The organism is Candidatus Methylacidiphilales bacterium (assembly GCA_025056655.1).
GTDB lineage: Bacteria > Verrucomicrobiota > Verrucomicrobiia > Methylacidiphilales > JANWVL01 > JANWVL01.
Map to the genome: position 1 here is coordinate 1 of JANWVL010000076.1, position 56447 is coordinate 56447.

Annotated in this window: 51 protein-coding genes and 1 pseudogene; 22 read left to right on the forward strand and 30 right to left on the reverse strand. The window is 51.2% G+C overall.

The genetic code is table 11. The annotated features are described in order from the left end of the window. Window positions 1–110 precede the first annotated feature (110 nt). From dxs to trpC, 4 genes and pseudogenes are all read left to right on the forward strand, one after another. Window positions 111–1973 (forward strand): 1-deoxy-D-xylulose-5-phosphate synthase, encoded by a 1863-nt coding sequence (dxs, locus tag NZM04_04470; GenBank protein MCS7063289.1) that lies wholly within the window; start codon window positions 111–113, stop codon window positions 1971–1973. Then, window positions 1970–3616, forward strand: coding sequence for a Do family serine endopeptidase (locus tag NZM04_04475; protein ID MCS7063290.1), 1647 nt, complete (start codon window positions 1970–1972; stop codon window positions 3614–3616). Before dxs ends, NZM04_04475 begins: the two co-directional genes overlap by 4 nt. 21 nt (window positions 3617–3637) lie before the next feature. Beyond that, window positions 3638–4763: pseudogene (gene prfB / locus NZM04_04480) on the forward strand (peptide chain release factor 2). 14 nt (window positions 4764–4777) lie between these two features. Further along, window positions 4778–5557 carry an indole-3-glycerol phosphate synthase TrpC gene (trpC, locus tag NZM04_04485; GenBank protein MCS7063291.1) on the forward strand — a complete coding sequence of 260 codons (780 nt, stop codon included), beginning with the start codon at window positions 4778–4780 and terminating at the stop codon, window positions 5555–5557. A gap of 14 nt (window positions 5558–5571) precedes the next feature. Here trpC and NZM04_04490 read toward each other — a convergent pair whose 3' ends face one another. The 3 genes from NZM04_04490 to NZM04_04500 are packed head-to-tail and all read right to left on the reverse strand — an operon-like array spanning window position 5572 to window position 10302. Beyond that, window positions 5572–6048, reverse strand: coding sequence for a hypothetical protein (locus NZM04_04490; protein MCS7063292.1), 477 nt, complete (start codon window positions 6046–6048; stop codon window positions 5572–5574). Window positions 6049–6081: 33 nt separating this feature from the next. Continuing rightward, the gene (locus NZM04_04495) at window positions 6082–8127 is read right to left on the reverse strand and encodes a DUF1926 domain-containing protein (GenBank protein MCS7063293.1); all 2046 of its coding nucleotides are present in this window, start codon (window positions 8125–8127) and stop codon (window positions 6082–6084) included. Window positions 8128–8133: 6 nt separating this feature from the next. Next, the gene (locus tag NZM04_04500) at window positions 8134–10302 is read right to left on the reverse strand and encodes a glycoside hydrolase family 57 protein (protein MCS7063294.1); all 2169 of its coding nucleotides are present in this window, start codon (window positions 10300–10302) and stop codon (window positions 8134–8136) included. 263 nt (window positions 10303–10565) lie between these two features. On the opposite strand from NZM04_04500, the gene NZM04_04505 reads away from it, so the two are divergent. Next, window positions 10566–11702 carry a hypothetical protein gene (locus tag NZM04_04505; protein MCS7063295.1) on the forward strand — a complete coding sequence of 379 codons (1137 nt, stop codon included), beginning with the start codon at window positions 10566–10568 and terminating at the stop codon, window positions 11700–11702. A gap of 49 nt (window positions 11703–11751) precedes the next feature. Next, window positions 11752–12753 (forward strand): magnesium transporter, encoded by a 1002-nt coding sequence (locus tag NZM04_04510; GenBank protein MCS7063296.1) that lies wholly within the window; start codon window positions 11752–11754, stop codon window positions 12751–12753. Here NZM04_04510 and NZM04_04515 read toward each other — a convergent pair. Next, window positions 12750–13523: an aminotransferase class IV gene (locus tag NZM04_04515; protein ID MCS7063297.1), complete on the reverse strand. Its 774-nt coding sequence runs from the start codon at window positions 13521–13523 to the stop codon at window positions 12750–12752. The two genes, NZM04_04510 and NZM04_04515, sit on opposite strands and share 4 nt — an antisense overlap. Then, window positions 13495–14664: an anthranilate synthase component I family protein gene (locus NZM04_04520; GenBank protein MCS7063298.1), complete on the reverse strand. Its 1170-nt coding sequence runs from the start codon at window positions 14662–14664 to the stop codon at window positions 13495–13497. The genes NZM04_04515 and NZM04_04520 overlap by 29 nt, the downstream gene beginning before the upstream one ends. 169 nt (window positions 14665–14833) lie before the next feature. Between NZM04_04520 and NZM04_04525 the strand changes: the two genes are divergently transcribed. Then, window positions 14834–15745 carry a tetratricopeptide repeat protein gene (locus NZM04_04525; protein ID MCS7063299.1) on the forward strand — a complete coding sequence of 304 codons (912 nt, stop codon included), beginning with the start codon at window positions 14834–14836 and terminating at the stop codon, window positions 15743–15745. A 15-nt stretch (window positions 15746–15760) separates the two neighbouring features. On the opposite strand, the gene NZM04_04530 is transcribed toward NZM04_04525, so the two are convergent. From NZM04_04530 to NZM04_04545, 4 genes are read right to left on the reverse strand one after another with little or no spacing between them, the layout of a single operon-like run. Continuing rightward, entirely contained in the window at window positions 15761–16033 is a 273-nt protein-coding gene (locus NZM04_04530; protein MCS7063300.1) for a KH domain-containing protein, read from the reverse strand. A gap of 15 nt (window positions 16034–16048) precedes the next feature. Next, the gene (rpsP, locus tag NZM04_04535; GenBank protein MCS7063301.1) at window positions 16049–16300 is read right to left on the reverse strand and encodes a 30S ribosomal protein S16; all 252 of its coding nucleotides are present in this window, start codon (window positions 16298–16300) and stop codon (window positions 16049–16051) included. Window positions 16301–16324: 24 nt separating this feature from the next. Continuing rightward, window positions 16325–17647 (reverse strand): signal recognition particle protein, encoded by a 1323-nt coding sequence (ffh, locus tag NZM04_04540; GenBank protein ID MCS7063302.1) that lies wholly within the window; start codon window positions 17645–17647, stop codon window positions 16325–16327. 54 nt (window positions 17648–17701) lie between these two features. Continuing rightward, the gene (locus NZM04_04545) at window positions 17702–18580 is read right to left on the reverse strand and encodes a fumarate hydratase (GenBank protein ID MCS7063303.1); all 879 of its coding nucleotides are present in this window, start codon (window positions 18578–18580) and stop codon (window positions 17702–17704) included. 81 nt (window positions 18581–18661) lie between these two features. Between NZM04_04545 and NZM04_04550 the strand changes: the two genes are divergently transcribed. Continuing rightward, window positions 18662–18847 carry a hypothetical protein gene (locus NZM04_04550; protein ID MCS7063304.1) on the forward strand — a complete coding sequence of 62 codons (186 nt, stop codon included), beginning with the start codon at window positions 18662–18664 and terminating at the stop codon, window positions 18845–18847. An 81-nt stretch (window positions 18848–18928) separates the two neighbouring features. Then, entirely contained in the window at window positions 18929–19504 is a 576-nt protein-coding gene (locus NZM04_04555) for a septal ring lytic transglycosylase RlpA family protein (protein ID MCS7063305.1), read from the forward strand. A gap of 25 nt (window positions 19505–19529) precedes the next feature. On the opposite strand, the gene hisB is transcribed toward NZM04_04555, so the two are convergent. Both hisB and NZM04_04565 read right to left on the reverse strand, forming a co-directional pair. Beyond that, entirely contained in the window at window positions 19530–20183 is a 654-nt protein-coding gene (gene hisB, locus NZM04_04560; protein MCS7063306.1) for an imidazoleglycerol-phosphate dehydratase HisB, read from the reverse strand. A gap of 30 nt (window positions 20184–20213) precedes the next feature. Continuing rightward, a complete protein-coding gene (locus NZM04_04565) occupies window positions 20214–20435 on the reverse strand; it encodes a DNA-binding protein (protein MCS7063307.1) in 222 nt (73 codons plus the stop codon). A gap of 138 nt (window positions 20436–20573) precedes the next feature. Here NZM04_04565 and zwf point away from each other — a divergent pair, with 138 nt between their 5' ends. After that, window positions 20574–22118, forward strand: coding sequence for a glucose-6-phosphate dehydrogenase (gene zwf, locus NZM04_04570; GenBank protein ID MCS7063308.1), 1545 nt, complete (start codon window positions 20574–20576; stop codon window positions 22116–22118). A 20-nt stretch (window positions 22119–22138) separates the two neighbouring features. Further along, complete coding sequence (gene pgl, locus NZM04_04575; protein ID MCS7063309.1) at window positions 22139–22804, forward strand: 6-phosphogluconolactonase; 666 nt, start codon at window positions 22139–22141, stop codon at window positions 22802–22804. On the opposite strand, the gene trpA is transcribed toward pgl, so the two are convergent. Both trpA and NZM04_04585 read right to left on the reverse strand, forming a co-directional pair. After that, a complete protein-coding gene (gene trpA / locus NZM04_04580) occupies window positions 22801–23607 on the reverse strand; it encodes a tryptophan synthase subunit alpha (GenBank protein ID MCS7063310.1) in 807 nt (268 codons plus the stop codon). The two genes, pgl and trpA, sit on opposite strands and share 4 nt — an antisense overlap. Beyond that, the gene (locus tag NZM04_04585; GenBank protein MCS7063311.1) at window positions 23604–24005 is read right to left on the reverse strand and encodes a DUF3307 domain-containing protein; all 402 of its coding nucleotides are present in this window, start codon (window positions 24003–24005) and stop codon (window positions 23604–23606) included. Before NZM04_04585 ends, trpA begins: the two co-directional genes overlap by 4 nt. 111 nt (window positions 24006–24116) lie before the next feature. On the opposite strand from NZM04_04585, the gene NZM04_04590 reads away from it, so the two are divergent. Continuing rightward, window positions 24117–25403 (forward strand): extracellular solute-binding protein, encoded by a 1287-nt coding sequence (locus NZM04_04590; protein ID MCS7063312.1) that lies wholly within the window; start codon window positions 24117–24119, stop codon window positions 25401–25403. A 40-nt stretch (window positions 25404–25443) separates the two neighbouring features. Here the strand turns inward: NZM04_04590 and purF are convergent, their stop codons facing one another. Next, the gene (gene purF, locus NZM04_04595) at window positions 25444–26898 is read right to left on the reverse strand and encodes an amidophosphoribosyltransferase (GenBank protein MCS7063313.1); all 1455 of its coding nucleotides are present in this window, start codon (window positions 26896–26898) and stop codon (window positions 25444–25446) included. A gap of 33 nt (window positions 26899–26931) precedes the next feature. After that, on the reverse strand, window positions 26932–27501 hold the full coding sequence (locus NZM04_04600) for a hypothetical protein (protein MCS7063314.1): 570 nt from the start codon (window positions 27499–27501) through the stop codon (window positions 26932–26934). A gap of 110 nt (window positions 27502–27611) precedes the next feature. Here NZM04_04600 and NZM04_04605 point away from each other — a divergent pair, with 110 nt between their 5' ends. Together NZM04_04605 and NZM04_04610 are read left to right on the forward strand one after the other, a co-directional pair. After that, window positions 27612–28298, forward strand: a complete 687-nt coding sequence (locus tag NZM04_04605) for a TrkA family potassium uptake protein (GenBank protein ID MCS7063315.1) — start codon at window positions 27612–27614, stop codon at window positions 28296–28298. A gap of 58 nt (window positions 28299–28356) precedes the next feature. After that, on the forward strand, window positions 28357–29793 hold the full coding sequence (locus NZM04_04610) for an aspartate aminotransferase family protein (GenBank protein ID MCS7063316.1): 1437 nt from the start codon (window positions 28357–28359) through the stop codon (window positions 29791–29793). Here the strand turns inward: NZM04_04610 and NZM04_04615 are convergent. The 9 genes from NZM04_04615 to NZM04_04655 are packed head-to-tail and all read right to left on the reverse strand — an operon-like array spanning window position 29778 to window position 40282. Beyond that, window positions 29778–30641, reverse strand: coding sequence for a hypothetical protein (locus NZM04_04615; GenBank protein MCS7063317.1), 864 nt, complete (start codon window positions 30639–30641; stop codon window positions 29778–29780). The genes NZM04_04610 and NZM04_04615 overlap by 16 nt on opposite strands. Continuing rightward, entirely contained in the window at window positions 30638–31786 is a 1149-nt protein-coding gene (locus tag NZM04_04620; protein MCS7063318.1) for a hypothetical protein, read from the reverse strand. Before NZM04_04620 ends, NZM04_04615 begins: the two co-directional genes overlap by 4 nt. A 10-nt stretch (window positions 31787–31796) precedes the next feature. Then, window positions 31797–32720: a hypothetical protein gene (locus NZM04_04625; GenBank protein MCS7063319.1), complete on the reverse strand. Its 924-nt coding sequence runs from the start codon at window positions 32718–32720 to the stop codon at window positions 31797–31799. 15 nt (window positions 32721–32735) lie between these two features. After that, on the reverse strand, window positions 32736–34916 hold the full coding sequence (gene hpnE / locus NZM04_04630; protein ID MCS7063320.1) for a hydroxysqualene dehydroxylase HpnE: 2181 nt from the start codon (window positions 34914–34916) through the stop codon (window positions 32736–32738). Further along, window positions 34898–35812, reverse strand: a complete 915-nt coding sequence (gene hpnC, locus NZM04_04635) for a squalene synthase HpnC (GenBank protein MCS7063321.1) — start codon at window positions 35810–35812, stop codon at window positions 34898–34900. The genes hpnE and hpnC overlap by 19 nt, the downstream gene beginning before the upstream one ends. A 7-nt stretch (window positions 35813–35819) precedes the next feature. Further along, on the reverse strand, window positions 35820–36755 hold the full coding sequence (locus NZM04_04640) for a glycosyltransferase family 2 protein (GenBank protein MCS7063322.1): 936 nt from the start codon (window positions 36753–36755) through the stop codon (window positions 35820–35822). A 3-nt stretch (window positions 36756–36758) separates the two neighbouring features. Beyond that, window positions 36759–37436, reverse strand: a complete 678-nt coding sequence (locus NZM04_04645; protein ID MCS7063323.1) for an HAD family phosphatase — start codon at window positions 37434–37436, stop codon at window positions 36759–36761. Then, a complete protein-coding gene (locus NZM04_04650) occupies window positions 37415–38464 on the reverse strand; it encodes an Ldh family oxidoreductase (protein MCS7063324.1) in 1050 nt (349 codons plus the stop codon). The genes NZM04_04645 and NZM04_04650 overlap by 22 nt, the downstream gene beginning before the upstream one ends. Before the next feature lie 9 nt (window positions 38465–38473). Next, entirely contained in the window at window positions 38474–40282 is a 1809-nt protein-coding gene (locus NZM04_04655; protein ID MCS7063325.1) for a thiamine pyrophosphate-binding protein, read from the reverse strand. 89 nt (window positions 40283–40371) lie between these two features. Here NZM04_04655 and NZM04_04660 point away from each other — a divergent pair, with 89 nt between their 5' ends. The 4 genes from NZM04_04660 to xseA all read left to right on the forward strand — a co-directional run bounded on the left by NZM04_04660 (window position 40372) and on the right by xseA (window position 45330). Beyond that, on the forward strand, window positions 40372–41154 hold the full coding sequence (locus NZM04_04660; protein ID MCS7063326.1) for a prohibitin family protein: 783 nt from the start codon (window positions 40372–40374) through the stop codon (window positions 41152–41154). Window positions 41155–41390: 236 nt separating this feature from the next. Continuing rightward, complete coding sequence (locus NZM04_04665) at window positions 41391–43169, forward strand: cation acetate symporter (protein ID MCS7063327.1); 1779 nt, start codon at window positions 41391–41393, stop codon at window positions 43167–43169. 52 nt (window positions 43170–43221) lie between these two features. Beyond that, window positions 43222–44013, forward strand: coding sequence for a TIGR00282 family metallophosphoesterase (locus tag NZM04_04670; protein MCS7063328.1), 792 nt, complete (start codon window positions 43222–43224; stop codon window positions 44011–44013). Window positions 44014–44022: 9 nt separating this feature from the next. Further along, window positions 44023–45330 carry an exodeoxyribonuclease VII large subunit gene (xseA, locus tag NZM04_04675; GenBank protein ID MCS7063329.1) on the forward strand — a complete coding sequence of 436 codons (1308 nt, stop codon included), beginning with the start codon at window positions 44023–44025 and terminating at the stop codon, window positions 45328–45330. Window positions 45331–45376: 46 nt separating this feature from the next. Here xseA and NZM04_04680 read toward each other — a convergent pair whose 3' ends face one another. Continuing rightward, on the reverse strand, window positions 45377–46657 hold the full coding sequence (locus NZM04_04680; protein ID MCS7063330.1) for an ATP-dependent 6-phosphofructokinase: 1281 nt from the start codon (window positions 46655–46657) through the stop codon (window positions 45377–45379). Here NZM04_04680 and NZM04_04685 point away from each other — a divergent pair. Together NZM04_04685 and argS are read left to right on the forward strand one after the other, a co-directional pair. Continuing rightward, on the forward strand, window positions 46586–48577 hold the full coding sequence (locus NZM04_04685) for a PHP domain-containing protein (protein ID MCS7063331.1): 1992 nt from the start codon (window positions 46586–46588) through the stop codon (window positions 48575–48577). The two genes, NZM04_04680 and NZM04_04685, sit on opposite strands and share 72 nt — an antisense overlap. 4 nt (window positions 48578–48581) lie before the next feature. Then, a complete protein-coding gene (gene argS, locus NZM04_04690; protein MCS7063332.1) occupies window positions 48582–50300 on the forward strand; it encodes an arginine--tRNA ligase in 1719 nt (572 codons plus the stop codon). A 17-nt stretch (window positions 50301–50317) separates the two neighbouring features. On the opposite strand, the gene NZM04_04695 is transcribed toward argS, so the two are convergent. Then, window positions 50318–50758 carry a hypothetical protein gene (locus NZM04_04695; protein MCS7063333.1) on the reverse strand — a complete coding sequence of 147 codons (441 nt, stop codon included), beginning with the start codon at window positions 50756–50758 and terminating at the stop codon, window positions 50318–50320. A 162-nt stretch (window positions 50759–50920) separates the two neighbouring features. Here NZM04_04695 and NZM04_04700 point away from each other — a divergent pair, with 162 nt between their 5' ends. Next, window positions 50921–51259 carry a hypothetical protein gene (locus tag NZM04_04700; GenBank protein MCS7063334.1) on the forward strand — a complete coding sequence of 113 codons (339 nt, stop codon included), beginning with the start codon at window positions 50921–50923 and terminating at the stop codon, window positions 51257–51259. Here NZM04_04700 and NZM04_04705 read toward each other — a convergent pair. The 3 genes from NZM04_04705 to NZM04_04715 all read right to left on the reverse strand — a co-directional run bounded on the left by NZM04_04705 (window position 51240) and on the right by NZM04_04715 (window position 55936). Continuing rightward, window positions 51240–51971, reverse strand: a complete 732-nt coding sequence (locus NZM04_04705) for an NYN domain-containing protein (GenBank protein ID MCS7063335.1) — start codon at window positions 51969–51971, stop codon at window positions 51240–51242. The two genes, NZM04_04700 and NZM04_04705, sit on opposite strands and share 20 nt — an antisense overlap. A gap of 330 nt (window positions 51972–52301) precedes the next feature. Continuing rightward, a complete protein-coding gene (locus NZM04_04710; GenBank protein ID MCS7063336.1) occupies window positions 52302–53519 on the reverse strand; it encodes an AAA family ATPase in 1218 nt (405 codons plus the stop codon). Beyond that, on the reverse strand, window positions 53516–55936 hold the full coding sequence (locus NZM04_04715) for an Hsp70 family protein (protein MCS7063337.1): 2421 nt from the start codon (window positions 55934–55936) through the stop codon (window positions 53516–53518). Before NZM04_04715 ends, NZM04_04710 begins: the two co-directional genes overlap by 4 nt. 57 nt (window positions 55937–55993) lie before the next feature. Between NZM04_04715 and NZM04_04720 the strand changes: the two genes are divergently transcribed. Then, the gene (locus NZM04_04720; GenBank protein ID MCS7063338.1) at window positions 55994–56206 is read left to right on the forward strand and encodes a hypothetical protein; all 213 of its coding nucleotides are present in this window, start codon (window positions 55994–55996) and stop codon (window positions 56204–56206) included. Here NZM04_04720 and NZM04_04725 read toward each other — a convergent pair. Continuing rightward, a partial coding sequence (locus tag NZM04_04725) for a hypothetical protein (GenBank protein MCS7063339.1) occupies window positions 56178–56447 on the reverse strand: 270 nt, incomplete at its 5' end. The two genes, NZM04_04720 and NZM04_04725, sit on opposite strands and share 29 nt — an antisense overlap.

A 56447-nucleotide genomic window follows, 5' to 3' on the forward strand; every position in this document is an offset into this window, starting at 1 on the left:
CCCCCCTCCCCCCCATCCCCCAGCCCGCGCCCCACCTAAACTTTACAACTTGGCATCACCCAACATTATGACAACCTAAACCACTCCCCACAAACTCTCCCACACCCCCCATGAGCAAGCTACTCGATACCATCAACTCACCAGCCGACCTCAAAAAAATCCCCATCCCACACCTCCCCACCCTCGCACAAGAAATCCGAGAAAAACTCATCTACGACCTCTCAAAGACCGGCGGCCACCTCGGTCCAAACCTCGGCGTCGTCGAGCTCACCATCGCCCTCCACTACGTCTTCAACACCCCCACAGACAACTTCGTATTCGACGTCTCCCACCAAGCCTACGTCCACAAACTCCTCACCGGTCGCCGCGATCGATTCCACACCATCCGCCAACCCGGAGGACTCAACGGCTTCATGCTCCGCACCGAATCCGAACACGACTGCTACGGCGCCGGCCACGCAGGCACAGCCCTCTCCGCCGCCCTCGGCATGGCCGTCGGCCGCGACCATCGAGGCACACAAGAACACATCATCGCCCTCTGCGGCGACGCCGCCTTCACCTGCGGCATCACCTTCGAAGCCCTCAACAACGTCGCCCACCACACACGCCGACTCATCATCATCCTCAACGACAACGAATGGTCCATCGACAAAAACGTCGGCGCCATCGCCAACTACTTCAACCGCATCGCCACAAACCCCGGCATCGCCTCCCTACACGATCGAGCACGAAAATTCCTCGAGCGCATCGGAGGAAAACTCGCTGCCCGAGCCCTACACAAAGCCGAAGAAGCCGTAAAAGGCATGGTCTTCCCCTCCCTCCTCTTCGAAGAATTCGGCGTCACCTACTACGGCCCCATCGATGGCCACGACATCCCCACACTCATCAAAACCTTCGAATTCCTAAAAGAACAAGACTACCCCGTCCTCCTCCACGTCCTCACCACAAAATCCAAAGGCTTCGAACCCGCACTCGAAAAACAAAAAAAATTCCACGGCCTAGGCCCATTCGACCCCGAAACAGGCGAAACCCTCCCCTCCTCCCAACCCACCTATTCCGAAATCTTCGCCGACACCCTCGTACGCCTAGCCAACGACGACCCCACAATCATCGCCATCACAGGCGCCATGCCCAACGGCACCGGCCTCGACCGCTTCTCCCCCAAACACCCCTCCAAATACTACGACGTCGGCATCGCCGAAGAACACGCCGTCATTTTTGCAGCAGGCCTCGCAACCAAAGGCCTAAAACCCTTCTGCGCCATATACTCCACCTTTCTACAACGCGCCTTCGACCCCATCGTCCACGACGTCTGCCTCCAAAACCTCCACGTCGTCTTCTGCATGGACCGAGCCGGCCTCTCAGGAGACGACGGCCCCACCCATCACGGCCTCTTCGACATCGCCTACCTCCGCGGCATCCCCAACATCGTCCTAATGGCCCCCAAAGACGAAGAAGAATTCGCCGACATGCTCGCCACCGCAGCAGCCCACAACGGCCCCATCGCCATCCGATACCCACGCGGCATCGGCCCAGGCGCAAAACCCAAAGAAAAACTCACCCCCATCCCCATCGGCCAAGCTGAAATCATCCACGACGGCAACGACGTCGCCATCCTCGCCCTAGGCGACCTCTTCAACATGGGCGCACAAACCCGCATAGAACTCGAAAAACAAGGCTACTCCACCGCACTTATCAATCCCCGCTTCATCAAACCCCTCGACCAAAAAACCCTCGAACACTACGCACGCCGCTGCCGCTTAATCATCACCTTCGAAGACCACGTCCTAAAAAACGGATTCGGCACAGCCGTCCTCGAAACCCTCAGCGACCTCCAACTCCCCACACCAGTCATCCGCATCGGCTGGCCAGACCAATTCATCGAGCACGGCAAAGTCCCCGCACTACGACAAAAATATGGCATCTCCGTCGCCTCTGCGCTAGAAAAAGCCATCACCATACTAAAAAAATGAACACCCCATCACACCAACCACCCACACCACCCCACAACATGAAAACCACCCCACACAACACCATCCTCCTCTCCCTATCCCTCACCCTACTCCTCACCTCCTGCACTTTCGCAGCAAACGAATGGTGGCCAGAAGGCAAAAAAACAGAAAAATTCACACAACCCATCCTCCTCGACACCACCCCCATCAACCGAAACACCGCACCAACAATCAGCTACGCCAACGTCGTCAAAAAAGTAACCCCCAGCGTAGTCAGCATCATCTCCATGCAACCTAAACCAAACATCCAAGAATTCATACACCCCTTCCTAGACGACCCCTTCTTCCGACGCTTCTTCGGACCAGACTTCTTCGGCCTCCCAGACGACGAAGACCCACTAGACCAGCGCCGTTTCAACCGAAGACCCACCCCCAAACAACCCGACAACCGAAACAAACGTCGCCGAAACGTCCCAGCAGGCATCGGCTCAGGCGTCGTCATCACCAGTGATGGCTACATCATCACCAACAACCACGTCGTAGATAATGCAGAAGAAATCAAAGTCTCATTCGATGGCCTAAAAGACGGCAAACGAGAAATGACCGCAAAACTCATCGGAGCCGACAAACGCACCGACATCGCCCTGCTCAAAGTCGACCTACAAAACCTCACCCCCATCACCCTCGGCGACAGCGACCAACTCGAAGTCGGAGACATCGTCCTAGCCATCGGCAGCCCCTTCAAACTCACCCAGACCGTCACCTCAGGCATCGTCAGCGCCCTCGGACGCAACATCACCCAAGGCCGAGAAACCCTATTCTCCGATTTCATCCAGACCGACGCCCCCATCAACCAAGGCAACTCCGGCGGTGCACTCGTCGACATCCAAGGACGCCTCGTCGGCATCAACACAATGATCTTCTCCTCCACCGGCGGCAACATCGGCATCGGATTCGCCATCCCCACCAACACCGTCCGAGCCATCACCGAGCAACTCATCACCAAAGGAAAAGTCAGCCGCGGCTTCATCGGCGTCTCAATACAAGAAATCACCGATGACATCTACGAAGCCAACAAACTCAACACACGCGACGGAGCCCTAGTCTCCGAAGTCATCGAAGACTCCCCAGCAGAAAAAGCCGGAATCAAACATGGCGACATCATCATCGAATTCAACGGACGCCCCATAGACACCCCCGCCACACTCCGCCGCCTCGTCAGCAACACCCCACCCGGCACCCCATCCCAAATCAAAGTCCTACGCGACGGAAAAACACTCACTTTACCAATCACTCCAAAAGAACTACCCGCAAATCAAGACGGATCACCCAGCGAACCAACCCCAACTGACAACGGCGACACCACCGACCAATCAGCACTAAGCGGCGTAGAATTAAGCGACATCACCCCATCCCTCCGCGAACGCTTCAACATCCCAGAAAAAATAACCGGTGTCGTCATCCTCAGCATCGAACCAGACTCCCCAGCCGCAGAAGCAGGCCTATCCGTTGGCGACGTCATCCGCGACATCGGCAACAAACCCGTCAAAAACGTCAACGAAGCTCAATCGCTCCTCAGCGAAATCAAAGACAAACGCTACGTGCTTCGCGTCTGGAGCCGCGAAACTCGCGGCACCCGCTTCGTCGTCGTAGACGAAAACTAAAACAAAAACACCCCCTCACCTATGGACAAAACTCAATTTGCAACCCTCCAACACCGCCTAGCACAACTCCGGAGGTTTCTTTGACCTTCCCAACCTCCAAAACAAACTCAAAGCGCTAGAGGACCAAATCGCCCAACAATCATTCTGGAACGACCCCCAAACTGCACAAAAAATCATCCTCGAAGCCAATCAACTTAAAGAAAAAATCCAACCCATCCTCAACCTCGAAGAAGCCCAGCGCAACATCTTATGCCTCTTTGACCTAATACAAGAACACCCAGACGAACCCTCCCTCCAAACCGAACTCCACAAAGAACTCTCCACATTCTCCCAAAACCTCGACCAAGCCGAGCTAAAAATCCTCCTCTCCGATCCACGCGATATAAACAATGCCATCGTCAGCCTCCACGCAGGAGCTGGCGGCACAGAAGCCTGCGATTGGGTCAGCATGCTCTTACGAATGATCACCCGATACGCCGAATCCAGAGGCTACACGACCGAAATCCTCGATATCTTACCCGGCGAAGAAGCCGGCATCAAATCCGCTACCCTCATCGTCCGCGGACCCTACGCCTACGCCTACCTCAAATCCGAAAGCGGCGTCCACCGACTCGTCCGCATCTCACCCTTCAACGCACAAGGAAAACGCCAAACCTCCTTCGCCTCAATTGACGTCATCCCCGAAATTGATGATACCATCGAAATCAAAATTGAAGAAAAAGACCTCCGCATCGATGTCTTCCGCGCCAGCGGACACGGCGGACAAGGCGTAAACACCACCGACTCAGCCGTCCGCATCACCCACCTGCCCACTGGCCTAGTTGTCACCTGCCAAAATGAACGTTCCCAACTCAAAAATAAAGCAACCGCTCTAAAAGTCCTACGCTCCAGACTCTACGAAATGGAATTAGACAAAAAACGCGCCGAAGCAGAAAAACACTACAGCGAAAAAGGAGAAATCGCCTGGGGACGACAAATTCGCTCCTACGTCTTCCACCCATATCAGATGGTCAAAGACTTGCGAACAGGCGAACAAACCTCAGACATCCAAGCAGTAATGGATGGGCAACTGCTCCCTTTCGCTGAAGCATTCATCCGCGGAAAAAAACGAATAGACCCCTCTCCAAATCAAGCCCAAACCGATTAACACCACCCCTTATCATGAATAAACTCTCAGAAATCCTCCGCACCAAACAACAAGAAGTCGCTTCACTCCTCCCAGAATTCGAAAGCCTCCGCAGAGCTGCATGGCTACGAAATGAGTTTTGCTCCTTCGAAAACGCAATCCGCCGCATAGATGGGACCTTAGCCATAATTGCCGAAATAAAACGTCAATCTCCCTCGGCTGGCGTCATCGCTCCAGATTTTGATCCCGTCCGACAAGCCCGCCTTTACCAAGAAGCAGGAGCCGATGCTTTAAGTGTGTTAACTGACTCCCCCTACTTTGGTGGATCTATCGAGCATCTCCAAGCCATCCGCAAAGCAGTCGATCTCCCCATACTCCGTAAAGATTTCATCATCCATGAAGTGCAACTTTACCAAAGCGTCGTCGCTGGAGCAGATGCAGTGCTCTTGATTGTAGCCGCTCTAGACCAGCAGACTCTACAACACCTCCACACGCTCGCACGAGATCTTCAACTCGACGTCCTAGTCGAGGTGCACACACATGAAGAGATAGACCGCGCCCTCGAAATCGATGCCCGAATTATCGGCATAAACAACCGAGACCTTAAAACGTTCACCGTCGACTTATCCGTCACCGATAAACTGATTGACGACATCCCCGCCGACGTCATCGCCGTCAGTGAGAGTGGAATCAAAAATCGCGACGATGCCCGATTCGTCCGCAACTGCGGCGCACAAGCTATCCTCGTAGGCGAGACCCTAATGCGCGCTCAAGACGTTGCAGATACAATCCGTCAACTCAGCCTTCGTCGCTAAAAACCAGATTTCGACTACGGCACAACAAATATCTTGTTCGTATAAGGGCAACGCACTTCCGTCCCAGGTGGATAGCCGCGGACATCCACCAGCCCAGCATGCTCAGCAAAAGGACTTCTGACCAGCCCCTTCTTATCAGTCAAAATTCCTTTCGGATAACGTGGCGCCGGAGGCACACGATTACTCGCAGGAACTATAGGACGATCATTACCAAGACTCGGCGTGGGATTTTGCTGCTGAGGTGCATTAGGTTCCATAGGATATGGTGTGGTGTCAGCAGGCGTTCCTTCCTCATACACATTCGGCGGTGGCACGTTAGCCTCCTGAGGCATAGCGGAAGGGTCATAACTGCCATACGGATTAGACTGAGGATAGGAATAGGTGCCTGCAGAAAGCCCGATACTCGGATCCCGCTTCGGAGCAGACCCACATCCATTGAATACAAAGACAATAGCAACACATGCCGACAAACCCAAAAAGCTCAATCTCATAAAACTCATTCTTTAAAGGTTCATTCTAAAAAATCAACTGACGTTTTTAGCCAAGCTAAACTCTATCCACCAAGCCTTGCGATCACCAGCTGCAAGACACAAACGTTGCTGCATAAAAAGAGCAGACCCCTGGTAGCTCTGAATCCTTTCCTCGGCGCCACAAGTGGTGTAAATTGGCACCTGCATAAGCCTGATCGGTGTCTGCACACGCCAGCTCCAAAGCAACCCCTTTACCTTATCAGACATATTCCAATCACTCACCCCGTCGTAATCCAGACGTTCTCCGCTACAGTGTGAATTTCCGCAGACATGAATAGACCGCTGAAAATCATTCCCATCCAAAAAGGAATAATTCGCCTCGATCACCCATAGACAATCCAACAAAATCGGCGAACGATTCTCCAACTGATACATCAGCCGTATAATCCCACTCCGGTCCATGCGATAGTGTTTTTGGCAACTAAGTTTCTGGCAACGGCCAAAGCTATAAATGCCCCCTTCGCGGACCAATTCCACATCACAATGATCCGGACCGTAAGCTATCTCCTTTATCTCAAAAGGTTGATCGATAAAATCCCCATACTCAATAAATCGGCATCGTTCTAGATCATCCAAGCTAGTGTCCAGAGGCACAAAATGATCCTGAAACAAATGACGTTCATACCAATCCTCAACGACATCAACATCAACTCCTCCCTTTGAAAAGTGATAAGCCTCCTTCCGACGACGGAAAGTATTGGTAACATTATAAGCCAACCCCAGCTCCGAGAGCTCACTCACAGACCCACCATAGGCTGGCCGCACAATCATCTGGACGTCACCGCCATGAAAACGCAGTTCTTCAATCCCATCCGCATCTAAGTCGATACGATCGAGCCTCGGCACCTCCCCCCTCTCTTTCCAGAGCGCCTTCTCGACATTTAAAATCTGTTCGTAAACGTGGTTCCGAAAATAATTCGCATAGCACCCGTCTAGATCTCCATGCCAAAAGGCCGTATGGCACTGTGCCTTAAGAATACACTCAGTAAGTTGGTCGCGCCCCTCAATATGCCCCTCCTTGCTCAATTCATCTGAGAGATAAAGCAGCCTCTTGTGCATTCGATTGACCTCAGGATACTTTCTCAAAAAACCATTCCACGTCCCCACATGCATAAAATTTAGAAACCGATCCCGATCAAACCGCCGACTCAACTCCGCCACCGAACGCTCATATTCCACAAGGGATTCCGTCAACAACGTTCGCTTCTGAACGTCGTGTGCGCATCCCTCCGGTAGATAGATTGTCCACAACCTTCGCGGCTCATCGACATATTCTCCGACCGTTCGTGTATGCACCCACTGTTTTTCGCTTTCCAGAAAGGAGACCCACTCCTCAAGCACCTCTCTCCCGGCAGCAATGCTTCGAGGCACCCCGCCCCCAAAATAGTGTTCACCGCGCTGAACCATCGCCATAACTTGGGGATACGGCCGATGACTTGCTTGCATCAATAAATTTTTCGCTTCTGATAGAGACTGCCGCAGATCAAGTCGCAACCAAGACCGAAGATAAGGCACGACGACTAGCTCTTGGCCTAGATATTCCGTCCGATACACTTCATACAAATCCGCAGATCGACAGCCAGCCTTCAAGAAAAGAGAGTCCTCAAGCACCGTGTAACGAATACCTGCCCGACGTAGCAGGCTAGGATAACGCGGCTCCCAGTGAGATTCCGCTAGCCACGCTCCACGCACCCGTTGCTTATAATGCTCGTAGATTAAGCTCGACATCTTTTCAAGCTGCCTTACCCCATCCTCATCTCGAAACATCCCAAATATCGGCTCGAAATAGCCACCCCCCATTAATTCTACTTGCCCCTGCTCACAGAGACATCGCAGCCTCATAGCTAAATCAGGGAAACACCGCGTTATTCGCTCAAGCAACGATCCATCAAAATGCAAAGTCAGCCGCAACGAGGGTAACCCCTCAATCGTCGCCACAAACGGACCGCAGATATTCCGGATGTAATCGTCCACCACATGATCGAAGTTGCCTGTAGGTTGATAAAAATGAATAACCCAAAACAAAGTGACAGTATTCATTGCTCCTCAGACAATCCACTGCTGCTCAATATAGTCCCGATGAGGACACTCAAATTCTATAGCTCCACGCTCAGGATAACGCTCCACAGCAAGACCGTCTTCCCACAGCTCCACATAAAAGCTCCAACGTTCTCCTGGCTGAGCGCCCATATACTGCCAAGGCAGCGCCATCACCCAATAATCGCTCCAGCCAATAGATGGTGAGTAATCAGAGAGCGCCTCAAAGTTAACGCCGTCTCGACTGCTCCACAGGGAACCTTTCCATTTTTCTGCATGCGGTCGCGCTTCGATGCGAATCATTTCCACTCCTTTCATAAAGGTCACACGCACCCCCAGTGGTTTATGGGAGAAATCCACGCGTAGAAAAAATGCCTCTGCATCGTAGCCAAAGTAGAGAGCTTGACCCTTACGCTCGCCTTGAAACATTGCCGTCTGTTGTTGTCGGATATCGAAATAGCCAGCTCCAACCCAATCAAAATACGACTCATCCCTGCCCGTCAAGGGAGGCTTGATCGGACTGCGCGGTTCGCGATAAGGCAGAGCACTAGAGGGCACACATATCGGAATATCGAGATACCCCGGTGGCTCTACTCCCAAAGCTAAATAGACATTTTTAAGATGCGTGCGAAAGAGATCATCAAATAAAACATCGGAGTCTGTCGTAAAATCCGGCCCATACCACCAAAACCAATCGCTCCCCTCTGCAGCATAGATCGACCACCACGCCAGCTCCACACGTTCCGGTAGGAGATTCCGTGTATGAAGGCTCTCGACCAAGAATTCTCGAGTATGCGTTAACCAATCCCACGCTTTGTTTTCCTCTTCGTCGCCAATCCAAATGTCAAAGTCACTTCCAATCCAAGATCCAGAGTGAAGACGTCTGGCGGTGACTCGAGGAGGATAAGCCGAAAAATAATCGCCCATTTTTTGGAAGCGTAGACTGGGATGCCTAGCGGAGGCTTTATACCAACCGTCGAGAAAAGCTTCTCCCCCATCGGGAAATGCCTCCCAAGCATTCTCCCCATCTAGAGCTAGGCAGACAACGGTATCTTCTCGATTGCGGACTTGCCCGATATGCACACAGTGATGGATCAAGTAATCAATGGCGCGTTGAGGTTCGTTTCGTGCAGCATTGAAGCCGACGAAATCTGACAGAGGCCTCTCTCGGAAAAGCGCACGGATGGACGCCCCTTCAACGGCAATTTCCCACCCTTGAAACAACTCTAGATGATCGATCGGTTTCCCCCCCTGGCTCCATTCAGGATCCATTTCCAAGCTCTTGAAAAGGTTCCCCTCATCTGAGCAGAAATATTCAATGCCCGCCTCCCTCATTAGCGGAATAATCTCCGGACAGATAGATCCTTCCGATGGCCACATCCCCTTCGCGCGATGCCCGAAGACTTTTTGGTGCAACTCCTGAGCCAAGTGAAGTTGCGTCCGCACATCCTCTGGCGCGCTGAAACCTCGAGGAAGTTTGGCTTGTGGCATACAACGCCTCGCAATATTCGTATCATAAACCAGCGGCATGATCGGATGAAAATAGGGCGTTGTCGTCAACTCAATTTGACCTCGCTCCGACGCTTCTCGATAGAGATTCAGGATCATCCCGAGAATTTTGCGGTGCACTGCCAAGACCACCTTTTTATCATCCTCAGTAAAGTCTCTTCCTTTTTGCTTCAATTCAGTAAGCTCCGGGAATCGTTTGCAGGCGGAAAATCCACACCAGGCGAGGTTATACCACACTTGCAAGTCGCGGTAGTCCTGCTCTGTAAAATGCGCAAGAGCATCTTTAAGAGCCCGATCAGTCAGCAAAGCGCCTCGGGCCTGGAGCAGTTCCCAGTAACGTGGAAAAGGTTTTATCAAGTGATCCCAATTGGCTTTGAAGAAGTTTTGCAAAATGGAGCGACGGTAAGACTCCGGTAGATCACCAGCGTCTCGCTCACTCCATTCTAGCCATTCATCTGTAACCTCCCCGTTTACGAGCTCTAAAATCTGCCGGACAAGGACTGGGGTGAAATTCACATTGACATGGATCTCCGGAGTCCGACTCAGCACGTCAATCATATCAAGATAGCCTTTTACAGCGTGGAGTCGCACCCATGGCATTTTGGCTCGTTTAGTCAAAGGGTCCACGTAGTAGGGCTGATGCATGTGCCAAAGCAAAACGACATTCATAATCCGAGGCTACCTCCCTCTAGCAGCGTTTCACGTTATCACAAATCCCAAAAAAAGGACGGTTGAGTCCAGCGGAGTGGCCTCTTAAGCGTGCGAACTTAGGTTTTTTAAGTTTCTAAGGTTAAAAAGTTAATTCGAAGTCAAAAAAAGAAGAGCAAAAAAGGCAAATAGAGGAAGAATTTTGCCTGTAAAATTTTTGTAATTATTTGCTTTACAACGATTTGTGATTATATAAAATTTGCTCGAGGATGGAGGTAAAACTGATGCGTATATTTTATCTCTGTTTGTTACTATGGTCGGCTTGTTATTCGGATAGTAAGGCGATCAGTCAGCCCAGTGCAGAGAAAAATCGGAGTGGTCACCCACCTGTCATCTTTGGCATAGCAGGCAATACCGTTAGGACACAGAGTTACGGAGTAAGCTGCCGTCCTGTAGTCTGGGGAGTGGTGACACATTTTATATTAGAAGGGGAGCTTGTAGGGGATTTAAAATTTGATCGAGATACTGGACGACTGAGCTCTGGAGGCGGTGTAAATTTAACATATTTTCAGAATGCCTATGCCACGGCGTCGCGACGTGAATTGTCATATCGTATCCGCGCGGTGAACGAATATGGTGAGAGTGCCCCGTATCCCTTTAAGATTACGATCGAAAATCGTTATGGCGGAGAGGTTCCCCCGCGAGTGGTTCAGCTAGCCGGAGAGATGCCCGCTAGGATACAAGCAAAGGTCGGTGAAAAGTTTTTAGGGCACTGGAAAGCGATCAAACGTGTGATCGCAGGAAATCTGCCGCCAGGAATAGAAATCGACCAAGTGGGGAATCTTATCGGCGAACCCAAAGAAAAGGGGCGCTGGGAAGCCTTCCTCTTAATTGGCGCCGAGGGCGATGCCTTTAATGTAGGATCCACGAAACCCCATCCATACGGAGAACAAGTCGTGAGCGTGACTTTTGAAATCGAAGGTGACGAAAAATCAATCCATGTTGAGACAAAAACTCAAGATACTGCACCCAGCTCGCCAAAGGTAGAGTCACCCAAACAAGGATCGGTTAATATACCCATGCCTAAGCCTTCGAAGCCCATTTCTTCTGGTTCAGCGTGGGACTCTCTCTCGCGGCAGGATGACCTAGCTATTATCCCTAGGATTGTAGGGACAAAATATCTAAGAACAAAGGTCGGCGAAAAGTTTAACCATCAGCTACAAATCTGGCCGCCGGAACGCAGCAAAGAGGTGACTTTTGAAATAATCAGCGGAGAGATGCCGCCCGGGATAGAACTCGATAAAATAAATGGGGAATTAAAGGGATCACCACAGAAGGCAGGCTCGTATGTGTTTACCATTGTAGCAAAGCGGGGGAATGAACAAGGAATGGCTTTTTCGATGACGCTGAAGGTAGACTAGTCTCGAATTCAGCCCTTGTCAGGAGCCGAGCACGTAGATAACTGCAGCTATGCTGACGAGAGAAGAGCAGTGTGCCTGGCGACAGAGCATTCTGCACTATGTGAGAAAGGATTGGTTGGCTTTTGATGAAGGCGCTACGGTGCAAGAGGTGCTGGATACGCTGAGAAATAAAGCCGAAAAAGGGGACGACGTCTTATATTTTTACATCATCAATAGCGAACGAAAACTTTTGGGGGTCGTGCCCGTGCGGAGGCTTTTAACGGCGAACGCCGAGACAAAATTAGGCACACTGATGATCACGCGGTTGGTGACGTTATCGTCTCAAGCCAGTCTTATTGAGGCTTGCGAGGCATTTGTCCGATATCGCTTTCTTTCTTTGCCAGTCGTAGATGTAGATGGGCGCCTCATTGGGGTAGTGGATGCGATGCGAGTAAATGATGAGATTGTGGATTTAACAGAGCGTCAAGCATCGGACGAGATGTTTGAACGGATCGGGATGCGCCTCGAAGCCATCAAAGACGCTTCGCCTTGGAACGCCTTTCGTTATCGCTTTCCGTGGCTGACGGCGACGTTGATCTCAGGCTTGGGATGCGCCGTCTTGGCCAGTCTATATGAATTAACGTTGGCACAGAGCTTGGTCTTGACGTTTTTTTTGACGTTGGTGCTTGGAGTCGGAGAGAGCGTGAGCATGCAGTCGATGACGGTGACAATTCAGCAACTTCGAGTCCAGCGACCAACTTGGCAGTGGGTGAAATTTTGGTTTCCACGCGAGCTCGTAACGGCGTTTTTGATCGGAATAGCCGCCGGTGGAGCGATTGGGCTGATCGCTGGCTTGTGGCGGCAGAGTCAAACTGAAGCCTGGGTAATTGGCGGCAGCCTATGCGCTGCGGTGATCAACGCTGCCCTAATTGGTAGATTGGTGCCGACTGTGTTGCACGGATTAAGGTTAGACCCGAAAGTCTCTTCAGGCCCATTGACACTTGGCTTGACGGATATTATGACGTTACTGGTTTACTTTAATGTAGCAAAATGGATATTGGGGGTGAATTAAGACGAGGGAGAGAAACTGGTTAGCTGTTGAATTTGCCTATTAATTTCAGCCTTATAGGCCTCGATAAGCGGATCAAAAAGCTTCGAAGAGAGAGGCGTCCAATGGAGAAAAGCGCTGATAGGCTGGATACCGAGGCGGGAGTTTGTGATGGCAATTGCCTTCGATTGAAGCAATTCTTCAGGAGTGATCAAAGATTCTTGGACAGGTAGCTGTGAGAGGATCCATTGCCGTACGGCACCATTCCTGCATCCAGCGGAGAGAGGCGGAGTGTGAAGGCAACTGTTATCCAGCCAAAAGAGGTTACTGCTCGAGCCGCAGACGACATGCCCATCTTCATTAAGAAGAAGCGCCTCATCGCTAGATGTAGACAGACGGGCCTGGGTATGAGTGAGATAACTGAGTGTTTTGTAGCGCGCATCCCAGTTGTGTTTTCCGAGACGTTGGAGAGCAAGCCCTAGCGAAAAGGAAGTTTGAGTTTGATGCGGCGTTTCTTCGTTGAAAGTGTGATAAAGTCGACCTTCTGCATCTAAAATAAGTCGAAGACGACCTGTGCAGGCTTGCAAAAAAAGAGGCGGTGGAACCTCTACGGGCAGATTGTGAGGGATTTGGAGAGCATTCGCAGCCTCAAGGAAATTCTTCCAGTGAATCTGCCAAAAAATTGGGACTCCTTGATGAATCCAGATGGTCTCAAAGACTCCGCGCCAGGGCTCAAAATGTGAAAAAGAAAAAACGCTGGAGCGTTCAATACCTGGAAATTGAATAGGAAGCATACTTTTTGTGATACGTTTCAATAGCTGCGAGAATGCCTGCGGCTTTGTGCATGGTCTCATCAAATTCTGCTTGAGGATTGGAATCTGCCGTGATGCCGCTTCCGACGCCAAATGAGAGTTGGCCATCTTTTTGAATGAGTGTGCGTATCGCCATACTCCATGCAGCATCGCCGTTGAAAGCAAAGTAACCAATGCCACCTGTGTAGTGTTTTCGCGGGATGGGCTCGAGTTCTTGTATGATTTCTATGGCTCGCTTTTTGGGCGCTCCACTGATCGAACCACCGGGGTGAATCGCTTGGAGAATATCTACCGGCGATAGATCATCCATGAGTTCGCCCTCAATTGTGGACACCAGATGATGGACGTGTGAGTAGCTTTTAAGGGAGATTAATTCTGGAGTAATAACAGAGCCTGTTTTACAGATTTTACCGAGATCATTTCGCATGAGGTCGGTGATCATGATGAGCTCGGCGATTTCTTTGGATGAAGTGAGGAGTTCATAGGCGTGCTGTTGATCGCGGACGGGATCTGCGAGATCTCGTGGACGTGTGCCTTTGATAGGCTGAGTGGTGATTAGGTTGCCGTTAATTTTGAAATAAAGCTCGGGTGAAGCTGAAAGGATGATCTCATCCTCGAAGTCCAAAAAAGCTGCTCCTGGTGCTGGGCTAATTTTCATTAATTCTTCAAAGAGCAAGTAAGGAAAGGCCACAGCAGATGTGGAAAATATGTGAGCTAAGTTCACCTGGTATATATCTCCACTGGCTATGTAGTCTTTAGCTTTTTCTACAAGGCAAGTATAGATGTAAGGATTAAGATTCGACCTTGGAGCATAGTAGGAACTTTCGGATGATCGAGCTATGTGTTTACGTGAGCGCCATAGCGGGCTTTCTGGCCATTCCTCATGAACTTGAAATTTTTTAAAAAACTCAAACCGATAATTTCCCTCAAAAGTAACATATCCAACTGCACCCCCTTGTGGATGCGGAGAATCAGGATGTGCAGAATTCCGAACGAGGCTAAATGCTTCCTTCAACTCGTGTTTATCTGTTGAAAGATGCCCCTTTATGGAAAGAAAGGAGTCCTCTGCCTGGTAAATCACTCCAGGGTAATTCCACGAATTTATCGAGATAAAGCATGACATAGTTAACTCACCTTACATAGTCACAACCCTTCCATACGTAGCCGTCTTCTTTTTGGCTAAAAAGGGGGATCTTGACTTCACCTGAGACGTCTTCATTCTTTGTATAATGTCACCATTATCATTATTTTATCGCTTCAGCTTAGCTGTCACGTGCGTATTTTGGGTAGGAGTGGTATCTGTTTCTATTGCACAGGAACAAAAAGCCAACCTGGGCACAAATCACGATCCTTCTTCAAATCAGACATCGGAGCCATCACAGAAAAAACTAACCGAGGATTCTCAACCGATGCCAGGATCGGAGCTTTTACCAAAAGCATTACAACTCTTTCTTGCTAAAAAATTCAATGAGTCTCTTGAGGTCGTTGATCAAATCCTAAAAATCAATCCTAACCATCATCATGCCTACAATCTCAAAGGCGCAAATTATACAAAAATGAAAAACTGGAGCGCCGCTGAGAGCGCGTTTCGACAAGCTTTATCTGTCGCTCCAAATGCATTCGAGCCTAAATTCAACCTAGCTGAGTTACTTTTTTTACAAGGGCAATACGCTCAAGCTCGTCAAGCCTTTACCTCGATTTTGCATTTGGCAAATCTCGACATTTATAAACACCTCACCGAATTCAAAATTTTTTTAACATATCTCTTAGAAGATCAACTCCCACCAGCACTTGAAATCGCAAAAAAATATGATGGCTTTGAAACTACACCAATTTATTACTTTGTTCAAGGGGCACTAGCTTACAAAGAAGGGAATCGTGCCAAAGCTATGGAAAACTTCGACGCTGCAGCAAGGATCTTTCCAGCTTATTTGAATCACAACTTTGCTGACACTCTAATCGAGCTAGGATGGATACAGGTTAATTCAAAAGGAATGCTTGATGACCCAGACGCCCCTAAGCAAAGCCCATCCATAACCAACTCAAAACCAAAAGATTTTCGACCAGTAAGTATCACGCCAGCTCGTACGCCCGTCGGCAATCTCTCAGTAGATACAAATTCAAACGGAGATCAGAAAAATGGGGATGCCGAGATCAAAAATCCCTTTAACGATAGGCGAAACATGTATCGAGAAACTCAGTAAGTTAGGCTTTACCAATTAGCCAGCCTGTGTTGACTCTGGCTTTTCATTTGCTGCCACATCGATCACCGCACGTATATTAGTCTTGGAGCTGACGGTATTGGCGAGCGACCTTATCGCGTTGATAGTTTTGCCGTGTTTGCCGACTACTCGACCTACATCCTCAGCATTCACTGAAATTAGGTAATTTATCGTATTTCCATTATCGATCTGCAGAACATCAACTTCATCGGGGAAACGAACTAACCGCCTCACCACATATTCGATAAAATATCTTATATCACCAACCATTTATTTAAGCGTAGGCTATGTTTTACTGGCTTTTCTTGCTTTGCGTATAAAACTCTGCACGGTTTCCGTTGGCTTAGCCCCCTGTTTGATCCAATAATCGATACGGTCAAGCTTGAGATCAAAATTTTGATGTTTCTTTAGCGGATCATACGTGCCGACCTGCTCAAGAAACTTACCGTCACGAGGACTCCGAGCATCAGCCACGACGACTCGGTAATAGGGGCGGTTTTTTGTTCCTTCACGACGAAGACGAATTCGCACTGCCATAATTTTACAAGGTGAATTAACTTTTTAACGCCTACCTATCCAATCACGCAAGACTTTTTCAGGTGAGCTGCCTTTGGAAAGTTTAGCCATGAAATGTCGCATCTCTTCAAAACGGCGTATAAGTTCATTTACCTCCATCACAGTTCTTCCGCTTCCACGAGCAATTCGCTGACGTCGCCGAGCATTTAAAATTTCCGGCTTACGACGCTCCTCAGGAGTCATGGAGAGAACGATGGCCTCGATCTGTTTAACTTTTCGGTCATCTACTTGAGAAAGCACATCAGATGGAATACCAGGAAGCATCGCAATTATTTGCTGCAACGGACCAAGCCGTCTCAGCATGCGCATCTGGCCAAGGAAATCTTCCAAATCAAATTTTCCTTTCTTTAATTTGGCCTCCAGCTTCTCAATGTTCTCCGCATCAAAAGCCTCTTGAGCCTTCTCGACGAGTCCAACAATATCCCCCATGCCAAGAACTCTTGAAACCAGCCGCTCAGGTGCAAACACTTCTATCCCCTCTATTTTTTCCCCTACCCCCAGAAACTTAATAGGGACGTTTGTGACCTTATGCATCGAAAGAGCAGCCCCCCCGCGCGCGTCACCGTCGAATTTCGTTAAAACTATCCCTGTAAGCGGAACCCGCGCCTTAAAAGCCTCTGCGACCTTCACCGACGTCTGCCCCGTGCTGGCATCAGCTACAAGCAGACATTCCTGTGGAGCTAATTGACGCGCAACCCCCTCAAGTTCCGCTAGCAAACTCTCATCCACCTCAAGACGTCCAGCACTATCGAAGATCATCACATCCGCCTTCTGTTTTTCTTGCTCTGCCAGCGCCTGACTGACGACCGACTCGATAAGGGTATCTTCAGAAAACCGCACGATAGAGGCACCAGCTTGTGACGCAAGCTGCTCCAATTGATTCACAGCTGCAGGTCTCCGTAAATCTCCTGCAACTAACAACACCTTAGCACCTTGCTTCACATACCACCGAGCCAATTTCCCAGCAGTCGTTGTTTTTCCACACCCGTTTAGACCACATAACAAAATCCTCAGTGGACGCTCAGCACTCATCCGCCTCTCTCCTTGACTCAGCATCTCGATCAACGCGTCGTGAAATATCTTTACAAACGCCTGCCCCGGCTGGATGCTCTGTAATACCTCCCTCCCCAGGGCACGTCTCTTTACCTCATCACAAAGTGCTTTGGCCACTTGATAATTCACATCGGCACTAAGCAAAGCCAAACGAATCTCACGCACTGTGGCCTCAATATTGCTCTCCGAAATCCTCCCAAGACCCCTTAAATTCCTAAAGACCCCCTGCAGCTTCTCCGCTAACGCTTGTAACATAACAACACACTTACCAAAACACAGTCAGATCTTGCAACCAACGCCCATCACTACTCAATACAGCCACTTCATAATCTCACCCTCTGCAGATAGCACCGCCCCTTGTCGACGATAAGCCCAGCACATGTAACTCACCGTTACGAAATAAGAAGCTGGCACCCGATTCAGCACACCTATTTTAGTGCCAAGCAGCGTTGTTTTTCCACCAAACCCCATCGGGCCAATGCCCAATTTATTTGCCGTCTCCGTGATATCCTTTTCCAAGCTCGCCAACGTTGGATTCGGATTTTCATCATCAAGCCTTCTCAAAAACTGCTCCTTCGAATGTGCATAGCCCGTGGCTCGATCCCCACCGATCGTCACACCGAGCACGCCAGGCCCACAGCCCTTTCCCTGAGCTTGGAGAACTGCATCCAAAATCACCTTCCGCACACCATCAAGATCACGATCAGCCTCTAGACGCTCATCTGGCAACGAATACTGCGCCCCTACGTTTTCACAACCGCCCCCTTTTAAAATAAGCCTTATATCCCAATGCGCCTCTCGATGCGTGTGAAAATGAATCGTCGGCGAGCCCGGGCCGACATTCGTCCCATCGTTTCTACCTGTAAGCGGATCCACCGAATTCTGCCGCAGATAACCCAACCGCGTTGCCTCCCGCACAGCTTCTTCAGCCTGTTCCGTAAACGTCCCCTCATCAGAGCCCGCCGGTGCCCACACATAAAAAAGAATCGACCCCGTATCCTGACATATCGGCTGAGATTTTTGCTTAGCTAAAGCAATGTTTTGCTGAATGATTCTCAAAGCCGCCTCAGCCGTTGTATTCTTTTCCTCTCTCTCTAGGCACGATAGCAACACTGCCTGCACATCATCTGGAATCTCCACAGATGTTTTACGAATAATCTCCACCAAAGAGTTTACAAGACACGCCATACCACGAAAGTATCGCATCCTGCAATAAAAACAACTTTTCTTACTTGCATTTTCCCCATCCACTGCTCATCCTCCCACACGATGAAAAAAACCACACTTCCCTACACCAGCCTTAGCCTTCTGTCCCTAATCGCACTCACCATCATCACTCTCCTCACTGCTTGCGCAAGAGAGAGCAAAACTTACGACCGCAGCTACCGCCAGCCCGCCCCTGCCCAGCAGCAGCCCTACTACACTCCACCACCCCGTGATCCAAAAGCCCTCTAATTTGGCCTGGTAACCACACCTAAACACAATTCCACCGCAAGTAAGTTGACGTAACCTCACACCATGTGCATATCAAAGCACATGAGGATACCCACATCTCATGCTCACCTAGCCCTTGCCATTGCAGTAACATCCCTCATCACAAGCTGTGCCCCACCAAGTAAACGTTTTTACGTTTCAAGCATTGACGGAAGCTACTCGACAATCCCTCCTCGACAAGAAACACCCACAGACCACATCGAGCCGGTTCCCCTTACTCCCGTAGAAGAAAACCCACTACCCAGAGAAACTCACCCCGCCCCAAAAAAATCATCCAAAAAATTTTCTCCACACAGAAAAGCAGAGCAACGCCCAGTCATCCACGACAACACTACCACCGGCATCGCCATCTGCTACAACGACGAATCGGAAGGCAAAATAACTGCCAGCGGAGAAATCTATCGCCACAACAAACTCACCGCTGCCCATCGCACACTACCTTTCGGCACACGCGTGCGTGTAACTCACCTCGAAAACAACACCTCCGTCATCCTTCGAATCAACGATCGAGGCCCCAAAGACCCAGCCTACATCCTAGAAATATCTCGCTCAGCAGCCCTAGCACTTGGCATACAAAGCAACACCACGGCTGCTGTTAAAATCGAAGTGCTAGATTGAGGAGACGCCCCCACAAAATACCAACCTACAAAACCCCTTTCGAACTCGGTATCCCCTTCACTCTTAAATCTCGCTCAACAGCAAATCGAAGCGCCCTCGCCACGCCCTTGATAATCGCCTCCAACATATGATGTATCTCCTCCGTCTCCAATACATGCACATGCAGCGTAAACGCCGCCCGTTGAGCAAGCGCCCTTAAAAATTCCACTATCAGTTGAGCCGGAAACGTGCCTGCATATAGCGTCATCAACTTCACCCCACGAGGCGGACGAAACACAAACAATGGCCGCCCACTAATATCAATCGCCACACGCACCAACGTCTCATCCATAGGCAAATACCCGAAACTGTAGCGGCGTATCCCAGCACGATCCCCTAAAGCCTGATCAATAGCCATACCCAAACCAATCCCACAATCTTCCACCGTGTGATGAAAATCCACCTCTATATCCCCCTTCACCCTCAGATCCAGATCGAAAAGAGAATGTTTAGCGAGCAATGTCAGTAAGTGATCAAAAAAAGGTATCCCTGTATCTATCCGACTCCGTCCTTCGCCATCCAGATTCAAGGCAAGACGTATCCGTGTCTCCTTAGTCTCTCGAAAAATCCTGGCCTCCCGCGCCTTCGCCTCAAGAGAATTGCTCCCATTAGGCTTCCGACGCGACCGAGTAGAAGCCATACCAACAAATATAAACTTCCACGCCCCCCCTTAGATAGAATTCCCCGGCTCAGGAGCACCCGATGTAACCATCATCCGATCAATAATCGCCCGAAAATCACCCAACCCAGTCACCGGCACAATAATCGTATCCCGCCGGCCTCTCACATCCTCGGTGATTCGCAAAAATTGCCCCCGCTCGTTTTGCTTCAAGTCGAAGAAGAAAGTCTTCCGCTCGACAACGAGCTTCTCACTATGAATGGTCTGATCCATATAACAATTCCCTTATCAAATCTCCATAAGCCGATTTATGGCATCGACCCCACCTTGTCAATTCACAAACATCAAAACCATACTCGTCAATCAGACAACTCCTGCTAACTAAATTCGACATTTCACCTCCCCACACCTATGAGCCTTATTGATGAGCGCTGCGAGATCAGCCCAAACAAAAACAACCTCCTCCCTACCTGCATCGTCATCCTCGGTGCCACAGGAGACCTCACCCACCGCAAAATCATCCCCGCCCTATACCACCTCAGAAAAAACGGCCAACTCCCCGAAGGCAGCGTAATCATCGGCTTCGCTCGACGCCCCAAAAATCACGACGAATTCCGCTCCGATCTCTACAATGCCCTCTTAGAATTCTCACACACCAAACCCGTAGATAAACAAGTCTGGCAGACGCTTGCCTCACACATCTACTACCACCAGGGCGAACTCACAGACCTCGAAGCATACCGCAAACTCGCCACCTTCACTCAACAACTCCCCGAATCCAAAAGCTTCGAAGATCGATACCTATTCTACCTCGCCACCGCCCCCCATCTCTTCGGCACCGCAGCCCATCACCTCGCCGCCGCAGGCCTCGCCCCCAAACCTCACACCGTGCCCCAAAAACGCATCATCGTCGAAAAACCCTTCGGTGAAAACTTAGCCAGCGCACGCGAACTCAACTACACCCTCCAAGACGCATTCCCAGAATCGGCCATCTACCGCATCGATCACTACCTCGGAAAAGAGACCGTTCAAAATCTCCTCTACTTCCGATTCGCTAACGCCATCTACGAACCCCTCTGGAACCGCCGCTACATCGACCACGTCCAAATCACCGTCGCCGAAACAGTCGGCGTCGAAAGCCGTGGCGGCTACTACGACCGCGCAGGAGCCTCAAGAGACATGCTCCAAAATCATCTCTTCCAACTCTTCACTCTCATTGCCATGGAGCCCCCGGCCTCCCTTGAGCCCGAAGCCATCCGAGATGAAAAAGTAAAAGTTTTAAAATCTATCGTCACCCCCTCCCACGACTACGTCCTCCGACACTCCGTGCGCGCACAATACAGCGCAGGCTTCGCCCACGGTCGAGCCTATCGCGCATACCGAGAAGAAGACCGCGTTAATCCTCAATCCCTCACAGAAACCTACGTCGCGCTCCGCCTAGAAATCGATAACTGGCGATGGTCCGGCGTTCCCTTCTACCTCCGCACCGGCAAAGCCCTACAAAAACAATTCTCAGAAATCAACATCATCTTTAATCGCCCACCCAGCGTCCTCTTCGCCGCCGCCTGCGGCACCAAACTCCGACGCAACCAACTTCGCATCCGCATTCAACCCAACGAAGGCATCCACCTCGTCTTCAACACCAAAGTCCCCTCCAAATCCCAAATCCACCCAGTCGCCATGGATTTTCGCTATCGCCAAGGCTTCCACGAAGATTATTTCCCCGAAGCCTACGAACGTCTCCTCGTAGACGCCCTACAAGGCGAAACAACCCTCTTCACCCGCTACGATGAAGTCGAAGAAGCATGGCGAATCGTCGACGCACTCCATGCCGCATGGAATCAAGAACCTGTCGACGCCCTCCCACTCTACGCCCCAGGATCAATGGGCCCCATCGAAGCTCAACATCTCATAGAAAAAGAAGGACGTTTCTGGCTGTCCGTAGACAAAGATTAATACCCCTTCCTTATTAGACCATGATCGACCTCATCAAGCTCCCTGCCCCTGCAGCTCTCGACACACTCGTAGCAGGAATTCTGCGTATCACACAACAACCCTCTCCCCGCTCCACCACCCACATCGCACTAGCAGGTGGATCAACCCCTGCCCCATTTTATCGAGCTCTCAATCAATGCGACACCTTACCCTGGTCTCAAATTCACTGGTGGATCGGTGACGAACGCACTGTGCCCCCAGATCACCCCGATAGCAACGAAAAAATGATTCGCTCCACTTTGGGCCACGCTCGCCCCAATTTCCACCTACACAGCTGGCACTTGGACTCAGACCTCGTCAAAGCCGCTGAAAAAATGCATGCCCTCTTAACCCAGACAATCGGCACCCCACCTGTCTTCGACCTCATTCTCCTCGGATTAGGCAACGACGGCCACACCGCATCTCTCTTCCCCAACACAAATGCTCTCCAAGAACGACACCGTTACGCCGTATCCAATCCCGTGCCCCAATTAAAAACACAACGCTGGACCTTCACCTACCCCGTCCTAGAAGCCGCCAAAGAAATCTGGTTCCTAGTCCAAGGCACCAGCAAAACCGAAATGGTCCACAAATTGCTAGCCCGCGATCACAACATCCCTGCCGCTCGCATTCAAAATCCCCATCAAAAAATCTACTGGATCCTCTAGCCTGACCGAAGACGCACCCCATGAATCGCCTCCGCAAACGGCCGTGCAAAGGTCTCGAGCGCCCCTCCCAAGTCACTCACCAAATCACGATTTTCTGCAATAAAATTCACAAGCGCACTGCCCACCACTACTCCATCTCCTAAAGCAGCAGCTTGTGCCGCCTGCTCAGGATTCGATATTCCAAAACCGATACATATCGGACAACGCGCCTCACCACGGATAAGAGCTACGCGTTCCCTCAAATCCGACGCCAATGTCCGTTGCATCCCCGTCACACCCTCCCGCGAAACGTAGTAAATAAAACCGTCAGCTAGCGCCGCCAACCTCCGGATCCGCTCATAAGGCGTCGTGGGAGCAATCAACTGAATCCGTTTCAACGTGCCAAAATCTAATTCCTGGCATTCCTCAGGAGGCAGATCCAAAAGCAACACACCATCTGCCCCAGCTTCGATCGCACGAGCAATAAAGGCCCGATCGCCATAGCGATACATCGGATTGTAATAAGTAAATAAAACCAACGGCACCTCACTCTCTTTTCGCACCGACTCAACGATTCGAAAAACATCCTCCGTCGTAGTGCCAGCCTCCAAAGCACGCTGTGCAGCAAGCTGATTCACTTGCCCATCAGCCAAAGGATCTGAAAACGGAATCCCCAATTCAATAATATCTGCCCCCGCTCGCACCAATCCTAGCACCAGATCCAATGTATGGCAGCACGACGGGTCCCCAGCAGTGATGTAAGCAACAAAAGCAGGCTGCTCTAGAGCTCTAAGCCTATGAAAACAGGCTTCAATTCGGTTCATGCACTAAAACGCCCAAGTAGCAAAGGCAACATACGAATTGCCCAATGATTGATCGTCAAATGCAGAGTATTATCAACAATCACAATTAACCAAAAAGATAACCAAACCGGTATCTTCTCAGAAAAACCCGTAGTAGCATTCAGCACTTCACCAGTCGAGCGAATATCCCAAGCATTCCGCCACACAACCAATTTGCGCGCGACCGCCAAGCGATCTATCACCACATGAGTCCCCCATATCACCGCAAGACTATAAACATTCTGAGTCAGAAATAAAAAGGGCAAGGTGTAAGCTGTAGCATGATAAACCGCCCACTTCCATGAGACAGTCTTCCTGAGAGCCATACGCTCTGTTTGCAAAACATAATCACCCCATAGATGAGCCAGCAACTCAGGCATAAAAGCACCTTATTTTTTTATCTTGGGCAATCAAGCGATAATTGCCTTTAACACACAGCATTCTAAAATTTGCCTCAACCTATTCCAACCAATCACCCAGGCGATTGAACAGTGAGTAAGCATCCGATCATCTTCACCTTCCTTTTCATCATTTTGTTAATTGATGTAAGCATCGTCATGTGGTGGTTTCTCCTACGACGCCCTCCCCCACCTCCACCTAGACCCGAATTACCCCTTCCACGCATCACACCCCTCCGCGTATGGGCCTATGGCAACGAGCACCAAATTCGACTGTGGCAAAGTGAGATCAACGCCTTCCAACGTTCCACCCGTCAACCCGTCTCCTTCACCTACTGGTCCAGAGAGACAGAATACTTGCAAAACCGCGACACTACACTTTCACCCGAGACCTCGCCCGATGTTTTTCTTACCAACAGCAACGAGATCGAACGCCTATACCGAAATGGGAGAATCCGCTCATTCCCCTTTTTAGCGTCAGAATCCACCCTATGGTTTGCTCCCGCTCTACTACCTTTCAGAAGAGGATCCGAAATCATCGCCTACCCATCCGACTTCAACACCCTCATGTTATACTACAACAAAGACCACTTTGACCGAATTCGCACCGCCTACCCCGACGAAAAATGGTCCTGGGATGTTCTCATCGCAGTTTCACGTGCACTCGAACGAAAAGATGAGCATAACCGCACCCAGATCTGGGGTATAGAATACCCGCTTACCTACGGCTTCTTCCAATGCTTGGTCAATCAATTTGCAGGTGCCATATTCAAAGACGGCCGATGGATCTTTGGCGATCCGCAAGTAATCTCCTCTCAACTTCTATCCCTCCGCTTTCTCATCGACCTACGCTATACACACCAAACTGGCTTTATCCGCTCCCCAAGACTTGTCCCTACCCAATTCGAACAAGGACGCGCCTCAATGCTCATCGCAGGCTCAGAGGTCTTGCCAGCCCTAAAAAAAATTAAACACCTCAGATGGGGCGTCTCTCCCCTACCAGTAATGCTAAGACCTGGCGGATATCTAGAGATCTATTCCTGGGCTGTATCCGCTCACACCAACAATCCAAGACTCGCTCAACTCCTAGCACAACGCCTCTCACGCTACGGCACTCGCGAAGATCGCATCCCCGCTTACAAAGTTGAAGATCAACTCCAAACCCCCGAACTCCGCGTCTTTTACCTACAAGCCCAACGCTCGGAGACCGCTCCCATACATCCTCTCACCCCCGACGTCCAAGCCATGATACAACGCGAACTCTCCATCCTACATCAAGGTAAACCCATAGATGCCCACCAAATCCTAAACCGAATCAAAGCCCAAATCATCACTCGCCCGCCTCCACCCAAAAATACAGTCGCCCCAGCTCCGTTTTAACTACAATTCACCCCATTCCCCAGACTCAGTCGAACCTCCCTTACAAATCCCCCGAAAGTCGCCCCCCCTTCATCATACCCCGCCCCTCTAAAACCTCTTTCATCACATCTCGGCCAACCGGGACAGGATAGTCACCATCAAAACACGCCCGGCACAATCGCCCCTTATCGAGCCCCGTGGCAGAAATCATATCCTCCTCATTCAGATATCCCAAAGAGTCAGCGCCAAGATAATTCGCAATCGCTTCAAGTGTCATTTGATTCGCTATCAAATCCCTAGGATCAGGAAAATCAATCCCGTAATGACAAGCAAAACGATGCGGAGGACAACTCACCCGCACATGCACCTCCTTTGCTCCAGCCTTACGCAAATTCACAATACGCGCCTTCGCAGTCGTCCCCCTGACGATCGAATCATCAATCACCACCACCCGTTTACCCGCCACCGCCTCCTCGATTAAGTTCAACTTCACGCGCACAGAAAAATCACGAATCAACTTCGAAGGCTGAAGAAAAGTCCGTCCAATGTAATGATTCCTCACAAAAGCCATCGAAAACGGTATCCCACTCTCCTCACTATATCCAAGTGCCGCGTAATTCCCAGAATCCGGAATAGGCACCACCACATCTGCCTCCACAGGATAAGCGCGTGCCAAATACCGCCCCATCTGCACCCGAGCCTCACTCACATTTTTCCCACACAACACAGAATCAGGACGTGAAAAATAAATATATTCAAAAATACAAAACCGCTCCCTCTTCCCCAAAATCCCCCGATGCCGTCGCACCCCCCTCTCATCAATCACCACTATCTCCCCCGGCTCAATCTCCCCCTCCAGACTTGCCCCGATCAAATCCAAAGCACAACTCTCACTACTCAAGATCCAAGCTTGATCCAACCGCCCAAGACACAACGGCCTAAATCCTTGCGGATCCCGCACACCAATAATTTGATCCCGCGTCATCATCACCAAAGAAAACGCCCCCTGAATCCGCCTCAATCCATACAACAAAGCCCCCTCCCTCCCGACCACACTCTCCGGTTGCGAAATCAAATGCAAAATAATCTCACTATCCGTCGTCGTCTGAAAGATAGACCCCTTCCCCTCCAACTCCTCCCTCAACTCCTGCGCATTCACCAAATTCCCATTATGTCCCAAAGCAATCGTCCCCCTCGCAGATTCAATCACAATCGGCTGAGCATTCTTCATCTCCGAAGAACCCATCGTCGAATAACGCACATGACCAATCGCACGGTCCCCCGCCAATTTCTTCAACGCCTCCTCATTGAACACCTGAGACACCAACCCCATCCCACGATGCACCCTAAAAACCCCACTGTTCCCAACCGTAGAAACTATCCCCGCACTCTCCTGCCCACGATGCTGCAACGCATACAACCCATAATAAGTCAACTCCGCAGCACTCGGATGACCAAACACCCCAAACACCCCACAAGCATCTCGAGGCCTAACCCATTCACTCTCTCGATCCATATACACACTCACATCTCCACCTCATCTCTACTCTTACTCTACCACCTGCAACCAATAATCAATCGCAGCCATCACCTCCTTATAGATCGCCTGCGTCCCAGCCACCACCACACGCCCCCTACCCTTCACCTGCAAGTAAATCCTCCACCGCACCACATCGCTTTCCCACCTCATAATCTGCTTCCACGGGATAAACTGCTCCCCCGGACAAAGACCTAAAAAATTAAGAAACTGTTCAAACAACTCCTCCTGACCCCTCCCCCGCGCTATCGAGTAAACAATCCTAATCCCTTCACTATTCAACGTATACTCCGCCACTCGCCGATTCCTCAGCACCCCATACACCAACAACAAAAAAAGAAAAACACACAACCCAATCATCCCCCCAATAAATGGCCCCACCGCATTCATCGCCCGCATCACCCCCCTTACACCCGACCCTAACTCCAACGCCGCAATCAATCCCAACGGCATCATCCCCATCAACCCCATCAACACAACCCACAACACCACCTCTTGCACCTTAAACAAAGGCACCTCGACCCTCCACCGTATCTCCTGTGGAGCCGAGCGTTTCCTTACCGACCGCCCACCTGTGCTCATCCGCGCAAATTAAACAAAAACTCAAACACGAGCCAAGCCCCACTTCTGCCCCCCCACATAAAGGCTATCCAAAAATAACCCAATCCACTACAATCCCCCCAACACACCCTATGGCGCAACGCATCTTCATCATCGGAGGCGGCCGATTCGGTTCAAGCCTCGCCACGCGACTCTCACAACTCGGCTGCGAAGTGCTCATCGCAGATATCAACCCCAAACGCGTCGAAGACCTAGCTGAAGACGGATTCCACGCAATCGAATTAAACGCAGAAGACCCCGACGACCTCCGCGCCGCCGACGTCCAGGACGCCGACGCCGTAGTCGTCGCAATCGGCGACAACATGCAAAGCAACATCCTCGCCACACTGGCCCTGCAAGAGCTCAAAGTCAAAAAACTCATCGCCCGCGCCCTTGACCCCAAACACGCCTACGTCCTCGAAAAACTTGGCGCACATCTCGTCGTCCTGCCGACTCGCGACATCGCATACCGCCTCGCCGAAACCCTACGTGCAGGCTCCCTCGCCGATCGCATCCCCATCAGCGGAGAATACCAACTCGCTCAAATTCAAATCGGCCACAAGCTCCACAATCAAAAACTCTCCGACCTACGCCTACCCGCACGCTACAAAATCACGGTCGTCCTCATCAAGCGCCCCAACACCACCTCCATTACTAAAGAGCCCGAAACTTACGAGCCCACCCCCGATCTCGTCCTACTTGATGGCGACACCCTAGTAATCACCGGCCGACGCACAAACATCGACGAATTCGAAACTGAATGCGCCAAGCGTAGCTAATCCTTCGTCAATTCCCTACATTGCACTTCTCAGAAAAAAAACTAGCCTAACAACCCATATGCAATTCCTCCCCATCAAAGACATCGTCAAACAACGACTCGGTGAAAACTACACCCTACATGAGCGCTACCTCAACCGCACCCTCGTTCAAGTCCAACGCATGATCGGTTTTGACAAAGTCTATGCACGCGCAGAAGGACAATACCTCTACGACCAAGAAGGCAACCGTTACCTCGACTTCCTTTCCGGTTTCGGCGTTTACAATATCGGCCGCAACCACCCCATCGCCAAACAAGCCATCCGCGACATACTCGATCTCGATTTACCAAACATGGTCCAGATGGACTCAGCACTCCTAAGCGGCCTACTAGCTGAAGCCTTAGTCAAACGCCTAGCCCAACAAGGTGCCCCCCACCTCAACGCCGTTTTCCTTTGCAACAGCGGAACGGAATCCGTCGAAGGCGCATTGAAATTCGCCCGCTGCGCTACCGGACGCCCTCGCATCGTCTCCCTTAAAAACTCCTACCACGGACTCACCTACGGCTCACTCTCAGTCACAGCCAATCCTTTCTTCCACGAAGGCTTCGGCCCCTTTCTCCCCGACATCACCCATGTCCCCCTAGGTGACCTTGAAGCGCTCGAGCGCGAACTAAAAAAAGGTGACGTCGCAGCCTTTATTCTTGAGCTAATCCAGGGCAAAGGCGTTTACTATGCACCCGACGAATATTATCCCGCAGCTCAAGCACTCTGCCGAAAATACGGAGCGCTGCTCATCTGCGATGAAGTGCAGACCGGACTAGGACGCACAGGAAAGTGGTTTGCCTTTGAGCATTGGAAACTCGAACCTGACATCATCACCCTAGCCAAGACTCTATCCGCTGGCTACGTCCCTGCGGCTGCGATCATCACACGACGATCCATCTACCAAAAAGTCTATTCCAGACTTGATCGCTGCATCGTTCACTCCACAAGCTTCGGACGCAACAACCTTGCCTGCGTCTGCGGCCTTGCAGCTCTCCATATCATCGAAAAAGAACAGCTCCATGATCGAGCAGCACAGTTAGGCCAACTTCTCGAGGCAGAACTCAAGAAATTAACAACCCGACACGAGATTATCTCCCAAGTGCGCGTAAAAGGCTTGATGGCAGCAATCGAATTTGCCGAACCCAATTCGCTCGGACTGAAGATGGGCTGGAAAGCTATCCATGCTTTGGACCCAAGCCTCTTCCCTCAGCTCATCGTCACTCCCTTACTGCAAAAACACCGCATCCTAACTCAAGTGGCTGCAAATAAGTTGGACTGCGTTAAGATTCTTCCTCCGCTCGTCTGCACCGAAGCCGATATCCATTACTTCATTGGAGCTTTAGACTCAGTCCTAAGTGATTTACGCAAATTCCCCGGGCCCATATGGGATATGGGTCAAAACTTTTTCAAAGCCATGCGAGCTAGCACTCCCAAAGAGCAAGAAGAAGATGCGCTCTACGCGGCATTGTAAACCAGTGCCCTTTGATAAGCACAAATCAAACGTTTCCGAATATCACGGCTTTTCTGAGTTAATTCCTGCTGCAAACGTTGATACAAAGCGCGGCCATCGGCCGTTTCAATCTCTATCGCTGAATAGCCCCATGCGCTCAGATCATAAGGGCTGGCGCGCATGTCGATTTCTCGTGCTTCGATAGCCAAGAACAGCGCATCAAGAATCAATTCGGTATCAATCCATGGCCAGAGCTTGTAAGCCCACTTGTATAAATCCATCGTGACGTGGATGCAGCCAGGTTGCTCCCAGATTATGCGAGTGTCAGCTTTGAGAGGATACGCGTTGAGAGGCAAAGCGGCTTTAGTAAAAAAACGATAAGCATCAAAATGAGTGCAACGCACCCCTTGAGAGAGAAGCACGTTTTCCAAGCACTCCTCTGTGATTCGCAAAGGAGTGGTGTTGTGTCGCCGTTCCCCTCGATAGACCATTGCCCATTCGTGAAGACCAAAACAGGCGTATTGAGGTGAGCGCTTTTCTGTTTCCATGAGCAATTGCAAAATCCACTGCCAACTCTCAAAACGATGGCGGGGCATTTTCTTACGGTCGAGATAGGCTCCTGATTCATCTATGCAAGCCCATCGGGGCGCTAGATCTGCACTGGTGGCTTTTTCCAAAAAAACATCAAGTCCGGGCGACCAGCGCAAAAGGTGAGAAGGACGGAATGAATAATACTCGAAAAGGAAATCATATATGGGGTGTTTGGATCCTCGCTTACGCCGCTCAAGATGAGGATCGAGAAACTGGCGAGCACGACGGCGCGCGTTTTCGCGTTCACAGCTCCACTCTTCGTAGGACTTGACTTTCATGATCTCACACGACGTCTCTGCCATAATTCCAAGAGGTATTGAATAAGAGCTGGGACATTCCAAAAAGAATGCTCTTCATGAGATTTTCGCGTCGCTTCCAGAAGTGCCTGATCACAAGAAAGGCGAGCGATACATTCTGAAAGCTCAGAGATGTTTTTAACGTAGAAAGAAAGTTTATGCGCCAAGCAATACCGCAACGTCACCGATTCTTGAGGCATCAAGCCTCCAAAGGCATGGTGAACAATCGGGCAGCCAGCAAGAATCGATTCACTTGTGGTGGCACTGCCGGGACGAGTGATGATCACATCAGCTGCTCGAAGCCAGTCGGGTAACTCCGTCGTATAGGGAAAAGCCCGCAACCTCAACTCATTCGTCGAACTTTGTGAGATTTTCCGTATCAAGGCTGTATCTTGTCCGCAAAAGAAAACGACTTGTAGGGGAGAAGAGACACGCAAAAGGGCTTTTAAGATTTTTAGATGTTGCTGAGCTCCAGACCCTGAAGCTGGCACGATGATCGTGCATTTATCGGGATCGAGTTGAACTGAGCGGAGCATGGTATCGCGATCTTTCGATGGAGGACGGGAAAGACGAGGATCTAAGAGAAAACCACCGTGAAAAATTTTTTGTGGATTCATGCCGTGGTGAAGAGCGGCTGAGCAGGTTTCAGATGTCGCGCCTATGAAGGCATCTGCATCAGGATTGACCCAATGACGGCTGAAGCCGTAGCCACCGGTGAATTCGCCACAATATGTCACGCACAGAGGCGGCACTCGCAAGGCTTTGCGTGAGAGAGCGAAGTAGGCGTGGTTAGTATGGGCATGGACGCTGACGATAATATCTGGCTGGAAGTCTGTTAAGACTGATAGGAAACGTTTTTTGCCGATTAGTGCCGCAGGAGAGCGGTGTAAGGCAGCGATTTCTAAAAAATGAAAATAAATTTGATGGAGAATGGGTGCACGACGTTGGATGGTGTTGTAGAGGCTCACTCCGAAGGCATAGAGCGGGTGGGTTTGCTCTAACACCTTGTAAATCATGATTTCGGCATCTGGGTGAATTTGTTTTATCCATGATTGTAAGGCATAGGCTCTGGCATTGTGACCGCCTCCTGTGCTGGAAGTTAGGATGAGAACGCGTGGAAACGCCATAGGAGGAGGCTTATTTTAGGATTTTGAGAAATCGAAGGAGGTCTCCCCACAGGGGCAGTTGCAAAAGGAAGGTTTTGATTGTGATAGGAGGAATGCCAACGGGTTTGTAGAGGATGAAAAAGAGGGTGAGGAGAATGATGTTGTGGGGAAAGTGAATCGTCAACGTGAAGTAAGAACCGATGTGAAATAAAGCTAAGCCGATTGCCCACGGTGCGGCAATCACAGGACGAAAATAAGCAAGACATGCGAAGGCCTGAAGATAGATCGCTCCCCATAGCATAATGAAACCGACAAGGGGATGTTGAATGAGCCAAGGTCCTAGGAAGCTAGTGTTTCCTGAATCAAGCAGTCGTGCAGCGATATGACGACTCATAGCATCGAGGGAAAAGATAGAAGGCTGGTTATTTAGAAATTGGTAGATGCCTGCGATGCATTTGCTGACGCCAGCAAGGGTATAAGTAAGAAGGATCAAAAAGCGTGCAGTTTCGAATAAGTCGAGTGCAAGAAGGGTAGTCTTTTTGTTCCTTTGGCTTTCGTGCCAAAGTGCTGAGGGAAGAAAAATCCAGAGCAAGGAGATCAGCACATATAGATGTGTGCTGTGGCCGACTTTTCCAAAAGAGTTATTCCATGCGTGATAGAAGAATAGGCCAAGGAAGGCGAGCATGCGGGCGAGTCTAGACTGCGGCAGCCACGCAGCGGATAACGTTCCAAAAAGATAAAGAATTAAAATTGATGTAATGACTTTTTCTTCGGGGAAAGCATGCGCCCAGTAAAGTGGCCAGAGGAAATCCGCACCGCGACGCTGTATGAGGCTAGGCCATTGGGGAACAATCGATAAGGAGAGCGCGGCTGTGAGAAGGTAAAAGAAGTGAATACATAAAATGAGCTGGGAGACGCTTTGCTTCAGAATTCGGAAAGGAGATATAACGCGCATTGTAGTTGAAAAGAATCACAAAACATCGTCTACAAAGGCTGCTGCGCGGTAACCGCTTTGGACTGCTCCTTCAATCGTAGCAGGTAAGCCAGTATCTGTCCAATCACCTGCAAGGACTAAGTTTTGCCATTCAGTGCGAACGCCTGGGCGATAAGGCTCGACCGAAGGTGAAGCGACAAATGTAGCGTCTTGAGATTTGTAGAAATAGCGATGAAGAATTTTTATGTGTCGAGAGGCGGGGAAAAAACGGTGACATTCGTCGAGTGCAAGTTTCTCCAGGCGTTCGCTCGTCCAGCCTTCAATGGATTCTACCCCGCTAATGACGAAGATGTAAGGAAACCCGTTTTTTGATGGGTGTAAGCTGAAAGCGTTTTTGTTGAAGATCCAATGGATGGGAGAATCTATAAGGCCAACAAAGGGCTGAGGGAAGATTTCTGCATCAAACCAGAGTTGCCATGTGAGGATACTCGACCCAGAAAAGATCGAGCAAATTTGGAAGAGGTCTGATTCCTGTGGGATGAGTTTTTTTAAGCTATGCCAGGGGATCGCGCTGATAATGGCATCGCCTTTCCATTCTTTATCCGTGCCATAACGAACCGACCGTATGCGTCGATCCTCAAATTCAAAGGATTGTGCTGGTTGCCCTTGGATAACCTCTCCGTTACAATAACGAAGAAAGTTTTTTACTGGATTTTCAATGAGCTCTGTGAGGCCCACTCGACTCAGAATAATGCGTGCATCTAGGGATGAAGAACAAAGCGTGCGGTGAATTACTTCAGCAAAGAGGGAGGCTGCGGCAGTCTCGAGCGGGAGGTTTATCGCCGCTAGGCATAAAGGCTCCCAGAGGATTTTAATCGCTTGGGCAGTCTGATTCTCGTTCTGTAGCCATTCGCGAGCATTGAGCTGGATGTCGGGCAAAAGACGCAAGGAAAGCTTGATACAAAGCCTGAGGATGCAGAGGCGATCATACCAATTAAGAAGAGGAAATTTAAATAGTGCAGCAAGCAAAGGGAATGGTGTATATCCCGGCTTGGCTGAAAAGTGCGCATAGCCTTCATGGGTGAAGAAATGAAGCTCAAGAGCCTCTTGTTCGTAGAGATGTTTGCGGACGTTAAGCTCATCTAAAAACTTTAGCGTATGACGGTAACAGCCCATGAGAATATGCTGACCATTGTCAATGGTTTCATTAATGGTCAACTCTTTGAAGCTATGGGCGCGGCCTCCCATGAATTTCCGCGCTTCGAGGAGCGTCACTGTGTGGCCTTGCCGCGCCAGCGTCAGTGCAGCAGCTTGCCCTGCCCATCCAGCGCCGATGATTAAAACTTTTTTAGGGGGATTGAAGCGTGGTTTTTTTTGGAAAGGGGAAAATAGGTTCTTAAAGATGAGATAAAGCTTTTCAATTTTGGATAAGCCAATAGGACGGGCGAAAACGTTGTAATCGTTTCGGATGATTTTTTGGAGTATAGCCCAGTAGATCTCGCGCATGAGTTCTGCCGCAAGCATGTTGTCGTATTCTTCATGAGATAAGTAACGTCGGGCTCTGTTGTAGTAGTGTTCAGCGCGAAGGGCGAAATGGCGGAAGTATTCACGAACTCGTGAATTCCAGACTGAGGTAAGGATATCGCTCTCGGAGATTTGCCATTCAGCGAGTTCTTCCTGAGGCAGATAAATTCGGCCTCGTGCGGCATCTATTTTGACATCACGGAGGATATTGGTCAGCTGAAAAGCCATGCCTAAGGCGACTGCGTATTCTTTAATCAAGGGCGATTTGTAACCAAATATTTCGATACTGACTAAGCCGACAGCTGAGGCTACGCGATAGCAGTATTGAGAGAGGTCATTGAAAGTGGCATATCGCATTTGAGTGAGATCGGTCTCTACGCCTAGAAGGATTTCTTGATACAGATGGGTGGAGATACGATATTGATGTGTGATGAGAGCAAGCTCGCGTCCGAGAGGAGATTTACAAGACTGAGAGGGGATGGCGGCGATTTCGTTTCGCCAATATTCCAACTGCTTGCGTTTTTCCCAAAGGGGGAGTGTTTCGTCGTCCGCAGCATCATCAATAACACGGCAGAAAGCATAGAAAACACTCATCGCTTGTCTTTTGGCCTTGGTAAGGGAGACAAAAGAAAGAGCTAGATTCGATCCGCTGCGACGAGTGATCTGGGTGCTAGTTAATTGTTGAAACTGCATGGTTTCTTGCAGAGAGATTTGAGGGCACGGAAAAGAAGCAGCGGGATGTCAAAGGCTTTGAGTCTAGGACGGTGAAATAGTGTATTGTAGTCGCAGGCGATGATTTTATCCAGGATTCGTCTGCCTCCGTGCCACGTGAGAGCAATTTCGAAGTTGAGCGGCCAGGGAAGCCTAGAAATCAAGCAAAATCCTTCTTGGAACCATTGCTCAGTGCGAGTGACTTGAAATTGGATGAGTGCTTTGTAGGCTGGAAGTGGAGCAGTTTGAGTCAGGATTTGCCGCTCGGAGATGCCGAATCGAGCCAATTCATCAAGCGGTAAATATAAGCGATCTTTGAGGATATCTACCGAAACATCTTGCCAGAAATTGGTGATTTGAAGAGCGGTGCAGATCTTATCGGAGGCTTCGAGATTTTGAGGTGTGGCTTGACGGTGAAGATAGAGAACTAGACGGCCTATAGGATTTGCGCTGCGTGCCGAGTAGTCTAAAACTTCATCAAAATTTGCATATCGGTTTTTGACAACGTCCTGCTTAAAAGCTGAAAGCAAATCGGTGAAAAGTGTGATGGGCAAATCGAATTCTTTGATAGTATGGCGTAAGGCAATAAAGACGGGATGGGATGAGTGGTCCATATTCATCAGCTCGCGTTCCCAATTGTCAAGGGCTTCGAGACGAGCCGATGGAGTGGTAGGTTGATTGAAGTTTGTCGAGAAAGAATTAGGATAGCCTTCATCAGCCATGTCGTCTGCATGACGGGCAAAGGCATAAATGGCATGGACGTGTTTTCTAATTGATTTGGGAACTAGACGACCAACAGGAAAATTTTCGTAGTGCTTCAATGCTAGCTCAGTGCAATAGGCGTAAGCGGAATCTAGATCAGCTGTGAGAGAAGGCATGTCTAGCTTAGAAATTTAATCTTTCTTTTTCGATAACTAACGGCCGATTCATGACCTTGGTGTGAATTGAGCCTATGTATTCTCCGAGTATCCCGATAAAGAAGAGTTGAACCGAGGCTGTAAAGAAGATACCGATTATAAGCGGTGCTATACCGAGCTGGAAAGTTTGCCAAAAGAGAAGTTTAGCGATCAGGTAAGCTAAGGCGATGAAAAAAAAGAGAATCGAGGAGACAAATCCTATCAACGTAGCGAGGCGAAGGGGGATTTTGGAGTGATTTGTGATACCTAGTAACGCCAAGTCATAAAGAGTATAGAAGTTGTTTTTTGAAAATCCACGACGACGAGCCGGCTGGTCGTATTCGATTAAGGCATGCGGGAAGAAACCGATTTCAGAGATTAGTCCTCGGAAATAAGGGTAAGGGTCGTGAATGCGGCGTAGTATTTCAATGACACTTTTATCATAAAGCCCAAAACCCGTGAAATTGTTTACCAGTTCAATTTCAGAGAGACGGTTGAGCAGGCGATAGTAAAAGGTTCGAACAGCATGCATGATCGGCGCGGCATTGCTAGTGGTCTTCACCCCTATCACAATCCGATAACCTTCCTCCCATTTTTTCAGAAAATCAGGGATCAGTCTTGGTGGATCCTGAAAATCACAAACAATGAAGATCACTGCTTCTCCTTGAGCTTGAAGGATGCCGTAGAAAGGAGAACGGATGTGGCCAAAATTTCGAGAATTAAAAATAACTTTTATGCGTCGATCTTCAGCAGCCATTTGGCGCAAAAGCTGTGGCGTCTTATCCCGCGAATCATTATCAATAAAAATGTGTTCATACTCGTATTGCGGCAACGCCTCCATGATTGCTCGCACTTCTTGAGCAATTTCCCGCACATTTCCTTGCTCATTATAACAAGGTGTGACTATGCTTATGAACTTCTTCATAGTTTAGGATCCTGGTGAATGCTGGGAGTGTAGAAGCCTTGCAATAAATTGAAAACAGCCTTCATGATCGGGAAATATTAGGTCGGCGTCTAGGAGATAACTTTTGGGCAACGTCGTCATTATCGCGAAACAGTATGCCCCAGCTGCTTTTGCAGAGCGAATCCCGAGAGGAGCATTTTCGATCACAAGGCACTGCTCTGGAGGAAAACCTAGTCTCTGGATCGCTTTAGCATAAGGCTCGGGATCGGGTTTGGTGTGTGTGACATCGTTTGAGGTCACTATCACGTGAAAATAATCGCGAACCTCTTTCGGGATTTTAGCCAAAACACGCGAGAGAGAGGCACCTGTGACAAGACCGAGTGCGACTGACCGATTGCTCCAGTCTTGTAGCGCTGGAAGTATGGAAGGAAAAAGCTTACTTGCCGAATGATGAACCATAATTTCATCCTTGCGCCTGGCAATCGACTCAGCGTTTTCAAGCGGAATCCCATGCAAGCGGCATAAAGTTTGGGATACGACGAGACGACCGCTACCTTCTAGAAGGTAGTATTCATTTTGTGAAATTTGCACCCCGTGCTCTGCGAAAGCTTGAGCCCAAGCCTTGTGATTATCAGGCATCGTATCAGCTAGCACCCCATCATAGTCTAAGAGAATGCCCTTTATAGAACGGGGGTATGACATAAGGTTGAAAAAGTAGGAAGAGCTAGACGTGTAGCCCAAGCGTCGAGCTCACTGATCAGAGCGTCCTCAACTGGTATTCCTTCAGTAGAACGTTGTTGAGCATTTCGAATTTCGGGTTCACCCGGAAATAGAATCGATGGGTTTTCGCTTTTTATTTCCTGGCACATTCTATCTACAGTTGAAGCAAAATGGGCAAGGCCGATGAATCGATTGGGATCGATCGCTATGATAAGCGATCCAAGGTATCTGTATTGATCTAGATCGCCATACATTTTAGGTATATGTGGACCAAAGGGCATGCCGTTCAGAGGACCGCAGAGTGCATCAATAACAAACGCCAGAGCATAGCCTTTATGCTCTCCGACCGGTTTTAGGGCGACAATTCGATGAGGGTCAGTGGTCTCTTCACCGTTTTCGTCTACTCCCAGACCTAGGGGCACTGGAGTATTCTCTCTACGAGCATTCATGATGCGGTTCCATGGAACAATGCTTGTAGCAAGATCGAGGCAGACAGGCTCAAGAGGTTCAGGACGAGGCAGCGCAATCGAAATCGGATTTGTTCCGAAAAAAGCTTTTTTTCCACCATGAGGAACGACAAAAGAGTCGGAATGTGTGAAGACAATACCGATGAGACCCTTTTTAGCAATGTCTCTGGAATACAAGCCGATGGCGCCGCAATGGGAAGAATGGAAAATCCCGACGACTCCGGCGCCTACTTCGCGAGCCAGATTAACAGCGTGTCGGGAAGCTTCAAAACAGATAACGATCCCATGCCCATGGTCCCCATTGAATCGCCCAGTGGCAGGTCCCGTGCGTTCAAATTGAAACACAGGCCGTGGATTAATAGAGCGTCGTGTCAAGCGATTAAGGTAGTGAGGTAATCGAGCAATTCCATGTGAATCGATTCCCCAGAGGCTTGTCTGAACGAGCGCTTGGGCAATGATTTTAGCGTGGTCTGGCAAAACCTGTGCCGCTACTAGGGCACGCTCGATCCATGCTTGAATTTGAGAATGAGGAAGCCGCACCATGGGATAAAATTACTCTTTTTCTAGGATTGGGATTAGCATATTTGCCCTGAACTCTTCTCTCGGCAGAAAAGGGAAGAGATCTTCAAGTGGAGGTGAAACCAGTCGGCCGTCGGGTAGTTGTTTGAAGGAGACTTTAGGCACAAGAGGCTGCATGTAGGGCATTTTTACTTCACACACCAGTGGGCCCTTTGAATAAAGCCAATCGGGGGCTTCATGAGGTAGTTGCGCTGAAGAGGAAAAGCATAGGTAGGGCAACCCGTAGGCGTCAGCGATTTTTTGAAAATCTGGACAAGTGACTCCTGTATCTGGACTGGAGGCCGCAAATTGGCCTTGGAAAAGCGCATTCTGAGTGTGACGAATGGTGAGATAACCCTTATTATTTAAGATGACCACTTTCACGGGTAAACGATAATGAGCTATCGCCATTAGCTCTTGAAGATTCATTTGAATGCCGCCATCGCCGGTGAGACAAATCACAATTCGTTGCCGATCCGCAAATGAAGCGCCAACTGCTGATCCTATGCCATATCCCATCGAAGCAAGTCCGCTTGACGTAATGATGCGTTGTCGCTTCCGAATTGTGATGGCTTGATAGGTGCCTGTAAAACTTGTGCCCATGTCTGTTACGACGATTGCATCCTCAGGCATGTGCTGAGAAAGCCAATCGCAGAACGTGTAAGAGTTCAGACCATCTTGGGCTAGAGCATACTCCGGCAAATTTGGCGAATATTTTTGAACCCAATTTTTGCAACGCTGCCTCCAATCCTCAATCTGAGCGGGTGGAGGGGGAATGATTTTTTTTAGCTCTCGAATCGCCAGAGCTGCATCGCATTGGATAAGAAGTTGGAAGTGTTCCTTGAATTTGGAGAGTTCACCCGCATCGATATCGATCATCACTTTATAGGCAGCCCTCGCAAATTCTTTAATTTCATATCCAATCTGGGGAATGGAGAGGCGCGTGCCGATTGTTAAAAGAAAATCAGCATTTTGCAGAGCAAAATTAGCAGCACGTTGCCCATAGATACCTGGTCGCCCGACATAGAGAGGGTGGTCGTTGGGGATGATGTCTGCTGCATTCCACGAACTAACTATGGGAATTTGCCATGATTCGACGAGTTCATGTATCGCTGAAACAGAATGCGCGAGACGAACTCCATTACCAACATATAGAAGCGGGCGATTAGCTGAGCTGAAAGGAGCTTGGATTGCTTTAAATTGGGCTTCTATCGAGGGGTCGAGATGATCTGAGTGTAGCTCTTGCGACAAACTCTCTATGTGGAAATCCATGGAGACAGAAGGCATCTGGCGTGCTTGAATATCCATGGGAACATCAATCCACACAGGTCCAGGACGCCCACTCAGAGCGAGGATTAATGCTTGATAAAGGTGACTTTCGATTTCGTTTTCATGACGTATTTGAACAGCATATTTTGTAAAGGATTTTACGATAGGGATGATATCCACCTCTTGAATCCCTCGCTGTCGCAGAGGAGCGCCGGAAATGGTATCCGTTGATTTAACCTGGCCTGAAATAACAAGAAGCGGAATAGAATCCTGCCATGCACCCATCACACCTGTGATCGCGTTTGTGGCGCCTGGACCAAATGTCACCAGACAGACGCCGATCGATTCTCTTACGCGAGCATAAGCTTCGGCAGACATCGCAGAGGCTTGCTCATGATAATTGCAAACGTATTCAAGGTCAGGGTGTTGACGTATAGCCTCTAAAATATGAAGCATCCCGCCCCCTGACACTGTGAAAACATGACGCACTCCCAACTGGGCTATTACGTTTGCGATGAACTCAGAAACTTTCATCAGGCCCGGCTTCTTATCAGCGAGCTGAGAATTTGGCGAGTCTTTGGTTCTTACTTGTTTTTTACAAGAAAGATGACTAGGGCATTTTTATGCACCCAAGATACATTTCACTAATTACTCCTATCCTAATCGTTGGCGTAGTGCTTGCCTTTTCATGCTGGAAAGTCGTGCCCCCAGGGACGCGTGGAATATCAGTCACTTTGGGCAAAGTAGATCCTGTGCCGCGTGCAGAAGGGTTGACCTTTAAAAAACCTTTTATCGAGGATATTATTTTATTCTCTGTGCGACAAGAAACTGTAAATGGCGTAGCAGATTGTTTCAGTTCCGATCTCCAGACAGTTAAAATTTCTTACTCTGTGTTATTCAGAGTGCCACCTGAAAATGTCGTCAGATTGTATCAAAATTATGCGGGGGATATTTTCAAAAGCTTGATCGATCCGCGCGTGCAAAATTCGATTAAACAGATCACCGCCCTATACAAAGCTGAAGATTTAGTTAAAAACCGAGATAAAGTAAAACAAGACGCTCTCTTACTCGTCCGTGAATCCCTCTCAGGCCTGATTGAGGTGGTGGACATTCCGTTGACGAATATCGCCCTGACAGATGAACTTCAACGCGCCATTGAGCTCAAGCAAGTAATGGAACAACAGGCTTTGGCAAAAGAATACGAACTACAAAAAGCCAAGAAAGAAGCTGAAATTACCATCGTTAATGCCAGAGCTGAAGCAGAAGCGGTGAAAATACGTGGAGAAGCACTGGCCAACAGTCCACGTATAATTGACTTGGAAATCGTAAAGCGCTGGGATGGTAAAGCTCCTTCGACGGTGTCCGTCAGCCAAGGGGGTGCCAATGTGATTTTACCATTAAGGTAATTCGAGTTAATAACTCACAACATGCATGTCCGCCTTGGATTATTTGCCATATATCTTAGTGCTTATTTGGGCTTTGTAATCTTGAATGCCTATTGGCCCCAGACAATGGAGCTTCGGATCGCGTGGGGGATTAACCTCGCCGTGATATACGGGACAAGCCTTATACTCAGCGCGATTCTGTTGGCTATTATTTTCCTTTTTCATCGAGCTGATGATGACGACATGGAAGGCGACTTATGATCTATGAGGCTTCTTGGTTAACGGTTTTTATTTTTGGATTATTTGTTGCATTGGTGCTGGGAATCAGCTTTTATCTCGGCTCGAGAGCACGCTCCTCATCAGGCTATTATGCAGCGCACGGACAAGTGCACTGGTTTGTAAATGGAGTCGCTTTTGCAGGGGATTACCTTTCTGCAGCTTCATTTTTAGGGATATGCGGAATGATCGCATTTTTCGGGTATGATGGTTTCCTTTATTCCATCGGATATTTAGCTGGCTGGATTGTTGCACTGTTTGTGATCGCGGAGCCGCTTAAGAAATTAGGCAAATATACCTTAGCAGACGCGTTAGATCAGCGTTTTCATTCTCAGCAAATCAAAATGACGGCAGCCATTAGCACGCTCGTTGTCAGTGTGTTTTATTTGATTCCGCAAATGGTCGGCGCTGGAGCGCTAATCAAGCCCTTGCTAGGTCTTGAACATTGGCAGGGCGTGATTCTTGTCGGCGCAGTCGTCACCACGATAGTTATCACGGCCGGTATGATTTCGACAACTTGGGTGCAATTTATCAAAGGTGCGCTTTTGGTTCTTTTTTGTGCCTTGATGACGTGCGGCATTCTATATCGTGGCCTTGAGACAAGACCTCCAGTAGGACAAGAGCAGCGTGTCACGATCCTACAGCAAGCAGATGGCTCACGTCGCGTTTTAATTAACGGCATTCAACAGGGACACGGTGAAAATCAAGCCGAGCTTCCGCCAGCTGGACGAGTTATCGCTTTGCCCAACCAAATTTCAAAGACAGGCCCACTCAACCCCATCGATTATCTACGATATTTTCAAGATGCTCAAATCGAAGTTTGGAGAATGGAAAAAAATCGCATCGTTGAAAAAACAGCAGAAGTCACAGCCGTGACGACCATTTATCGTCCAGAAATAAAACCTGGCAGTGAATTACTTGTGCCGGGGGGAACACCGACATTCCAAGGCCTCCGCAGTGAGGATTGGCGTGCCAAAATAGACTTTGTTTCACTGATGCTAGCGCTTTTTGCTGGCACAGCATCGCTGCCACATATTCTCATCCGTTATTACACAGTAAAAAACCAAGCAGCAGTAAGAAAAAGCACAGTCGTTGGGATCATTACCATCGGAGCGTTTTACTTACTCACGCTCTATCTCGGCTTAGGCGCTATGTCTTGTGGAGCGTTGGACATGACAAACTCTAATATGGCAGCACCTCTACTCGCCCGCACTTTCGGCGAATTGCCGTTTGCGCTGATATCGGCTATTGCATTTACGACTGTGCTCGGAACGGTATGCGGCTTAATCCTCGCAGCAAGCGGAGCTGTCGTGCACGATTTAATGTCCAATTATTTTAAGCTCCAACTTAGCGATGAAGGAAAAGTGCGTGCGGGAAAGCTTGCTGCTTTGCTTGTTGGAAGCATCAGTATGTTGCTCGGGATCATCTTCGAGCGAATGAATGTGACGTTCCTCGTAGGTTGGGCGTTCAACATCGCTGCTTCAGCCAATCTTCCTGCACTAGTGATGGTTTTATTCTGGAAAAATACTACGAAACAAGGGGTAGCCGCCTCAATTTTTGTAGGACTAATTTTTTCCCTAGCCTGGGTTTTGTGCAGCAAGGAAGCCTATCAGCACGTTTACGGGTGGGATCCGCAGACGGCCCTCGCTCCATTTAGTCAACCGGCAATCGTCAGTATCCCTCTGGCTTGGACGGTATTGATTGTTGTCTCAAAGCTCACCTCAAAAGCAAAACACCCCGCTAGTTCCCCCGCTGCTTAATCATCCTGCTGTCTTGAGCCTCACCGTATTTTGGCCAAGATGGGGTCGTCTTATGCTCACAGTCTTATTTCTAGGCGATGTCGTGGGTGAACCGGGGCGAGAAGTTATCAAAAAGGCCGTCCCCTTTCTCAAATCCAAATACGAAGCAGACTTCGTTGTCGTAAACGGTGAAAATGCCGCAGGGGGACAAGGCATCACCGGTCGAATCACATACGAAATACTTCGCGCTGGCGTAGATGTCATCACACTCGGCGACCATGTCTGGGATCAAAAAGAAATCATGTCTTTTTTTTCACAAGAACCTCGCCTTTTACGACCACAAAACTTCCCAGCAGGAGCCCCAGGATCAGGCCACATCATTGTATCAGGCAACGGCAAAAAACTCGGCGTCGTATGCGCACTAGGTCGCACATTTATGGCACCCGCCGTTGACAATCCTTTCCTCACTATACCTCCAGTCCTAGAATCTATACGCCAAGAGACACTATGCATCTTGATTGATTTTCACGCCGAGACAACCTCAGAAAAAATCGCCTTTGGCCGCGCCATGGATGGCTTAGCCAGCGTGATTGTCGGCACCCATACCCATGTGCAAACCGCTGACGAAAAAATCTTGCCAGGAGGCACAGCCTACCTCACGGACGCAGGATTTTGTGGTGGTCACGACTCAATTATAGGCAGAGACGTTGAAAGTGTCGTAACAAAGTATCGCACCGCCTTACCTCAAAAATTCCACATCGCATCAGGCCAACCTCAAGCTGATGGATTTTGCGTCCGGATCGACGAAACCACCGGCAAAGCCATATCCTGTGAACGTATCCAACACCCCGTCCATTTCCCATAACCCCCCCATATGCCAGACCCAATCCTCAAAACCAAACCCCAGGCAAATCTCTTCACTCCTGCAGAATCAGAAATCGAGACTGTAACCTCCCTCACCCGCCGCATCCGCAAAGCGCTCACATCCCAAATCGGTTTTGTCAAGGTTAGAGGAGAGATCTCCAACGTTAAACTCTCTGCCGCTGGCCACATTTACTTTTCACTTAAAGATTCTCAAGCACTCATCGCAGCCGTCCTATTTCGCTCAACTTTATCCCTACACCCCTCTTTTCCTGAAGAAGGCACAGAAATCATCGCCTCCGGACAAATAACTGTTTACGAACCACGCGGACAATATCAACTCGTCGTCGAAAAAATCGAAACCATCGGACAAGGCGATCTCCAGAGACGTTTTGAAATCTTAAAACAAAAACTCCTAAACGAAGGCCTATTCGACCCCTCGAAGAAAAAGCCTTTGCCAATTTTCCCCAAGACAATCGCCATCGTCACCTCACATCAAGGTGCTGTCTTGCACGACTTAATACAAGTCTTCTCAAGACGCGCCCCTGGCCTTCACTTGATCGTTTACGATACACGCGTTCAAGGCACAGAAGCCCCACCTGAAATCGTCGCGGCAATCCAAAAAGCCAATGCTGATGCAAAAGCCGACCTCATCATTATCGCCCGAGGAGGTGGCTCTCTTGAAGATCTATGGGCCTTCAACGAAGAAATCGTCGTGCGTGCAATCGCTCAATCCTCCCTACCCACCATCTCAGCCATCGGGCATGAGACAGATTTCACACTAAGCGATTTCGCTGCAGACATCAGAGCCCCCACACCCTCTGCTGCTGCAGAGATCGCTGTCCGCGACTGGCAAGAATGGCGAGACGAAATCCAATCCTTAAAAACACGCCTCCACCGCCACCTCACACACTGCCTCACCCTCCTATCCGCACGCCTCAAACGGTCCACCCAATCTTTTGTTCTCCGATCCCCACGACAACTCCTCCTCCCATGGCTCCAGTCCTATCAGATTGCGACCGACCGTTTCCAACGTGCATCTCAAGAAGTCCTCCAAAAAAAACGGCAAACCTACCTCACCCTCGCAGACAAAATCCACCCTCGTGTCATCCAGACAATCTTCGCACAAAAAAAACAACACTACCACCGACTCCGCGCCATCCTAGAAATTTACAACGTCCAAGCCACCCTCAAACGCGGATTCACCCTCATCCAATCCCCAGACGGCACCTACATCCTGTCCCGCAGCCAGGCCCAAAACAAATCATCCGTCACCATCCACTGGCACGACGGCTCAGCACCAGCCCGCATCTGCGACTAGCCATAAAACCAACCCAAAGACACCCCGCCCATCCCCCACCCCCACCTCAATCACCAAACGACACCCCCAAATCCCGCGCCATCTGCACCATCTGATGATCCACAGGCACTAACTTCAACTGCCCCACCGCCTCCGCAATCGACACATCCCCAATCATATAATTAAGATAACTCACCATCCGCCCAAACTTCCCCTCCCTTATCAACTTCACCGCCGCACACCCAAAACGCGTCCCCAAAATCCGATCAAACGTCGTCGGATTCCCCCCCCGCTGCAAATGCCCCAACACCACTGCCCTCGCCTCCCGCCCCGTATTCTCCTGAATCGCCTCCGCTATCACCTGACTAATCCCCCCCAACCTCGCCTCCCCACACCCTCGCATAGACCTCGTCACATAATCCCCCCCGATCGGCTTCGCCCCCTCCGCCACCACCATCATAATATACTCCGCCCCAGCATCCAACCGATCCCGCACATCCCTAAAAATCTTCTCATACGAAAACGGAATCTCAGGAATCAAAATAATATCCGCCCCACCCGCAATCCCCCCATACAACGCAATCCACCCCGCATACCGCCCCATTGCCTCCACAATCATCACCCTCTTATGGCTCGCAGCCGTAGTCTGCAAGCTATCCAACGCCCGCATCACACACTCCACCGCCGAATCAAAACCAAACGTCATCGCCGTCGCCGAAATATCATTATCAATCGTCTTCGGCACCCCCACAACCGGCACCCCCTCCTCAAACAACTGCTGAGCTGTCGTCAAAGACCCATCCCCACCCACCGCAATCAACGCATCCACCCCCAAATCCCTCAACGTCTGCTTAGCCTCCGCAATCACCTCAGCCGGCACCTTAGCCCTCTCCCCATGCCCCACCTTCGCCACAAAACGCCCCTTATTCGTCGTCCCAATAATCGTCCCCCCCGTGCTCATAATCCGCCGCGTATTCTCAGGCGTCAACACCTTATAACGCACCGGCCGCAACAACCCCTCATACCCATCAATAAACCCTATCGTCTCCCACCCCAAACGATGCGCCGAATACACCGCAGACTGAATCACCGCATTCAACCCAGGACAATCCCCACCACTCGTCAATATACCAATACGCATAGACATACCGCCCTCTCCTAGCAAACAAGCCTCCACACGCAAGCCATCTTCCACCCCACCCACCAAAAATTTTACCCCCACCCCCACCTCACCCCAAGCTTGTCGAAAGCCTCCACCACCCCTATCACTACCCCCGTGAAGAAAATCCTCATATTCACCGCAGGCTTCGGCGAAGGCCACAACACCGCCGCCCGCAACATCCAACACGCCATCGAAACCATCGCCGGCACCGACGCCTCCGCCGACATCCACGACCTCTTCCACACCTGCTACGGCAAATTCAACGACCTCATGCGCCGCCTCTACCTCACCGCCATCAACAAAACCCCACGCCTCTGGCAAACCATCTACGACCTCCTCGACAACACCCCCATCCTCGAAAACAACCTCGCCACCCTCTCCCGCATGAAAGCCTCCCTCGCCAACCTCCTCCGCGAACACCAACCCGACGCCATCGTCTCCACCTACCCCGTCTACAACTACCTCTTCAACGAACTCCGCCAAGAAGGCCACGCCCAAGAAATCACCCAATTCACCATCATCACCGACTCCATCTCCATCAACTCCCTCTGGTATCGCACCCCAAGCGACTACTTCCTCGTCCCCAACCAACAAACCGCCGACATCCTCCTCCGACAACACATCCCCCCACACCAAATCCAAAACCTCGGCTTCCCCGTCCCCATCGAATTCGCCGACCCCCACCGCTTCCCCCCACTCCCCGACCTCACCCAACAAAACCCCCCACACCCACGCATCCTCTACATCATCAACTCCGGCAAATCCAAAGCCCCACGCATCGTCAAAGAACTCCTCGAAAACCACACCTGGCACCTCACCATCGCCGTCGGCAAAGACCACCGCCTCCGCGAAACCATCCTCCACATCATCGATAAACTCCACGCCACCCACCGCGCAGACGTCCTCGGCTGGACAGACCAAATGCCACGCCTCCTCAAAACCCACCACTTCGTCGTCACCAAAGCCGGCGGCGCCACCATCCAAGAAGCCATCGCCGCCGCCTGCCCCATCATCATCAACCAAATCGTCCCAGGCCAAGAAGAAGGCAACTACGACCTCATCCGCCACCTCCAAGGCGGCATCCTCGCAGAAAAACCCTCCGACGTCGCCCGCCACATCACCCACGCCCTCCAACACAACGCCGCCCTCTGGAGCTACTGGCGCTCCAACCTCCAAAAAGCCGCACGCCCAGACGCCGCCCTCCGCATCGCCGAATTCATCCTCTCCCACACCCCCTCCTCACCCCACCCTCACCCCACACCCCCCCCTACCCCTCCCCCCCACATCTCCACCCCCACCACCCACCCCTCCATCCTCCTCTGCGACTTCCACACCCACACCACCTACTCCGACGGCAAACTCACCATCCGCGAACTCGTCGACTTCTACGGCCAACGCCGCTTCGACTGCCTCGCCATCACCGACCACCTCTGCGACCCACGCCGCCTCATCGGCAAACTCTGCAACCTCACCGGCCTCGTCCTCCCCCCACACCAAATCCAAGACTACTTCGACACCATCGAAAAAGAAAAAAAACGCGCCTGGCAAAAATACTCCATGATCCTCCTCACCGGCATCGAATTCAACAAAGACGGCCTCACCCCCAAACAATCCGCTCACCTCCTCGGCCTCGACCTCACCCACCCCATCGACCCCTCCCTCTCCCTCAAAGACACCATCCACGCCATCCACGCCCAAGGCGCCCTCGCCGTCGCCTCCCACCCACACGAATTCCAATCCACCTGGGGCCGCAACACCCTCTACCTCTGGGAACACCTCGACGAATTCATCCCCCTCATCGACGCCTGGGAAATCGCCAACCGCGACGACCTCTACACCCCCATCGGCCTCAAACGCCTCCCCTTCCTCGCCAACAGCGACTTCCACAAACCCAAACACATCCACTCCTGGAAAACCCTCCTCTACTGCGAAAAACACCCCGAAGCCATCAAACAATGCATCCGCGAAAACCTCAACATCGCCATCACCCTCTACCGCGGCCACCGCTTCACCCACCCCATCCCCCACCCCTTCCCCCCTTACACCCCACCCCCCACCACCCCCACCACCCCCACCACCCCACTCCCCCACCTCACCTACGCCTAAAAACATGATCTCCCCACGCCACCACCTCACCCAATGGCTCACCCAAGCCCTCCCCACCCTCCACCTCCACCACCTCCCCCCCACTCCCATCCAACCCTGCCCACACCCCGCCCACGGCGACTACCAAACCAACCTCGCCCTCACCCACGCCAAAACCCTCTCCACCACCCCCACCTCCCTCGCCCACACCCTCATCCAAGCCCTACCCCCTCACCCCCTCTTCGAAACCCCACAAATCGCCGGCCCAGGCTTCATCAACTTCCGCCTCACCCCACACGGCATCCTCCACCTCCTCAACACCCACCACCACGACCCACGCCTCGGCATCCCCACCACCCCACACCCACGCCACATCATCATCGACTTCAGCAGCCCCAACGTCGCCAAAGAAATGCACATCGGCCACATCCGCAGCACCCTCCTCGGCGACGTCCTCGCACGCATCCTCACCTTCACCGGCCACCGCGTCACCCGCATCAACCACCTCGGCGACTGGGGCACCCAATTCGGCAAAATCCTCCTCGCCTACAAACGCTACGGCTCCCCACTCGCCCTCGAACAAAACCCCATCCCCCACCTCGAATCCCTCTACCAACGCATCACCCAAGAAGAAAAAACCGACCCCACCACCGCACAAGCCGCTCGCGACGAACTCGTCCGCCTCCAACGCGGCGACCCAGAAAACCTCGCCCTCTGGAAAACCTTCTGCCAACACACCCTCCGCACCCTCTTCCCCCTCTACGACCGCCTCGACATCCACTTCCACTTCATCCTCGGCGAAAGCTTCTACCACCCCTGGCTCCACGACACCGTCCAAGACCTCCTCTCCCTCGGCATCGCACGCCCAAGCCAAGGCGCCATCGCCATCTTCTTCGACGACGACCCCGACCTCCGCCACACCCCCATGCTCATCCAAAAAACCGACGAAGGCTACCTCTACGCCACCACCGACCTCGCCGCACTCCGCTACCGCATCCTCACCCTCCACGCCGACGAAATCCTCTACGTCACCGACGGCCGCCAACAACGCCACTTCCGCCAACTCTTCGCCGTCGCCCGACGCTGGCTCCCCTCCCACCCCGTCACCCTCCGCCACATCTGGTTCGGCACCATCCTCGGCCCAGACAAAAAACCCCTCAAAACCCGCGAAGGCACCCCCATCAAACTCCGCGACCTCCTCGACGAAGCCGAAACCCGCGCCCTCTCCCTCATCCGCCAAAAACGCCCCGACCTCCCACCCGACCAACACACCCACATCGCCCGCACCATCGGCATCAGCGCCCTCAAATACGCCGACCTCGCCCAAAACCGCAACCTCGACTACATCTTCGACTGGGACCGCCTCCTCGCCCTCGACGGCAACACCGCCCCCTACCTCCTCAACGCCTACGTCCGCATCGCCTCCATCTTCCGCAAAGCCCACCTCACCCCACAACGCACCCCCATCCCCACCCTCCAACACCCCCTCGAAATCGCCCTCGCCAAAAAAATCCTCGCCTACGCAGACGCCCTCGACGACACCCTCCACGACTACCGCCCACACCTCCTCTGCACCTACCTCTACGAACTCGCCACCCTCTTCCACCAATACTACGAACACTGCCCCATCCTCAAAACCGAAGGCGACACCCGCACCACCCGCCTCTCCCTCTGCGCCTGGACCCGCGACACCCTCGCCCACGGCCTCTCCCTCCTCGGCATCCCCACCCTCGAAGAAATGTAACCCACAGACCCCCAACATCAATCAAACCCCAAAATCCCACACCACCCCCCCTTGAAGTGCGGTGTCAAGCGAGGCTTTTGCCTCGCGCGACACCGCTCTCCTTTGCACTGCGGTGGCAAGCAAGGCTCTGCCTTGTGCCACGCCGCTTTTAATATCAAGTCAAAATCCTCCAATGCCGCATCAGAATCTTCCAATACTGCGCCAGAATCCTCCAATGCCGCATCAGAATCTTCCAATACCGCCTCAGAAACTTCCAATACCGCCTCAGAAACTTCCAATACCGCGCCAGAATCTTCCAATACCGCCCCAGAAACTTCCAATGCCGCCCCAGAAACTTCCAATGCCGCATCAGAATCTTCCAAGACCGCCTCAGAAACTTCCAATACCGCGCCAGAATCTTCCAATATTGCCCCAGAAACTTCCAATACTGCGTCAGAAACTTCCAATATCGCCTCCACAATCCTCAAGACCGCCTCAGCGCCCTTTCATCTGCCTTCACACACCCTCACAAAACCGACTTTTTACTATTTCAAACATAAAATCCCACCATTCCCCAATCCAGCAAACCCCTGAAGGGCCCGGTTCCCCCCGCGCCATCGGGGATTGGATCCGCGGACGCCGTGAAAGGCGTCCCTCCACTTGAAATGGAGGGCGCCGTTCCACCGGCGCCATGCGGGATTTCATTCGCGGACGCCGTGAAAGGCGTCCCTCCACAGGTCGGGGTGGAACCCGACCCTCCAGATGCTGAAAACGCCGGGTATTGGCCGGGCCGACAGCTCATCTCCCGCCCTCCTCCACGATCCAGATTTTATCCCCAGTCAGACCGCCTCCCGCTCCTCAGCCGTCAACCTCAACTCCTCAAACACCACGGAGTTTGCGATGAGATGCTTTTGTATGTTCACCAACTTGCCGGTTTGGAAAACGTTCCTTTGGCATCGGTCAACTGGGTCGGGAACTGAATGCAGCAAGGACGCCATCACGGATGTGCTTGTTGAACGTGGCTTGCGCGGCAAGCACACGGCATGGGCGTTTTTGCGGATTCAGCACGCCGACCGGCAACTTCAGTTCGTTCATCACCACCTGCACTGGCGCGAGGAGGTCAGAGTCACCGCTGATGATCACCGCGCACTCAAACCGCCGGTTGTAGGCGTCGCTCAACAATTGCGTCGCCAAATTCACGTCCGAGCCTTTTTCGTCGGTCTTGATTACCCACACAAAAGCTGTCTGACCGGGCTGCGGATCAGCCAGCCGCATCTGCACCGGGTGTGTAAGGAAATGGCCGTAGAAAATTTCCAGATTGGGGATCGTTTGCAATGCGCGCAGATAGGTTTGTTGTCGGCGTGACGCCTCGGGGTCATGGGCGCGCGAACTGATTCGGGCAGTGAAATATTTGATCCGCTCGATGCGATGTTGTGGCAGCATCAATGCGCATAGCCGGGCGATGTTCAGCCACTTGTAAGCAGTGCCCTTGACGCAGCCGTAATAGAGGTTGAACGCATCCACGTAAACGAACGTTTTCATCAGCACCCAACCCGCAAAAAACAGGGGTTGCGTTTTGCAACGCAGCCCCGCGCCTTCGCTGTCAAAACGGGGAAGATTATCAATGTCATCGTTAACGATATCGGATAAAGTGTCAAACCTTCTCCTCAAGCGACATTGTCCATTTTTCATCTCGCACGTCACCCAAGCTTTTTTGAGCCAAGCTCAGACAATCGAAAAACGTCTCGACAAAATGCCTCCCAATCCCTTGCCATCACATTCCGCGCATGAGCTCCGACTCAAGCACTGTGACCATTGCCCCCGCTTCTTCCCGCAAGACTCTCAGGAATCAACACTCCGTAATTCCCCTGCTAAGTCGCTACTAAAAACGTCTCTCCATCCTTCCCGCCGGGTTTTCTCTCTTCAACATGTGATTGAGATTTTCCACTAACTCATCGTCCAAAAGGATAGCCAATTCAGGCCCTCACAAACCGACGTCTGCCAGTGTGCTCTTACCGCGCCTCACAGAAAATCCAACCCTGAAGACTCCCTCTCCGACGACTCCGGAGGAGCAGACTGAACTGACGCATGCTCAAAACGTTGTATCGTCAATCCTCGCTCCGCCTCCATCCGCTTCAAATCGGCCAATAACGGTATACTATCCCCAACCACAGTACTCATATACACCCAGCGCGTAGCTCGCGTAACAGCTACAAATAACAAACGCCGCTGTCGTGCATCCGTTGTGCGCGGAAAAGATTCTGCCACCAGCCGCGGCAACAGCACCGAGTCAAACGTCAATCCCTTCGCACTGTGATATGTGATCAACTTCGGCCGACTCGACCCAAAATCCAGATTTTCCTGCGTCTCAACTTCAATTCCCGCCGCTGCCAACCCCTTTGCAAAACCAAACACCTGCCGCCGAAGCGGAAACAGCACCGCCACCCTCTGGTCTGTGAGCAGACGCTGACGAAGCACTTCAGTGAGCCGGCGTTTCTCGTCTTGAAACGATGCTGCCTCATAGAGCAACGGCAGTTCTCGTTCCCTCTGCTCCGTGCGCACCTGTCGAAGATACTGTTCGCGTTCTGCAGCTTCCTGCAGAAATTGCGCCGCCAAGCGAGCCACAAAGGGCGAGCATCGATATGCATCCAAAAGCGTCATGTTGCGCCGACGTAGCCCTAAAGCATTAAGGATCTCTGTCTCGCAGCAGCCGCGCTCGTAAATTTGTTGCTTATGGTCCAGGCACACCGTCACGTGCCCAGCTATCCGCCGCAACATATCGAAGTTAGCAGACTCAAGGTCTTGCCCTTCGTCCACCAACACAAAATCGTATAGCGGTAATCGAACTGTGCCGCTTGCTATTCTCTGCGCGACAGCCGTCCGAATCGCCTCAAAATCCGGTCGCTTAGCTACCGCATCCCACGGCACCCGTGAGTTGATATGGCGCTCATAAAAACCCTTGCACCAGTCGTCAAAAGTACTCACAACCTGTTCCGGCAACCCAAGCAACTCAAGAGCTGAGCGAAGATAATTCTTAAGCACACCCGTAAAAACCAAAATCCGAAAACGCCCATCTGTCGATCCTAGCCGGCGTCGCAACTCCACCGCTCGATGCAGCAATATCTGCGTTTTGCCCGAGCCCGGCGCACCGAATATCACTTGATGCTCAGTATGCGGCAAATCAATCGCACGAAGTTGTTCAAGCGTCAATTCATTCCGAGGAATTAGCCATGTGCTCATATCTTCCGAAGTGCAGGAGCAATCTCCGGCAGCAAACCACCAGACTCAACATCTCTCCCTTTGCCTGCCCGCTTACGACGACGCTGCTCAGCCGTGGCCTCCTCTAGAAGCGCAGCATCAGATTGCATCTGCGCAGCAGTCTGCAACCAGCCCAGTTCCCAATCGCTCAGTGCCCTCACCGGTCCATACCGCTTCAATGCCTCTGCTAGCGCCTGATTGGCTTCCTGGCGATTGCCCCGCTTCTCCAGTATTTGCGCCAATAACACAAAATAGGGCGGGTCCTCCTCCACGGCAAGCGCCTCGCGGATGGTCGCCTCCGCTGCCTCTAACAAGCCACGCTTCCACTGCGACAGCGCTAAATTGAATAAAGACCCAGCCCAATCCGGCTTAGCCTGAAACGCCTCCCGATAAGTCTTCTCTTGACGCTCCCAATCTTTCTTTTCACCATACCGTATCCCAAGCGAATTCAGCAAACTCGCATCTGGCCGGCCCTTCCGTCGCAAAGCTTGCACTAGATAATCGATCGCCTTGTCAAGCTGCCCTAGCTCAGCATAATCGTCAGACAACTTTCTTAACGTATCCACAATCTCCTCCTCCGCCACTTTACCCGTGCGCAAGTTCTCCTCCACCTCCTCAATACGCTGTCGAGTCGCGTGAGGATTCACTACCAACGTTAACGGATGTTCCACTGTGCATGCAAATGGCTCTGTCTCTGGCTGATCGCGAAGGGTTAACTCCAAATGCAAGCATTGGTTGGCATCCATTCGCACGCCCAGACGCAACGGAGTGCCACGATTCACCGGTGCACGAATCTGCCACGTCGCTGCAAACACCGGTCGCGCATCACTCCCAGCGACAAGCTCCACCCGCAGCGGCACCGTGCCCACCAGCGCCGTCTGCGGCACCACAAGCTCAAAATGCTCAGCACTTCGGTCAGGACTAGGAAATGGCAACGTCGCACCCTTCGGCACCAACTCCAGCATCCCCGAAGCCACCCGCAACGCGATCGCATCTTGCGCCACCGGCTGCACAAGCCCTCGCCCATAAAGCGCTAACGCCAACGCATGGTACGCTGCCCCACGAGCAACCGCCACCTGTGTCGCATCCCGATCTTCGTATATCAAAAGACGCCCAGATCGCAGATAAGACCGTACCGCCTCCTGCACCTGTGGAATTAAACTGCTCCCCCCCACCATCAGACAAAAATCCACATCTGCTGCCTGCAATCCAGCCCGCTCAAGCGCATCAGACAGCGGAGCAAAAATTGAGCACGTCATGTGATACTCCGTCTCCCGAGCGTACAGCAAATCCCTATCCAAAAATGGCTTGAGCAATTCCTCAAAACGCGCTGCTGTTAGCCGCGGTGAACGCAACGTCAACGTCGGATATCCAGGACACGGACACGACCACGACCCCGGATGCGTCTTGACTATCTCAGTCTTATCGGCATCCGCATAACGACCAAAACTCTGCAACCGCGCAATCTCGATACACAACCCCACTTTCAGCGACTCAGCTATCCCTAGCAGAGCTGGTTCTAAATGTCGCTTGCGCTGGTCAAAATCTAGGCTCTCCACCTTGAGACCATTTTGCTCGGCAACCTGCGGAATAAGTTCCTCATGGACAATCGCAGCATCAATATCACCCCCACCAAGCCGATGATAACGCGACACCGCCAGCGGCGCTATCTCCAGCTGCCCACTTCTCTTACTTAAATCCAAGCGAAACACTGCCACATCGCACGTGCCCCCTCCAAAGTCGAAGACAACCACATTCTGCGTACCACGCAAATCCGCCAGCAAAGCTTCCCGATGCGTTACCAAATAATCGATAAAGGCTGCCACCGGCTCATCCAAAAGATCCCCAGCCTGCAAGTTCATCCCGGCCATCTCTGCAGCGCGAAACGTATCGTGGCGTTGCGCCAGTTGAAACGACGCCGGCACCGTAACAACCGTGCGAGCCACTGACACCTCATGGGCCGTCTCCGCAGCAGCTTTGAGAAAGCTCAACACTCTCCCCCCAATTTCCGCCGCACTGCGAAAGCCAGGCGGAGCCAGATGATACGTCCGCCGCGCGCCTATCTCATTTTTGCACTCATAAAAAATATCTCTGTTTCGGCGCAACCGAGGATTTGCACGCAACCGTTTTGCCCCCTCGCCCACCCAAACCTGCCCCCCATGCAACGCCACCACCGACGGCACGAGCACATGGATGTAGGGCCCTGTATCTGTCGGCTGTTCAATTTCCAAACATCGTGCAACCGGCGGCTGGTTTTGATCCCGGCACCATATCACTTCAGCCACTGTAGAATTAGTCGTCCCCAAGTCTATCCCCAAAACTCGAACTGGCAATGGCACCGTCTGCGGTATCCCATCCAGCCGGCTCAGTATCAAAGCAGTGACCTGATCCGATGACATTTAGATAATCTTGTTCGCAAAAACTTTTACCCAACTGTCCGCAAGATGCCAAGCCATATGAGCACGTTCCAAGCCTCCATCACCAAACTTTCCCCTCGACTTGCCTCACCCACGGATAAAACCCAACAGCTCCCACCACCCTCTAGACTCCGCCGACCCGTCGGCGCTTTCCAAAGCGGCAGTCCGCTGCCGCACTCCATATTGATAAACCTCGACTCAGCACCTCGATTAAGCCGCCTGTTCATCCACCAGCCTCCCCCACTACCTTGATTTCCTTAGGCGTTGCCAATTTGCCCGTATTACCAGCTATGAACAAGTCATAGACCGATTGGGCAAAGTCCTCGCTGCGCTTTTTGCAGCGGCAATAGGCGATTAGGGTGGCGGTAACGAACACCAGCACCCACAGCGCGAACGTCAGCCAGTGGGCGGGCCGGCACCACAGTGCCCACGCGAAGCCGACAAGGGAAACGAGCGCGAGCAGGCCGAACATCGTCAGCAGGACGCGGAACAG

What these genes read in the sequence shown, in the direction of transcription:
- dxs (MCS7063289.1), top strand. Translation starts at nt 111, where the DNA reads ATGAGCAAGCTACTCGATACCATCAACTCACCAGCCGACCTCAAAAAA.
- NZM04_04475 (MCS7063290.1), top strand. Translation starts at nt 1,970, where the DNA reads ATGAACACCCCATCACACCAACCACCCACACCACCCCACAACATGAAA.
- trpC (MCS7063291.1), top strand. Translation starts at nt 4,778, where the DNA reads ATGAATAAACTCTCAGAAATCCTCCGCACCAAACAACAAGAAGTCGCT.
- NZM04_04490 (MCS7063292.1), bottom strand. Translation starts at nt 6,048, where the DNA reads ATGAGATTGAGCTTTTTGGGTTTGTCGGCATGTGTTGCTATTGTCTTT.
- NZM04_04495 (MCS7063293.1), bottom strand. Translation starts at nt 8,127, where the DNA reads ATGAATACTGTCACTTTGTTTTGGGTTATTCATTTTTATCAACCTACA.
- NZM04_04500 (MCS7063294.1), bottom strand. Translation starts at nt 10,302, where the DNA reads ATGAATGTCGTTTTGCTTTGGCACATGCATCAGCCCTACTACGTGGAC.
- NZM04_04505 (MCS7063295.1), top strand. Translation starts at nt 10,566, where the DNA reads ATGCGTATATTTTATCTCTGTTTGTTACTATGGTCGGCTTGTTATTCG.
- NZM04_04510 (MCS7063296.1), top strand. Translation starts at nt 11,752, where the DNA reads ATGCTGACGAGAGAAGAGCAGTGTGCCTGGCGACAGAGCATTCTGCAC.
- NZM04_04515 (MCS7063297.1), bottom strand. Translation starts at nt 13,523, where the DNA reads ATGCTTCCTATTCAATTTCCAGGTATTGAACGCTCCAGCGTTTTTTCT.
- NZM04_04520 (MCS7063298.1), bottom strand. Translation starts at nt 14,664, where the DNA reads ATGTCATGCTTTATCTCGATAAATTCGTGGAATTACCCTGGAGTGATT.
- NZM04_04530 (MCS7063300.1), bottom strand. Translation starts at nt 16,033, where the DNA reads ATGGTTGGTGATATAAGATATTTTATCGAATATGTGGTGAGGCGGTTA.
- rpsP (MCS7063301.1), bottom strand. Translation starts at nt 16,300, where the DNA reads ATGGCAGTGCGAATTCGTCTTCGTCGTGAAGGAACAAAAAACCGCCCC.
- ffh (MCS7063302.1), bottom strand. Translation starts at nt 17,647, where the DNA reads ATGTTACAAGCGTTAGCGGAGAAGCTGCAGGGGGTCTTTAGGAATTTA.
- NZM04_04545 (MCS7063303.1), bottom strand. Translation starts at nt 18,580, where the DNA reads ATGGCGTGTCTTGTAAACTCTTTGGTGGAGATTATTCGTAAAACATCT.
- NZM04_04550 (MCS7063304.1), top strand. Translation starts at nt 18,662, where the DNA reads ATGAAAAAAACCACACTTCCCTACACCAGCCTTAGCCTTCTGTCCCTA.
- NZM04_04555 (MCS7063305.1), top strand. Translation starts at nt 18,929, where the DNA reads ATGAGGATACCCACATCTCATGCTCACCTAGCCCTTGCCATTGCAGTA.
- hisB (MCS7063306.1), bottom strand. Translation starts at nt 20,183, where the DNA reads ATGGCTTCTACTCGGTCGCGTCGGAAGCCTAATGGGAGCAATTCTCTT.
- NZM04_04565 (MCS7063307.1), bottom strand. Translation starts at nt 20,435, where the DNA reads ATGGATCAGACCATTCATAGTGAGAAGCTCGTTGTCGAGCGGAAGACT.
- zwf (MCS7063308.1), top strand. Translation starts at nt 20,574, where the DNA reads ATGAGCCTTATTGATGAGCGCTGCGAGATCAGCCCAAACAAAAACAAC.
- pgl (MCS7063309.1), top strand. Translation starts at nt 22,139, where the DNA reads ATGATCGACCTCATCAAGCTCCCTGCCCCTGCAGCTCTCGACACACTC.
- trpA (MCS7063310.1), bottom strand. Translation starts at nt 23,607, where the DNA reads ATGAACCGAATTGAAGCCTGTTTTCATAGGCTTAGAGCTCTAGAGCAG.
- NZM04_04585 (MCS7063311.1), bottom strand. Translation starts at nt 24,005, where the DNA reads ATGCCTGAGTTGCTGGCTCATCTATGGGGTGATTATGTTTTGCAAACA.
- purF (MCS7063313.1), bottom strand. Translation starts at nt 26,898, where the DNA reads ATGGATCGAGAGAGTGAATGGGTTAGGCCTCGAGATGCTTGTGGGGTG.
- NZM04_04600 (MCS7063314.1), bottom strand. Translation starts at nt 27,501, where the DNA reads ATGAGCACAGGTGGGCGGTCGGTAAGGAAACGCTCGGCTCCACAGGAG.
- NZM04_04605 (MCS7063315.1), top strand. Translation starts at nt 27,612, where the DNA reads ATGGCGCAACGCATCTTCATCATCGGAGGCGGCCGATTCGGTTCAAGC.
- NZM04_04610 (MCS7063316.1), top strand. Translation starts at nt 28,357, where the DNA reads ATGCAATTCCTCCCCATCAAAGACATCGTCAAACAACGACTCGGTGAA.
- NZM04_04615 (MCS7063317.1), bottom strand. Translation starts at nt 30,641, where the DNA reads ATGAAAGTCAAGTCCTACGAAGAGTGGAGCTGTGAACGCGAAAACGCG.
- NZM04_04620 (MCS7063318.1), bottom strand. Translation starts at nt 31,786, where the DNA reads ATGGCGTTTCCACGCGTTCTCATCCTAACTTCCAGCACAGGAGGCGGT.
- NZM04_04625 (MCS7063319.1), bottom strand. Translation starts at nt 32,720, where the DNA reads ATGCGCGTTATATCTCCTTTCCGAATTCTGAAGCAAAGCGTCTCCCAG.
- hpnE (MCS7063320.1), bottom strand. Translation starts at nt 34,916, where the DNA reads ATGCAGTTTCAACAATTAACTAGCACCCAGATCACTCGTCGCAGCGGA.
- hpnC (MCS7063321.1), bottom strand. Translation starts at nt 35,812, where the DNA reads ATGCCTTCTCTCACAGCTGATCTAGATTCCGCTTACGCCTATTGCACT.
- NZM04_04640 (MCS7063322.1), bottom strand. Translation starts at nt 36,755, where the DNA reads ATGAAGAAGTTCATAAGCATAGTCACACCTTGTTATAATGAGCAAGGA.
- NZM04_04645 (MCS7063323.1), bottom strand. Translation starts at nt 37,436, where the DNA reads ATGTCATACCCCCGTTCTATAAAGGGCATTCTCTTAGACTATGATGGG.
- NZM04_04650 (MCS7063324.1), bottom strand. Translation starts at nt 38,464, where the DNA reads ATGGTGCGGCTTCCTCATTCTCAAATTCAAGCATGGATCGAGCGTGCC.
- NZM04_04655 (MCS7063325.1), bottom strand. Translation starts at nt 40,282, where the DNA reads ATGAAAGTTTCTGAGTTCATCGCAAACGTAATAGCCCAGTTGGGAGTG.
- NZM04_04660 (MCS7063326.1), top strand. Translation starts at nt 40,372, where the DNA reads ATGCACCCAAGATACATTTCACTAATTACTCCTATCCTAATCGTTGGC.
- NZM04_04665 (MCS7063327.1), top strand. Translation starts at nt 41,391, where the DNA reads ATGATCTATGAGGCTTCTTGGTTAACGGTTTTTATTTTTGGATTATTT.
- NZM04_04670 (MCS7063328.1), top strand. Translation starts at nt 43,222, where the DNA reads ATGCTCACAGTCTTATTTCTAGGCGATGTCGTGGGTGAACCGGGGCGA.
- xseA (MCS7063329.1), top strand. Translation starts at nt 44,023, where the DNA reads ATGCCAGACCCAATCCTCAAAACCAAACCCCAGGCAAATCTCTTCACT.
- argS (MCS7063332.1), top strand. Translation starts at nt 48,582, where the DNA reads ATGATCTCCCCACGCCACCACCTCACCCAATGGCTCACCCAAGCCCTC.
- NZM04_04705 (MCS7063335.1), bottom strand. Translation starts at nt 51,971, where the DNA reads ATGAAAAATGGACAATGTCGCTTGAGGAGAAGGTTTGACACTTTATCC.
- NZM04_04710 (MCS7063336.1), bottom strand. Translation starts at nt 53,519, where the DNA reads ATGAGCACATGGCTAATTCCTCGGAATGAATTGACGCTTGAACAACTT.
- NZM04_04715 (MCS7063337.1), bottom strand. Translation starts at nt 55,936, where the DNA reads ATGTCATCGGATCAGGTCACTGCTTTGATACTGAGCCGGCTGGATGGG.
- NZM04_04720 (MCS7063338.1), top strand. Translation starts at nt 55,994, where the DNA reads ATGAGCACGTTCCAAGCCTCCATCACCAAACTTTCCCCTCGACTTGCC.